At 56.4% G+C, this 57,671-nt stretch carries 42 protein-coding genes, 4 tRNA genes and 2 other RNA genes (2 of these 48 cut by a window edge); 10 read left to right on the top strand and 38 right to left on the bottom strand.

Features of this window, described 5'->3' with window-relative positions; all coding sequences use genetic code 11:
* Positions 1-628, bottom strand: partial view of a class I adenylate cyclase gene (locus V2S86_RS22210; RefSeq protein ID WP_063202470.1) — the 5' portion only. The gene continues 1,925 nt to the left of window position 1, outside the view; 628 of the gene's 2,553 nt are visible here — the first part of the coding sequence; it begins with the start codon at positions 626-628; its stop codon lies off the left edge, out of view.
* 315 nt (positions 629-943) lie between these two features.
* Between V2S86_RS22210 and hemC the strand changes: the two genes are divergently transcribed.
* From hemC to hemY, 4 genes are read left to right on the top strand one after another with little or no spacing between them, the layout of a single operon-like run.
* Positions 944-1,885 (top strand): hydroxymethylbilane synthase, encoded by a 942-nt coding sequence (gene hemC / locus V2S86_RS22205; RefSeq protein WP_330764164.1) that lies wholly within the window; start codon positions 944-946, stop codon positions 1,883-1,885.
* On the top strand, positions 1,882-2,622 hold the full coding sequence (hemD, locus tag V2S86_RS22200) for a uroporphyrinogen-III synthase (protein WP_330764163.1): 741 nt from the start codon (positions 1,882-1,884) through the stop codon (positions 2,620-2,622). Before hemC ends, hemD begins: the two co-directional genes overlap by 4 nt.
* Positions 2,623-2,645: 23 nt before the next feature.
* Positions 2,646-3,770, top strand: a complete 1,125-nt coding sequence (gene hemX, locus V2S86_RS22195) for a uroporphyrinogen-III C-methyltransferase (RefSeq protein WP_330764162.1) — start codon at positions 2,646-2,648, stop codon at positions 3,768-3,770.
* A 3-nt stretch (positions 3,771-3,773) separates the two neighbouring features.
* Complete coding sequence (gene hemY, locus V2S86_RS22190; protein ID WP_330764161.1) at positions 3,774-4,967, top strand: protoheme IX biogenesis protein HemY; 1,194 nt, start codon at positions 3,774-3,776, stop codon at positions 4,965-4,967.
* A gap of 858 nt (positions 4,968-5,825) precedes the next feature.
* Here the strand turns inward: hemY and V2S86_RS22185 are convergent.
* The 20 genes from V2S86_RS22185 to trxA all read right to left on the bottom strand — a co-directional run bounded on the left by V2S86_RS22185 (position 5,826) and on the right by trxA (position 23,673).
* Positions 5,826-5,955, bottom strand: a non-coding RNA gene (locus tag V2S86_RS22185) — RtT sRNA.
* Positions 5,956-5,989: 34 nt separating this feature from the next.
* Positions 5,990-6,066, bottom strand: a tRNA-Pro gene (locus V2S86_RS22180).
* Between the two features lie 74 nt (positions 6,067-6,140).
* Positions 6,141-6,227, bottom strand: a tRNA-Leu gene (locus V2S86_RS22175).
* A 43-nt stretch (positions 6,228-6,270) separates the two neighbouring features.
* Positions 6,271-6,346 (bottom strand) — tRNA-His (locus V2S86_RS22170).
* A gap of 59 nt (positions 6,347-6,405) precedes the next feature.
* Positions 6,406-6,482: transfer RNA gene (locus V2S86_RS22165), tRNA-Arg, on the bottom strand.
* Between the two features lie 135 nt (positions 6,483-6,617).
* Positions 6,618-8,021, bottom strand: coding sequence for a bifunctional threonine/serine APC transporter ThrP (gene thrP, locus V2S86_RS22160; protein ID WP_330764160.1), 1,404 nt, complete (start codon positions 8,019-8,021; stop codon positions 6,618-6,620).
* Between the two features lie 369 nt (positions 8,022-8,390).
* A complete protein-coding gene (wecG, locus tag V2S86_RS22155; protein ID WP_330764159.1) occupies positions 8,391-9,131 on the bottom strand; it encodes a lipopolysaccharide N-acetylmannosaminouronosyltransferase in 741 nt (246 codons plus the stop codon).
* Between the two features lie 14 nt (positions 9,132-9,145).
* On the bottom strand, positions 9,146-10,522 hold the full coding sequence (gene wzyE, locus V2S86_RS22150) for an ECA oligosaccharide polymerase (protein WP_330764158.1): 1,377 nt from the start codon (positions 10,520-10,522) through the stop codon (positions 9,146-9,148).
* Positions 10,519-11,604 carry a TDP-N-acetylfucosamine:lipid II N-acetylfucosaminyltransferase gene (locus tag V2S86_RS22145; RefSeq protein WP_330764157.1) on the bottom strand — a complete coding sequence of 362 codons (1,086 nt, stop codon included), beginning with the start codon at positions 11,602-11,604 and terminating at the stop codon, positions 10,519-10,521. The genes wzyE and V2S86_RS22145 overlap by 4 nt, the downstream gene beginning before the upstream one ends.
* Complete coding sequence (gene wzxE, locus V2S86_RS22140; protein WP_330764156.1) at positions 11,601-12,851, bottom strand: lipid III flippase WzxE; 1,251 nt, start codon at positions 12,849-12,851, stop codon at positions 11,601-11,603. Before wzxE ends, V2S86_RS22145 begins: the two co-directional genes overlap by 4 nt.
* Before the next feature lies 1 nt (position 12,852).
* Positions 12,853-13,983 (bottom strand): dTDP-4-amino-4,6-dideoxygalactose transaminase, encoded by a 1,131-nt coding sequence (rffA, locus tag V2S86_RS22135; RefSeq protein WP_330764155.1) that lies wholly within the window; start codon positions 13,981-13,983, stop codon positions 12,853-12,855.
* Positions 13,970-14,701: a dTDP-4-amino-4,6-dideoxy-D-galactose acyltransferase gene (rffC, locus tag V2S86_RS22130; protein ID WP_330764154.1), complete on the bottom strand. Its 732-nt coding sequence runs from the start codon at positions 14,699-14,701 to the stop codon at positions 13,970-13,972. The genes rffA and rffC overlap by 14 nt, the downstream gene beginning before the upstream one ends.
* The gene (rfbA, locus tag V2S86_RS22125; RefSeq protein WP_330764153.1) at positions 14,679-15,560 is read right to left on the bottom strand and encodes a glucose-1-phosphate thymidylyltransferase RfbA; all 882 of its coding nucleotides are present in this window, start codon (positions 15,558-15,560) and stop codon (positions 14,679-14,681) included. The genes rffC and rfbA overlap by 23 nt, the downstream gene beginning before the upstream one ends.
* Positions 15,561-15,609: 49 nt before the next feature.
* Positions 15,610-16,683, bottom strand: coding sequence for a dTDP-glucose 4,6-dehydratase (rffG, locus tag V2S86_RS22120; RefSeq protein WP_330764152.1), 1,074 nt, complete (start codon positions 16,681-16,683; stop codon positions 15,610-15,612).
* The gene (gene wecC, locus V2S86_RS22115; protein WP_330764151.1) at positions 16,674-17,936 is read right to left on the bottom strand and encodes a UDP-N-acetyl-D-mannosamine dehydrogenase; all 1,263 of its coding nucleotides are present in this window, start codon (positions 17,934-17,936) and stop codon (positions 16,674-16,676) included. The genes rffG and wecC overlap by 10 nt, the downstream gene beginning before the upstream one ends.
* On the bottom strand, positions 17,933-19,063 hold the full coding sequence (gene wecB / locus V2S86_RS22110; RefSeq protein WP_330764150.1) for a non-hydrolyzing UDP-N-acetylglucosamine 2-epimerase: 1,131 nt from the start codon (positions 19,061-19,063) through the stop codon (positions 17,933-17,935). The genes wecC and wecB overlap by 4 nt, the downstream gene beginning before the upstream one ends.
* 84 nt (positions 19,064-19,147) lie before the next feature.
* Positions 19,148-20,200, bottom strand: coding sequence for an ECA polysaccharide chain length modulation protein (wzzE, locus tag V2S86_RS22105; protein ID WP_330764149.1), 1,053 nt, complete (start codon positions 20,198-20,200; stop codon positions 19,148-19,150).
* Positions 20,201-20,220: 20 nt separating this feature from the next.
* Positions 20,221-21,318, bottom strand: coding sequence for a UDP-N-acetylglucosamine--undecaprenyl-phosphate N-acetylglucosaminephosphotransferase (gene wecA / locus V2S86_RS22100; protein WP_119804676.1), 1,098 nt, complete (start codon positions 21,316-21,318; stop codon positions 20,221-20,223).
* A gap of 312 nt (positions 21,319-21,630) precedes the next feature.
* Positions 21,631-22,890 (bottom strand): transcription termination factor Rho, encoded by a 1,260-nt coding sequence (gene rho / locus V2S86_RS22095; protein WP_004950874.1) that lies wholly within the window; start codon positions 22,888-22,890, stop codon positions 21,631-21,633.
* 456 nt (positions 22,891-23,346) lie between these two features.
* A complete protein-coding gene (trxA, locus tag V2S86_RS22090) occupies positions 23,347-23,673 on the bottom strand; it encodes a thioredoxin TrxA (protein ID WP_330764148.1) in 327 nt (108 codons plus the stop codon).
* A gap of 131 nt (positions 23,674-23,804) precedes the next feature.
* Here trxA and rhlB point away from each other — a divergent pair, with 131 nt between their 5' ends.
* Both rhlB and ppx read left to right on the top strand, forming a co-directional pair.
* Positions 23,805-25,094, top strand: coding sequence for an ATP-dependent RNA helicase RhlB (gene rhlB / locus V2S86_RS22085; RefSeq protein ID WP_330764147.1), 1,290 nt, complete (start codon positions 23,805-23,807; stop codon positions 25,092-25,094).
* A 5-nt stretch (positions 25,095-25,099) separates the two neighbouring features.
* Positions 25,100-26,596, top strand: coding sequence for an exopolyphosphatase (gene ppx / locus V2S86_RS22080; protein ID WP_330764146.1), 1,497 nt, complete (start codon positions 25,100-25,102; stop codon positions 26,594-26,596).
* 32 nt (positions 26,597-26,628) lie between these two features.
* Here the strand turns inward: ppx and rep are convergent, their stop codons facing one another.
* A complete protein-coding gene (gene rep, locus V2S86_RS22075; protein WP_330764145.1) occupies positions 26,629-28,653 on the bottom strand; it encodes a DNA helicase Rep in 2,025 nt (674 codons plus the stop codon).
* Between the two features lie 108 nt (positions 28,654-28,761).
* Here rep and ppiC point away from each other — a divergent pair, with 108 nt between their 5' ends.
* Positions 28,762-29,043, top strand: a complete 282-nt coding sequence (ppiC, locus tag V2S86_RS22070; RefSeq protein ID WP_004950862.1) for a peptidylprolyl isomerase PpiC — start codon at positions 28,762-28,764, stop codon at positions 29,041-29,043.
* Between the two features lie 24 nt (positions 29,044-29,067).
* Here ppiC and V2S86_RS22065 read toward each other — a convergent pair whose 3' ends face one another.
* The 9 genes from V2S86_RS22065 to bcsR all read right to left on the bottom strand — a co-directional run bounded on the left by V2S86_RS22065 (position 29,068) and on the right by bcsR (position 45,291).
* The gene (locus V2S86_RS22065; protein ID WP_330764144.1) at positions 29,068-30,561 is read right to left on the bottom strand and encodes a M16 family metallopeptidase; all 1,494 of its coding nucleotides are present in this window, start codon (positions 30,559-30,561) and stop codon (positions 29,068-29,070) included.
* 279 nt (positions 30,562-30,840) lie between these two features.
* On the bottom strand, positions 30,841-32,130 hold the full coding sequence (locus V2S86_RS22060; RefSeq protein ID WP_119804679.1) for a dicarboxylate/amino acid:cation symporter: 1,290 nt from the start codon (positions 32,128-32,130) through the stop codon (positions 30,841-30,843).
* A 424-nt stretch (positions 32,131-32,554) separates the two neighbouring features.
* Positions 32,555-34,561: a biofilm formation regulator HmsP gene (hmsP, locus tag V2S86_RS22055; RefSeq protein WP_330764143.1), complete on the bottom strand. Its 2,007-nt coding sequence runs from the start codon at positions 34,559-34,561 to the stop codon at positions 32,555-32,557.
* Positions 34,562-34,838: 277 nt separating this feature from the next.
* Positions 34,839-38,312 (bottom strand): cellulose synthase complex outer membrane protein BcsC, encoded by a 3,474-nt coding sequence (gene bcsC / locus V2S86_RS22050; protein ID WP_330764142.1) that lies wholly within the window; start codon positions 38,310-38,312, stop codon positions 34,839-34,841.
* Entirely contained in the window at positions 38,294-39,406 is a 1,113-nt protein-coding gene (bcsZ, locus tag V2S86_RS22045; protein WP_330764141.1) for a cellulose synthase complex periplasmic endoglucanase BcsZ, read from the bottom strand. Before bcsZ ends, bcsC begins: the two co-directional genes overlap by 19 nt.
* A gap of 5 nt (positions 39,407-39,411) precedes the next feature.
* Complete coding sequence (gene bcsB, locus V2S86_RS22040) at positions 39,412-41,718, bottom strand: cellulose biosynthesis cyclic di-GMP-binding regulatory protein BcsB (RefSeq protein ID WP_330764140.1); 2,307 nt, start codon at positions 41,716-41,718, stop codon at positions 39,412-39,414.
* Positions 41,719-41,773: 55 nt separating this feature from the next.
* The gene (bcsA, locus tag V2S86_RS22035) at positions 41,774-44,377 is read right to left on the bottom strand and encodes a UDP-forming cellulose synthase catalytic subunit (protein WP_330764139.1); all 2,604 of its coding nucleotides are present in this window, start codon (positions 44,375-44,377) and stop codon (positions 41,774-41,776) included.
* The gene (gene bcsQ, locus V2S86_RS22030) at positions 44,374-45,096 is read right to left on the bottom strand and encodes a cellulose biosynthesis protein BcsQ (protein ID WP_330764138.1); all 723 of its coding nucleotides are present in this window, start codon (positions 45,094-45,096) and stop codon (positions 44,374-44,376) included. The genes bcsA and bcsQ overlap by 4 nt, the downstream gene beginning before the upstream one ends.
* A gap of 3 nt (positions 45,097-45,099) precedes the next feature.
* On the bottom strand, positions 45,100-45,291 hold the full coding sequence (gene bcsR / locus V2S86_RS22025; RefSeq protein WP_330764137.1) for a cellulose biosynthesis protein BcsR: 192 nt from the start codon (positions 45,289-45,291) through the stop codon (positions 45,100-45,102).
* A 217-nt stretch (positions 45,292-45,508) separates the two neighbouring features.
* Between bcsR and bcsE the strand changes: the two genes are divergently transcribed.
* The 3 genes from bcsE to bcsG are packed head-to-tail and all read left to right on the top strand — an operon-like array spanning position 45,509 to position 48,919.
* Complete coding sequence (bcsE, locus tag V2S86_RS22020; RefSeq protein ID WP_330764136.1) at positions 45,509-47,080, top strand: cellulose biosynthesis protein BcsE; 1,572 nt, start codon at positions 45,509-45,511, stop codon at positions 47,078-47,080.
* Positions 47,067-47,270 (top strand): cellulose biosynthesis protein BcsF, encoded by a 204-nt coding sequence (gene bcsF / locus V2S86_RS22015; protein ID WP_065505684.1) that lies wholly within the window; start codon positions 47,067-47,069, stop codon positions 47,268-47,270. The genes bcsE and bcsF overlap by 14 nt, the downstream gene beginning before the upstream one ends.
* A complete protein-coding gene (gene bcsG, locus V2S86_RS22010; protein ID WP_330764135.1) occupies positions 47,267-48,919 on the top strand; it encodes a cellulose biosynthesis protein BcsG in 1,653 nt (550 codons plus the stop codon). Before bcsF ends, bcsG begins: the two co-directional genes overlap by 4 nt.
* 323 nt (positions 48,920-49,242) lie before the next feature.
* On the opposite strand, the gene dppF is transcribed toward bcsG, so the two are convergent.
* From dppF to V2S86_RS21975, 7 genes are all read right to left on the bottom strand, one after another.
* Positions 49,243-50,232: a dipeptide ABC transporter ATP-binding subunit DppF gene (gene dppF, locus V2S86_RS22005; protein WP_330764134.1), complete on the bottom strand. Its 990-nt coding sequence runs from the start codon at positions 50,230-50,232 to the stop codon at positions 49,243-49,245.
* Positions 50,229-51,209, bottom strand: a complete 981-nt coding sequence (gene dppD, locus V2S86_RS22000) for a dipeptide ABC transporter ATP-binding protein (RefSeq protein ID WP_330764133.1) — start codon at positions 51,207-51,209, stop codon at positions 50,229-50,231. Before dppD ends, dppF begins: the two co-directional genes overlap by 4 nt.
* A 15-nt stretch (positions 51,210-51,224) precedes the next feature.
* Complete coding sequence (gene dppC, locus V2S86_RS21995; RefSeq protein ID WP_330764132.1) at positions 51,225-52,127, bottom strand: dipeptide ABC transporter permease DppC; 903 nt, start codon at positions 52,125-52,127, stop codon at positions 51,225-51,227.
* An 11-nt stretch (positions 52,128-52,138) separates the two neighbouring features.
* Positions 52,139-53,158 carry a dipeptide ABC transporter permease DppB gene (gene dppB, locus V2S86_RS21990; RefSeq protein WP_330764131.1) on the bottom strand — a complete coding sequence of 340 codons (1,020 nt, stop codon included), beginning with the start codon at positions 53,156-53,158 and terminating at the stop codon, positions 52,139-52,141.
* A 169-nt stretch (positions 53,159-53,327) separates the two neighbouring features.
* Entirely contained in the window at positions 53,328-54,935 is a 1,608-nt protein-coding gene (gene dppA / locus V2S86_RS21985; protein WP_330764130.1) for a dipeptide ABC transporter periplasmic-binding protein DppA, read from the bottom strand.
* Positions 54,936-55,536: 601 nt separating this feature from the next.
* Complete coding sequence (locus V2S86_RS21980) at positions 55,537-57,228, bottom strand: glycosyl hydrolase family 18 protein (protein ID WP_330764129.1); 1,692 nt, start codon at positions 57,226-57,228, stop codon at positions 55,537-55,539.
* Positions 57,229-57,616: 388 nt separating this feature from the next.
* A non-coding RNA gene (locus V2S86_RS21975) (RtT sRNA) lies at positions 57,617-57,671 on the bottom strand; it runs 174 nt beyond the window's last position.

Raw genomic sequence — 57,671 nt, 5'->3', positions numbered from 1 at the left:
GCGCTTCTTCTTCGCCCGGCACCATGTTCCACAAAATACGTTTGCCGGCCAGGCGCACCGCGGTGCGGTAAAACTCATCCAGCAACAGGATATGTTGGGTGGATCCGCAGTTTTCGCCACCCAGGCTGCCGCTCTCGTTATGGCGGAAGCGGTTTTCATCGATCAGGAAGAAGCTGACTTCTACGCCCATCGACGCCGACCATTTTTCCAGCAGACTGCATTTTTCCTGCAGACGGCTACGCTCTTCGTTATCCAGCCAGGACTGATGGCACACCCAGATGTCGAGATCCGAGCTGCAGCTTTGGCCGATCGACGACGTGCTGCCCATCGAGTAAACGCCGGTAATCGGCAGCTCACCGCTGGCCAGCTTGTCAAACGGGCTGCCCCATTTGTCTTCTAAATCGTTAAGGTAGTCTTGCTGGGTTTCATCCGGCGTGTAGAGGCAAACGCCGTGGGGAACGTTACCGTTCAGATAGCCCGGCATCAGTGGGTGATGGTGGTGCAGTAAGGTAGGCAGCAGACTGTATACCCGTTGAAACGCGGGCTTCATGGCCGCTAGGGCGCGATCGACTCGTAATTGATTGATCGCATCCAGTCTCTGCTTCAGTGTCTCGATGTAGAGGTACAAGACGTCTCGCCTGATTATCCCGGTGTTTAGAAAAAACCCGTATTCCATAAGCGCCGTTTGTATTGGAAGAATATTTGGCAACTTATTGTCGGAAACGTGATCAATTTAACACCTTGCTGATTGACCGTAAAGGAGGTAACGCTCCACTATTATTGTAGCGCTTCTCTAAACGATTTACCCGCAGTGTTAACTGCCCCAAAACACATCACACGTCCCGTTGATTCCGTTGTCCTTTCTCCGCCTGTGGCTTCTTGCACTGACAGTTTTCACTCTCAGTGGTAGGATGGATGGCGAATTATAAAAACGGTAACAAGCATGTTAGACAAAATTATTCGAATTGCCACCCGACAAAGCCCACTCGCTCTCTGGCAAGCACATTATGTGCAACAGCGTCTGATGGCCAGCCACCCCGGCCTGCAGGTTGAACTGGTGCCAATGGTCACAAAGGGCGACATTATTCTGGATACGCCGCTGGCGAAGGTCGGCGGTAAAGGCCTGTTTGTTAAAGAACTTGAGTTGGCGCTGCTGGAAGGCCGCGCCGATATCGCCGTCCATTCGATGAAAGACGTCCCGATAGATTTCCCCGACGGCCTGGGCCTGGTGACCATTTGCGAGCGTGACGATCCGCGCGACGCATTTGTTTCCAATCGTTTCGCCTCGTTCGATCAGTTGCCGCAGGGCAGCGTGGTGGGCACCTCAAGCCTGCGCCGTCAGTGCCAGTTGCGCGAACGCCGGCCGGATTTGATCGTGCGCGATTTGCGCGGCAATGTCGGCACTCGCTTGGCCAAACTGGATAACGGCGATTACGACGCCATTATTCTGGCGGTCGCCGGGTTGAAACGCCTTGGGCTGGAGCAACGTATCCGCAGCCCATTGAGTCCCGAAGAGTGTCTGCCGGCAGTCGGTCAGGGCGCGGTGGGCATCGAATGCCGCCTCGACGATGACGCTACCCGCGCGCTGCTCGCGCCGCTCAATCACACCGCAACCGATATCCGCGTACGCGCTGAACGGGCGATGAATACGCGGCTGGAAGGCGGTTGTCAGGTGCCGATCGGCAGCTATGCCGAACTGGAAGGCGATAGCCTGTGGCTGAGAGCCTTGGTCGGCTCACCGGACGGCAGCCAGATGGTGCGCGGCGAACGTCGCGGCCCGTCGGCCCTAGCCGAGCAAATGGGCGTTGAGCTGGCGGAAGAACTGCTGGCACGAGGCGCACGGGATATTCTGCACGACGTATATCAGGGAAATCCCCCGGCATGACGATTCTGGTAACCCGCCCCTCTCCTTTTGGAGAACAACTGGTGAGCCGCCTGCGCGCACTCGGCCGGGTTGCCTATCATGCCCCGTTGATCGATTTCGCCCCTGGCCGCGATCTGCCCAAACTGCCGCAGGCATTGCAGCAACTTAATGACGGCGATCTGGTGTTTGTCGTGTCGCAGCATTCGGTGAATTACGCCAACTCGGTCATTGGCCGCGCCGGGCTGACATGGCCGGCTCGGTTGTCCTATTATGCTATTGGCCGTGCAACCGGGCTGGCGATGCACCGCATCAGCAGCCTGCCGGTGGAGTACCCGCGCGAACAGGAGATCAGTGAAACGCTGCTGCTGCTGCCGGCATTGCAGAAGCTGGACGGCAAGCAAGCGCTGATACTGCGCGGCAACGGCGGACGCGAGTTGCTTGGCAACCAGTTGAGCGAGCGTGGCGCCAACGTCAGCTATTATGAATGTTATCAACGCAGCCCGGTGCACTATGATGGCAGTGAGCAAAGCGCCCACTGGCAGCGCGCCGGTGTTGATACGCTGGTCGTCACCAGCGGTGAAATGTTACAACAGCTCTATACTTTAGTTCCTGATTACTATCGTTCTTCGTGGCTGTTGCGTTGCCGCCTGATAGTAGTGAGCGAACGTCTGGCTACCCTTGCCCAGGAATTGGGCTGGAGCACGATTCGGGTAGCTGATAAAGCCGATAATGACGCGCTAATCCGCGCGCTACAATAAACCTGACTATGGGATGAGCCACTATGACGGAACAAAATACCCCATCCGCCCCGGTTGAAGAACCAACCCCGGCGGTTGAGATCTCCCAGCAGCCAGATGCTGACCGCCGCAAAGGGAAAAATACCGGTCCGGTACTCGGCGCGATCGCCATCGTGCTGGTTATCGCTCTGGGTGCGGGCGGTTATTACCACACACATCAGCAGGCACAACGGCTTATCGCCGCCAATCAAGCTTTGCAGCAGCAGCTTGACGGGCTGAAACAGAGCCAGCAGCAAGAAAGAAACGCGCTGGAAGGTCTGTTGCAGCAACAGGGCAAATCGCTGGACGCCGCCGACCGCGAGCAAGCCACTCTGGCCCGGCAGCTTAACGAACTGCAGGAAAAGGTCGCGACCATCTCCGGCAGCGATGCCAAAACCTGGCTGCTGGCGCAAGCCGACTTCCTGGTGAAAATGGCCGGGCGCAAGCTGTGGAGCGATCAGGACGTGACCAGTGCGGCGACGCTGTTGAAAAGCGCCGACGCCAGCCTGGCTGACATGAACGACCCGAGCCTGCTCGAGGTACGTCGCGCCATCACCGAAGACATCAGCACCTTGTCCACCCTGACCCAGGTCGATTTCGACGGTATCATTCTCAAAACCAATCAGCTGTCCAACCAGGTCGACAACCTGCGCCTGGCGGATAACGACAGCGATGAAGCGCCAATGGATCAGGACAGCAGCGAGCTTTCCAGTTCGATTGGCGAATGGCGGCAGAACCTGAGCAAAAGCTGGCACAACTTTATGGCCGACTTTATTACCGTTCGCCGCCGCGATGCCAGCGCCGAACCGCTGCTGGCGCCGAATCAGGACATCTACCTGCGCGAAAATATCCGTTCGCGCCTGCTGGTAGCGGCGCAGGCGATCCCACGTCATCAGAATGAGACATACAAACAGTCGCTGGAAACCATCTCCACCTGGGTACGCGCCTACTTCGATACCACCGATCCGGCCACCAAAGCTTTTCTGGAAGAGTTGGATAGCCTGAGCCAGCAGTCGATCTCCATGGACGTGCCGGATCAGCTGAAAAGCCAGCCGTTGCTGGAAAAACTGATGCAGACCCGGGTACGCAATCTGCTGACCCAGTCCCCTGCCGCTCACCAGGAGGGATAAGCCATGTTACGCGTGCTATTTCTGTTCCTGGTACTGATCGCAAGCGTGGTAGTCGGCCCGATGCTGGCCGGCCATCAGGGCTATGTGCTGATCCAGACCGACAACTACAATGTCGAAACCAGCGTCACCGGCCTGGTGATCATGGCTGTCCTGTTCTTTGTCGTGCTGCTGGTGATCGAATGGATCCTGCGCCGCCTCTTCCGCACTGGCGCCCGCACCCGCGGCTGGTTCCTTGGCCGCAAACGCAGCCGGGCACGCAAACAAACCAAAGCCGCGCTGATCAAACTGGCTGAAGGGGATTACAAGCAGGTTGAAAAACTGCTGACGCGCAATGCCGACCACGCCGAACAGCCGGTAGTGAACTATCTGCTGGCTGCCGAAGCCGCACAGCAACGCGGTGATGCTTTCCGCACCAATCAGTATCTGGAGCGCGCAGCCGAGGCCGCCGATACCGATCAGTTGCCGGTGGATATCACGCGCGTGCGCATTCAACTGGCGCAGGGGGAAAACCATGCCGCGCGTCACGGCGTCGATCGTCTGCTGAACCAGGCACCACGCCATCCGGAGGTCTTGCGTCTGGCAGAGCAGGCTTATCTGCGCACCGGTGCTTTTGCCTCGCTGCTGGAAATTCTGCCGTCGATGGGCAAAATCAATTTGCACACCGAAGATGAACTGCAAGCGCTGCAACAACAGGCTTATATCGGCCTGATGAACCAGGCGATGGCAGACGAGGGCAGCGATGGCCTGAAGCGCTGGTGGAAAGATCAGAGCCGTAAAACCCGCCATGAAGTCCCGCTGCAAATTGCGATGATAGAACACCTGATCGAATGCAATGACCACGAAATGGCGCAAGAAATCGTGCTCGACAGCCTGAAGCGTCAGTATGACGAACGTCTGGTGTTGTTGATCCCCCGTCTGAAGTCCGGCAATCCGGAACAGCTGGAAAAAGCGCTGCGTCAGCAGGTCAAACAGCATGGCGCCACGCCGTTGCTGAACAGTACGCTCGGTCAGCTGTTGATGAAACACGGTGAATGGCAGCAGGCCGCCGACGCATTCCGGGAAGCGCTGAAACAGCGTCCGGATGCCTACGACTACGCCTGGTTGGCTGATGTGCTGGATAAGTTGCACCGTTCGGACGAAGCCGCTCAAATGCGGCGTGAAGGGCTGATGCTGACGCTGAAGCATAACGGCGAGTAACGCCGGCAATGTATGGTCCTCAAGGCGCGCCCTCTGGTCGCGCCTTTTTTATGCTCTTTATTCTCTGACCGGGCCAAACAAATGCAGCCAACACAGACACGGCTTCAAGTATGGCAATTATATATACCCAAAATAATTGAAGCTGTATCAAGGCGGCAAGTTTGTAAATCCCCAGAAGCTTACTCAGGTAAGTGACTGGGGTGCACAAACGCAGCCAACACAGATACAACTTCAAGTATGAAGGGGATAGGCAAAAAAAAACACTTGCCGCGGTGGCAAGTGTATAAAAAAGCAATCAGGTCTAGGACAACAGGGGCGGTGCCTCACTCAACGTTATGCCCGGAGTGTGATGTCAGCAGTTGCAAACAACGCTGTCATCGTTCTGGTGGACAATAGGCACCCTAAATCGGCTCTGCATCATTCCCAGGGTTTATGAAGCCTAAGGCGAACATAAGAGGTGGAATGAGCATCTACAGAATAGATATTGCACATGGCGTGCCAATTTTAGGCAGACGCTCGCCAAATTTCACACAAAAATCACTATTCCATTGAATTACAAAACATTTAATTATTTTCATGCCGATAGCGCTGTGCGTTCTCCTGCGCCATTCTCTTGGTCTGCTGCAGCTAACTCTGTCGCCTTAAAACGACGACTTAAGCCAAAGTGATTTTTATCAAATAAAATCATAACGTTATATGTCTCAACCTGACGACAATGCATGATACCCATGTCGCTGAAACCCAACGATGAGCCAAAAACCGCAGACAAGAAGGACAAGGACAAGGCTAAAGAAAATAAAAAGTACGGATTACAGAAAGCGAAAAGCCCGTTCATTGCTGAACGGGCTTTTCTGAAAGTGGTCGGCGAGAGAGGATTACGCGCATCTGCGATGCTTGCCCTGCGGGCCGTTGCCAAAGCAACGTGGTCTCGCTTACGCTCGGCTCAAACCTCCTTCGGAGGTTCTCATCCTCATAAACTACAGACGAAAAAAAACCTGCTTGAAAAGCAGGTTTCTTAAATGTGGTCGGCGAGAGAGGATTCGAACCTCCGACCCACTGGTCCCAAACCAGTTGCGCTACCAAGCTGCGCTACTCGCCGATTTCTTGTTGCAGATACTACTGAATTTTATCGCTTATGTCTATGTAAATATTAAATTTATCAGACATTTTGTGTGGTGCGAAGAGAGGGACTTGAACCCTCACGTCCGTAAGAACACTAACACCTGAAGCTAGCGCGTCTACCAATTCCGCCACCTTCGCACAGTCACAAAACAGCTTACAATTCTTCACTTCTCTTAGGAAGTGGGGTGGCTAATGGGACTCGAACCCACGACAACTGGAATCACAATCCAGGGCTCTACCAACTGAGCTATAGCCACCATTACTTCTTAACTTCACGCGGTAATACTACCACCGCAGCTCTTGCACACAAACTTAATGGTGCGCCCGACAGGATTCGAACCTGAGACCTCTGCCTCCGGAGGGCAGCGCTCTATCCAGCTGAGCTACGGGCGCGTAGCGCCGTTGCGGGAGGGGATACTACGGATTTAACCCAATCCTGTCTAGTGCTTTTTCGAAGAAATGTTGCGTTTGATTACGCTTTGCTCACTCCCACGCCGGAAAGCGCTATCCGTAGCCCCTTTTCACCGGTTATTGCTGCGTTTCTGCCCGTTTTTCAGCCGGATGATGTTTCTTGTGCATGCCGAAAACAAAGTAGCACAGGCTAACACCCGCCAAGAAAATCGCCCCCACCAGCAGAGAAATGCGCGTATCGGGGTTAATTCCCATGCCAATCAGTACGCAGACCAGGAAAGCGATGGTCAGATAGTTCACATACGGGAACATCACCGACTTGAAACTGTGGGTTTTGATCGCTTCTTTATGGGCGCGACGGAAATACAGCTGGCTAATCAACACCACAAACCACGGCACCATACCGGGCAGCACACTGGCGCTGTAGACATAGACAAACACCTGCTGCGGATTCGGAATGAGGTAGTTCAGCCCGGAGCCGATCAGCAGGCAGACGATGGTCACGGCAATGCAGTTCACCGGCACGCCGCTGGCGGACAGCTTGGTCAACCAAACCGGCAGTTGGCGGTTCTTGGCCAGGGCGTACAGCATGCGGCCACCGCTGTACATACCGCTGTTGCAGCCGGAGAGTGCCGCGGTCAGCACCACGAAGTTAATGATACCGGCGGCGGCGACAATACCGATTTTGGCGAAGGTCAGCACGAACGGGCTGCCGCTGGTGCCAATACCGTTCCACGGGAAAATAGTGACGATGACAAAGATGGCGCCGACATAGAAGATCAGAATGCGCCACAGGATATTGTTAATCGCGCGTTTCAGCGTGACCTGCGGGTTCTTGGCCTCACCGGCGGTAATGCCGACCAGTTCAACCCCCTGATAAGACGCCACAACGATACACAGCGCAAACAGGAAGCCCTTCCAACCACCGGCAAAGAAGCCGCCGTGTTGCGTAAGATTGGCGAAACCGATCGGCTCGCCGCCGTTGCCAAAGCCAAAGAAGATCACCCCCAGACCCACCAGAATCATCACGATGATGGTGGTCACCTTAATCATGGCAAACCAGAACTCCAGTTCACCGTAAAGACGCACCGCCGCCATGTTGGCCAAAGCGACCATCGCCACGGCGATCAGTGCCGGCACCCACTGCGGGATTTCCGGGAACCAGAACTGGACATAAACCCCAATGGCGGTGATTTCGGAGATGCCCACGGCAATCCACATAAACCAATAGCCCCAGGCGGTGAGATAGCCAAAATACGGCCCCATGTATTTATGCGCATAAACGGCGAAAGAACCCGCTACCGGCTCGAGGAACAGCATCTCGCCCATCGAACGCATAATAAAGAACACGAACAATCCGGCGATGATATAGGCCAACAATACCGACGGCCCCGCCCATTTCAGCGTGCTGGCCGACCCCATAAACAGGCCGACGCCAATGGTGCCACCCAGAGCAATCAGCTCAATATGCCGGGCCTCGAGCCCCCGGTGCAGTCCTTGCGGTTTTTCTTTGTGTGCCATAGATCCTCAATGATGTTTTTTTGATTGTGTTTGCGTGCCGGCCGCTGCCGGTCGTTATTGTTTTTAATTAAAATAGAGTAAATCATCCCCCGCCGCTTTGGCTGACATCAATGTATGTTCGGGGCGATCTTACGGCGAGAAAAACGTCGTTCAGCGCTGCCGCTCCGGGCGCCAGCGGCTGGGGATAATTTCCGGGCGGTATCGTTTCGCATTTTGCCGCTATAAGCAAACCGCAACTTAAAACTTTATGGAATAAATGAGGAAGGGCTTAGGGGCTGAGGTTATAGAAGTGCTGCCTAATGCGTCATAAAGCCGTTTTTTTGAACCAGTGAATACGCCAGGGCAGCACAATGCACCCCGACGTAGTTATCACATCTTGCCGCGGTAGTAGTAACCCACAAATTTCAGCAGTTTCAGCTGGCGGCCAATCCGGCTGGGTTGGCTGAGCAGCCGGTAAAGCCACTCCAGGCCAAGATTCTGCCACACCTTTGGCGCACGCTTCACGTGACCGGTGAATACGTCGTAGGTCCCGCCTACGCCCATATACAATGCTTGCGGGTGCACCTTGCGGCAGTCGCGCATCAGGATTTCCTGTTTCGGCGATCCCATGGCAACCGTCACTATGGCGGCGCCGCTGGCGCGGATGCGTTCAAACAGCGCATCGCGCTGTTCAGGCTTGAAGTAACCATCCTGACTGCCGACCAGGTTCACATTCCACTGGCTGCGCAACTTCTGCTCGGTTTCCGCCAGTACCGCAGGTTGGCCACCAATCAGGAACACCGGCGTCCCTTCTCGGCCGGCACGCTGCATCAGCGCTTCCCACAGATCGGCTCCCGCCACGCGCGACACGTCAGCGCCCGGATATTTGCGGCGGATTGATCGTACCATGCTGATACCGTCGGCATATTTGTATTCCGCTTCGTCCAGCAGTGCATGCAACGCGGTATCTTCCTCCGCCTTCAGTATCTTTTCTGCGTTCATTGCCACCAGCGTGCCCTGTTTTACCTGACCACCGTCAAACAGAAAATCCATGCATTGCGCCATATCGCGAAATCCCCAAAGGCTGAAACCGCGCAGCTCGTACTTGGGAACCCTAATCGTTGCTTCCATCGTTATTCTTATCCTTACAGAAGACCGTTGACGCGCGGGGAGGATGCCGGTGAAGCCGGCCTGCGTGAACGCAACACCCGTGCTTTAATCAAACCGGCAGTGTCGAACAGCCAGTACAGCAATTTCGCCATCAACAAACAGACGCCAAAAATAAGGCAGAAGAACACCACCCGCGAGACAAACGAATCCACGCCTTCCCTCGCCAAGACGATAATATTGAACACCGCCCCAAAACAGAAACTCTGCAATATGGCTGCCTTATAGCGGTTAGGCTCGCTTTTACCCATTTCGTACAGCCAGTCGAACCATTTGATGATCATGCCAACCAACACGGCGCCAACAGGGATGAACAACGCGCCGCCCATCACCACCAGCGACCCGATCAGCGTCGGTGAGATCGCCAGGCCGGAATGGTTATCCAAGACTTCCCAGGTGAAATAGTTGGCGGTATTCAGCACCGTATCCGGGCGGCCCGGCCATAGCCAAGCCGGAATGAACACATAGAAGTCACGCACTATCGGTGCCAGCCCCTGGAAGTCGATTTTGTCGTAGTTTTGCAGCAACAACGCCAGGTTTTCCCATGGCGAGAAAGTGTCTCGCGTCAGGTAAAGGAAGGTGTAAAACGCTTCAGAACCGCTGACGTCCAGGCTGTAACGCTTTAACGCCAGCCAGAACATGCCGACGATGCCGAACACGCCGGCGGCCACCAACATCCACAGCGAAATCCAGCCGCGCACGATGCCGATAAACAAAAACAGCGAGAAAGCAATGATGATATTGGCGCGGGTACCGCCGACAATCACGTAGGTCAGGATACCGAAGGCCACCGTTGCTGCCAGGAAGAAGAACCAGGCGCGCAGATCCTGTTTCAGGAAATACACCACCAGCATTGCCGGAATAAAGAAATAGAAGAACCGCTTGAGCGCTACGCCGGATACGTCGCTGGAGAAAATCTGGCTATAAGAGTTGAGCTTGAACAACAGAAAACCGTTTTGCATGAAGAAAATGCCAACGGTGCCGATGGCCACCAGCGCCAGCAGTATCCAGGTCAGGTTGGTTTCCACCCGATTCATGGTAAATACCGGTTTACGCGGTCGCTCGCTGGGCTTACGCAGCCGGGTTTTATAACTGACGTAATAAATCGCGTAAAACGCGGTAGCGGAGAGAATGGCGTACAGCAGGAACTCGACCGGCACCACCACAACGTCGAACTGAAACACCAACAGACACGTCAGCGGAAAGCCGAAGAAAAACGTCAGCAAATACAGCAGGGAAAAGAACACATTGAAGTTAAAGCGGATGCGCCGAAACTCCTGATAGGTCAGAGTAAGGATAAACAGCACGCCGACCAGATAGACGGCAAACAATCCGCCAAATTGCGCCAACGTCATGAGCCTTCCCCCGCACCCAGCGCCAATGCCTGTTGCCAGCCATCAATATAGTTTGGATTAAAGAAAGCGATCGCCTGTTTATCTACCGATGCCAGTTGGCGCTGCGCCTCGCGCACCACCGCTTCATCCAGCGAATCACCGTAGAATAACACCGGCAGATGCTGCTCCGCCAAATCCTGCCAGAAAGGGTTCTGCCGGCTGAGCACAAACGGCACACCGAACTGAATCAGCAAACACAGGGTACCGATACCCTGCTGGCGGTTAAAAATAAAGTAGCCGAGATCGCACTCACGTAAAATGTTCAAATAATCGTCGAACGCCACCTGCTGCGTCAGCAACTGCAGGTTCTTGTCGCCGAACAACTGCAGCCCGGCGGTACGCACCTGCTCAATGTAGGCGTCGTTGTTGGTCGGATAACCCATCGGCAGGATCACGCGCACGTCCGCACCGAACTGCTGGTGAATCGCCTTCAGCGCTTCAACGTGGCGGTTGGTACGATCGCCGGAATTCCCGACCAAAATGGTCATTGGCCCGGCCAGGCTTTTCTCTACGCTAATGCCGGTCAGCGCCGGATCCATTCGCGTTGGAAAATACAACAGCGAGGCCGGCACGCGCGCATGGCGCTGCTGGTAATGGATCACGTCGCCGCGGGTAGCAAATACATGCGCCACCCGCCCCTGTGCGATGCGGCGCAGTAAATAGAACAGACGAAATTTCCAATGGGTGGCATCCTCATACAAATCCGCGCCCCAGATATGCCAGCTCACCTGGCGAGCTTTGATTTTACCGCTCAGCAACGCCAGCCACAGTGCGGGATTAAACTGCCCATGCAGGAAGAAACGCTGATTACGATCGGCCTGAGCGCGAGAAATGACCGCCGCCGCCAGGCTTTTCTTATCCGGGAAAGCCTCAATGCTCAGCTCGGGAAAATCGCCCAGCGCCGCTACGTCTCTGGCCGCCACCATAAAATGGCGCGTCTGTTCGGGCGGCAGGCGCTTCGCCAACACGTCGTTGAAGAAACGCAACACCGTCTGATTGTGATGCGGGATATCAGATCCCAATACGTGAATCAGTATGGTCATACTCGTCTACGATAAAGAAGAAATACGCAGCTACAGAGCGCGAAATACACGATGTAGGTTGCCATATAGGCCTGTGCCGCACCCAATGCGCCGTGCAGCGGTATCAGCCAGTGCGAAAACAGCGTCAGCAGCGCAAACTGGCTGACTTCCGTCAGGATGTAAAAGCGCAGCGACGCCTTGGCGATAACCAGGTAGCCAAAGACATAAGCGCCCACCTTAAGTACATCCCCCACCAGTTGCCAGGCGAACAAATCGCGCATGGCGACGAACTTGTCCGTGAACAGCAACCAGATGGCGAAATCGCGCAGCAGCCAAACGGTGAAACTCGCTGCCGCCACGGCGGGCAGCACGAACTTCAGCGAGCGCACAATCTCTTGCGAGATGGCGCTTTTGTCCTTCAGGCGCGACAGCGTCGGCAGCAGATAGACGGTAAACGAAGCGGTGATAAACTGCAGATAAGCGTCGGAAATGCTGCTGACGCCCTGCCAAATCCCCACCTCATCCCAACTGTAATGGCTGGCCAGCAGGTTACGCATCATCACATAGGCCACCGGCAGCGTCACTGAGGTCATCAGCGCCATAAGGGTGAACTTGCCGAGATGACTGGCCAGCGCCTTGTCCCAGGCCAGCGCCAGATAACGCAGCGGCAAGGTCTTGCGCCGCCACAGTATGAAGCCGGCGGGTAATACCACCAATGCCGGCACCAACGCCAACCCCGCAAGCGCGCCTTCATAACCACCCAGCTTAAAGCACAGGTAATACGCCACCACGCCAATCAGGCTGCCGCCAATCACCGCCAACGCGTTGCCCATCGCATCGCGGTAACCTTTCAGCACCGCCATAAACAGGTTGGCGTAGGCAATACCCATCTGAATAAAGGCCACCGCTCGCACCACGTTCACATAGTCGGCGTGGCCGAACAGCGCAATGCTGATGGGCACGGCTGCAAATAAAAACACCAGCGCCAACAGCGTCGAGAAGCCCAGCACGATAGTCGACGCCGTGCCGACCGCCAGCCGCAACCGCTGTGGATCCTGATGATACTCGGCGACGTATTTAGTGATGCCGTTAAAAATACCGGCTCCGGACAGCACGCCCAGCACGGTGATCAGTTGGCGGAAGTTACCCGCCTGCCCAACGCCGCTGGGGCCAAACGCCACCGCCAGCAACTTCACCACCAATAACCCCACGCCAATTTTGATCAGCGTGGAGCCGGCGGTCCAAATCGATGCTTTTGCCAACGACATATCAGGCGAAGAAACTAAGAATGGTATTGATCACCGTACGCTGATTAACCTCAGACATATTGTAGAACAGCGGCAGGCGCACCAGGCGCGCGCTTTCCTGGCTGGTGAAGCGGTCTTCGCCGGCAAAACGGCCGAAACGATCGCCCGCCGGGCAGTCATGCAGCGGAATGTAATGGAACACCGCCATGATTTCGGCTTCTTTCAGATAATCGATAAACGCCGTGCGGTCTTCAATATCGCGCAGTTTGATATAGAACATGTGCGCATTTTGCACGCAGCCCGCCGGAATGGTCGGCAATACGATGCGGCCGGCCTCGGCCAGCGGCAGGAAGCTATCGTAATAGTTCTGCCATAGCGCCAGACGGCGTTGGTTAATGCGATCGGCAGCTTCGAGCTGGCCCCACAGATAAGCGGCCTGCAGATCTGACATCAGATAGCTGGAACCGATATCGCGCCAGGTGTACTTGTCGACCTGACCACGGAAGAACTGGCTGCGGTTGGTGCCTTTCTCGCGAATGACTTCCGCCCGGTCGATCAGCGCCGGATCGTTAATCAGCGTGGCGCCGCCCTCACCGCCTGCGGTGTAGTTTTTGGTTTCGTGGAAGCTGAAACAACCAATATGGCCGATGGTGCCGAGCGCTTGACCTTTATAGGTCGACATCACGCCCTGGGCGGCATCTTCCACCACGTACAAATTGTATTTTTTCGCCAGCGCCATGATGGTGTCCATCTCGCAGGCCACGCCGGCGTAATGAACCGGCACAATGGCGCGGGTCTTATCGGTGATCGCCGCTTCGATTTTGCTCTCATCGATGTTCATGGTGTCCGGGCGCAGGTCGACAAACACCACTTTAGCGCCGCGCAGCACAAAGGCGTTGGCGGTTGAAACGAAGGTGAAGCTCGGCATGATCACTTCATCGCCCGGCTGAATATCCAGCAGGATAGCCGCCATCTCCAGCGAGGCGGTGCAGGACGGCGTCAACAGCACCTTCGGGCAGCCAAAACGCTGTTCCATCCACTGCTGGCAACGGCGGGTAAATCCCCCATCGCCACACAGCTTGCCACTGCCCATCGCAGCCTGCATATACTCAAGTTCGGTGCCAACAACCGGTGGTGCGTTAAATGGGATCATGTTTTCCTCTGTATAACCAATACGAGGTGCTTTCGATAGCGGCACCCTGTCGTTGATAGAGCCGTAACGCGGCGATATTACCGATCTGGGTCGCTACCCGAAGAGACTGCAGTTGCCGTTGCCGGCACTCAGCAATAACAGCCGCCATCAATCGGGAGCCAATCCCTTTACCGGAGGCGCCGGGGAACGCCGCCAAAAGGCCAATGCGCGCCTCCTGACCACCGATATCGCGCAGGCTGACAAACCCTTCAGGCTGCCCGGCTTCATCCAGCGCCAGCAGGCACTGGTGGTCAAATGTCCCCAATACCGCTTTTTCTATCCACATAGCATAGAAGCGGCCGCTGTCATGAACGTCATACCAGGGCGCACGAAAACGGCTGGCAGTGAACACCTTGGCCGCCGCATCACGCAGCGCCGGGATATCGTCCGGCACTGCCGGACGAATGGCCCGAGGCAGCACGCTCGGGGATGATGCACATTCCGTGCCGATATTCAGCACCAGATCGACTTCACCTTCCACCAGTTGGAAACCCAAACTGGCCAATCCATCCGCCCAGGCCGTTTGATTAGCCGGAATTTTTGCCTGCACCAGTTCATAGGCGGCCAAATCGACCTCGGCGAGCGCCGGGGCCGCAGAGGAAAAACTGAGTTTGGCACTGTTAAGCGCAAAAAACTCGGTTTCCCAGGCCAAGGGTTCAATAGTGGCGTGGACGCACATGCAGCAGATCCAGCAAATACTTGCCGTAACCGGTTTTGGACAGCGAGTTGGCGGCACGCTTCAGGCCTTTGTCATCCAGCCAGCCGTTGCGCCAGGCGATCTCTTCCAGACAGGCAATTTTAAAGCCCTGACGTTTTTCCACCGTCTGAACAAAACTGCTGGCTTCCAGCAGGCTGTCGTGAGTGCCGGTATCCAGCCAGGCAAAACCGCGGCCCAGCAGCTCGACGGTCAGTTCACCACGCTCCAGGTACATCTGGTTAATGCTGGTGATTTCCAGTTCGCCGCGCTCGGAAGGCTTCACCTGTTTGGCAAACTCCACCACCTGCTTGTCGTAGAAATACAGGCCGGTTACCGCCCAGTCTGACTTGGGTTTTTTCGGTTTTTCTTCGATCGACAGCGCGCGGAAGTTTTCGTCAAACTCCACCACACCGAAGCGCTCGGGATCCATCACTTGATAGCCGAATACCGTTGCACCTTCGGTGCGCGTCGCCACGGTTTTTAATTTAGGGCTGAAAGACTGACCGAAGAAAATGTTATCGCCCAGCACCAGGCAGCAAGAATCGCCGTTGATGAACTCTTCACCAATCAGGAACGCCTGCGCCAGGCCTTCCGGCTTCGGCTGCGCGGCATAGCTAAGATTCACGCCAAACTGATCGCCGTTCCCCAGCAGTCGCTGGAATGAAGGCAAATCCTCCGGGGTGGAAATGATCAAAATGTCGCGTATCCCCGCCAGCATCAGCACTGACATCGGGTAGTAAATCATCGGCTTGTCGTAAATGGGCAACAGCTGTTTGGATACGCCGCGGGTAATAGGATGCAAACGGGTACCGGAACCGCCGGCCAAAATAATGCCTTTCATACTGACTCCAAAATCTACAGGCTGCCTCTCGGGCAGTACTGCAATAAATTTAGTCGGATAAACCTAAACGCTCACCCGCATAGGAACCATCCTGAACACGACGCCACCAGGTTTCGTTGTTCAGATACCAGGAAACCGTTTTGCGGATACCGCTTTCAAAGGTCTCCTGTGGCCGCCAGCCCAGTTCCCGGTCAATTTTCCCGGCATCGATCGCATAACGCATATCATGGCCCGGACGATCCTTGACGTAAGTAATCAGGTCGCGGTATTTCTCCACGCCCAACGGCTTAGCCGGAGCCAGTTCTTCCAACAGATCGCAGATAGTGTGTACCACCTCAATATTCTTGCGCTCGTTGTGGCCGCCGATATTGTAGGTTTCACCGATCACACCTTCGGTGACGACCTGATACAGCGCACGAGCGTGGTCTTCAACATACAGCCAGTCACGCACCTGCGCACCGTCGCCGTACACCGGCAGTGGCTTGCCGGCAACGGCATTGAGGATCACCAGCGGGATCAGCTTCTCCGGGAAGTGATACGGACCGTAGTTATTGGAACAGTTGGTGACGATGGTCGGCAGACCGTAGGTACGCAACCAGGCACGCACCAGATGATCGCTGGAAGCCTTGGAAGCCGAATACGGGCTGCTTGGCGAGTAAGGCGTGGTTTCAGTGAACAGATCGTCAGTGCCGTGCAGATCGCCATACACTTCATCGGTGGAAATGTGGTGAAAGCGGAAATTCTGCTTTCTTTCCGCGTCCAGCGGCTGCCAATAATGGCGGGCAGCTTCCAGCATGGTGTAGGTCCCCACCACGTTGGTTTCAATAAATGCCGCCGGGCCGTCGATAGAACGATCGACATGGCTTTCCGCCGCCAGGTGCATGATCACATCCGGCTGATACTGGGCAAACACCCGATCCAACGCCGCACGATCGCAAATATCCACCTGTTCAAACGAATAGCGTTCGTTATCGGCAATCACCGAGAGCGACTCCAGATTGCCCGCATAGGTAAGCTTATCGACCACCATGACGCTGTCCTGCGTAGCTTCAATGATATGTCTCACAACCGCGGAGCCAATAAAACCAGCGCCTCCAGTGACTAAAATACGCTTCAACGCCATACTCCTCTTGTATCAACAACCCACGTTTGTTTTATTTCTTCCGGCTTGATCGCTTTGAATTGCTTATGGTCGACCAGCATTACGATCACATCCGCCTGCTGCAAGGCATCGGCCAACGCTTTCAGCGTCACGTGACCGGCCAGAGATTTCGGCAACTGTTCAACATTGGGTTCTACCACCAACGTTTCGCCGACGTGCCAATCAGCAATCAGATGCGCCACTTCCACCGCCGGACTTTCGCGCAAATCGTCGATATTCGGCTTGAAAGCCAGACCGAAACAGGCAATTTTCACTTCTGAAGCGCGCTTGTCGGTGGCTGCCAGACAGTCGGCAACGGCGGCTTTCACACGGTCAACCACCCACAGCGGTTTTCCGTCATTCACCAGACGCGCGGTATGGATCAGGCGCGCCTGCTGCGGATTTTGCGACACGATAAACCACGGATCGACCGCGATGCAGTGGCCGCCGACGCCTGGACCTGGCTGCAGGATATTCACCCGCGGATGGCGATTCGCCAGACGGATAAGTTCCCAGACGTTGATGCCCTGCTCGGCGCAAATCAGCGACAACTCATTCGCAAAGGCGATATTCACGTCGCGGAAACTGTTTTCGGTCAGTTTGCACATCTCGGCGGTGCGTGAATTGGTCACCACACATTCGCCTTCAAGGAAAATCTTGTACAACTCGCTGGCGCGATCCGAGCATTTTGGCGTCATGCCACCGATAACGCGATCGTTCTGAATCAGCTCAACCATCACCTGCCCCGGCAGCACACGCTCCGGACAGTAAGCGATATTCACATCGGCGGCTTCTCCCGCTTGCTGCGGGAAGCTGAGATCGCTGCGCGCCTCGGCCAGCCACTGCGCCATCTGTTCGGTAGCCCCCACCGGAGAGGTGGACTCCAGGATAACCAGGTCACCCTTTTTCAGCACCGGCGCCAGTGATTTGGCGGCAGCCTCGACATAAGCCAGATCGGGTTCATGATCGCCTTTAAACGGCGTCGGTACCGCGATCAAAAAAGCATCTGCGGCCAAGGGTTTGGTCACCGCCTGCAGATAACCGCCGTCGACGGCCTCTTTAACCACTTTATCCAGATCGGGTTCAACGATATGAATCGCGCCGCGGTTAATGGTATCTACCGCATGCTGGTTAACATCTACGCCGACCACTTTTTTCTTGCGAGAGGCAAACGCCGCCGCCGTTGGCAGACCGATATACCCCAGGCCGATAACCGAAATAGTGTTAAAACTCATAGTGTCACCTGATGATTCTTCAAAGCTGCGAGAATACGCTGGCAGGCATGCCCGTCACCGTAAGGGTTATGCGCCCGGCTCATGGCGTGATATTCCTTTTCATCCGTCAACAGCCGGGTCACCGCATCAACAATTTTAGCCACGTCAGTGCCGACCAGGCGGACCGTACCCGCATCCACCGCTTCCGGCCGTTCGGTAGTGTCACGCATGACCAGCACTGGTTTACCCAACGACGGCGCTTCTTCCTGGATACCACCGGAGTCGGTCAGGATCATATAAGCGTTAGCCATCAGATACACAAAGGGCAAGTAATCCTGCGGATCGATCAGGATAATGTTATCAATCCCTTTCAGAATGCGGTTGACCGGCTCGCTGACGTTCGGGTTGAGATGCACCGGGTACACTACCTGTACGTCAGGATGAGTACGGGCGATTTCTGCCAGCGCGCTGCAAATCCGCTCAAACCCGCCGCCGAAGCTTTCACGACGGTGGCCCGTCACCAGGATCAATTTCTTGCTGGCATCCAGGAACGGGTAGCGCTGCGCCAGGCTGTCATGCACGGCGGCATCACCCATTACCCGGTCGCGCACCCAGAACAACGCATCAATAACCGTGTTGCCGGTAACGAAAATATGATCGTCCGGCAACAGCTCGCGCAACAGGTTCTGGCGTGAATTTTCCGTCGGTGCAAAATGATACATCGCCAGATGACCGGTCAGCTTGCGGTTGGCCTCTTCCGGCCACGGCGAGTACAGATCGCCGGTGCGCAAGCCCGCCTCCACGTGTCCAACCGGGATGCGCTGATAAAAAGCCGCCAGGCTGGTCGCCAATGTGGTGGTTGTGTCACCGTGGACCAACACCACATCCGGCTTGAATTCTTCCAACACGCCTTTCAAGCCTTCCAAAATGCGGCAGGTAATCTCACTCAGTCCCTGGCCAGGCTTCATGATGTTCAGATCGTAATCAGGTACGATTTCAAATAACCGCAACACTTGATCCAACATCTCACGATGCTGTGCCGTTACGCAGACTCTTGATTCAAAGGCTTCATCCTGAGCCAGGGCATGTACCAGCGGTGCCATCTTGATGGCTTCAGGTCTGGTGCCGAAAACAGTCAACACTTTCACAGCGAATCTCTTTTGGTCGGTTAATCGCAGGCATACCTGCGAATTGGGCGCTCACGCGCCCATAAGCGAATTATTATATTATTTTTAATTACGCGGGCGACGCACCAGGGCAATACCTGCGCCAACCAAGGCGCCCATCGCGCCCCACATGATCAACCAGAATACCCGCCGCGGGCTGTCACGTTTTACCGGTTCTTCCGGGGTCCGCAAATAGCGGTAAGTCTGAAATTTCTCGTCCAGAGTCGGACCAACATTCAAAGTCGACAGCATCGCACGATTTTGATCGTAATCCAGATCGTAAGTTGGCCCTGAAGCCTGCAACCCTTCCAGACGTGCCTGCAACATAGGTTTCCCCAGCAGGAACAGATCGGAATCCGGCAATTGTTCGGCCGGCGTGTCGGTTTGAGTCCGGCTGATGCCCTGCGTATCGGCAATTTTCAGCGCCTGCTCAATAGTGTTCAGCTCGCGCTTGTAAACCGCGTCGGCCACCGCCTCCTGACGCTTCACCTGCGCTTTCATCGAGGTAGTGCGGGCAGCCCATGCGCCCTGGATTTCTTCATTCAGGTGCTGAGCTGCGCGATGGCTGGCAAATGCCACGTACTGACGCAGCAGGTGATTGGCGTCCGCCGCAGTTTCCGCCGTCAGCTTCACGCCGTCGTTCGGCACTTTTTTGTCATCGCGCGGCGTAAACTGAACGTTGTTAATCAGTTCATCAAGCAATGCCGCATCAGCACGTGCATCCCCTTCCTGACGCTGTTTGTAATAATCGCTCTGCAGCCAGAAATCGCGACGCGTATCGTATGCCGCCAACTGCATAATGAATTCATTATAGGCTTCGTCAGCAATGCCCGGCTGCTCAGCCGAGACCGCCGGCAGCGTACGCACATCCAGATTTCGCAGGAACTGTTGCTGAGAGTAATAGCCCCCCAGTGCATTCACGGTTGGCCGATCGGTAATCGCTGTCGCACTCCATTCCTGTTTCACCAGGTAGGATACGACCAGCGCAACCACCGCGAACAATGCCGCCATGCCGATAATCCATTGCTTGCCGCGCCACAGGGTACGGCACAGGCCGCGGATATCGAGTTCGTTATCCACTGCCGGGATATTCTTGTCAGACGTTGTTTCTGGATTCATCACTGCCCAAAAGCCTCTGGTTAAGATACTTGCTTATTGTCGGTCGAACGCCGTAAGCGGCGCTTGATACGCTTAATGTAACGTGCAACGCGCCAGGCGCGTTTGATGCAATAACCGTACAAGAAGAAAGCAAGCAAGAATAATGCCAACATCACCCATTCAGGAACAAAAGTAAGGCGCTCACCGAGCACGCCAATCGCCGCCAGCAGCGCTGCCGCCAGGGTAATCAGCACGAAAGCCTGCCGCGGCGTAAAGCCTGCGCGCATAATCAGATGGTGAATGTGTTGACGATCGGGGGAGAAGGGGCTCATCCCCTTGCGTAAGCGACGGTACATAATCGCAATCATGTCCATCAGCGGAATAGCGATAATCCACAGGGCGGTAACGGGATTGATGGAGTGAACTTTGCCTTGCGAGCTTTGCAGCAACAACCAGATGGCGGTGAAGCCGATCAACGTACTGCCCGCATCCCCCATAAAGACTTTATACCGGCGGCCAAGAATGCCGAGGTTGAGCAGGATATAGGGAACGATGGTGGCGATCATCGCGAAGCACCAGAAAGCCAAATCAGAATGGCCGCTCAGATACAGCAGAACACCCAGCGCACCGAAAGAAACGCATGAAAGCCCGCCCAGCAGACCGTCAATGCCGTCCACCATGTTAAAGGCGTTGATGGCGGCCCAAACGGCAAACAGCGTGACCAGATAACCGAAAGGCCCCAACTGCATTTCCCAGTCGCCCAGCACGTGGCCGAAACTGCGCAGATAGAGACCGGCGAAAACCATCATCGCGATGCCAACCAACGCCTGAACCAGAGCACGAATTTTCACGCTGATATCGAAACGATCGTCGAGAGCACCAACGAACACCAATATACCCGCACAGGTCAGGTAAAGTTTGCCATGCGCAATCGTTTGGTCAGAGATAAGAAAGGCAAAGCACAGCCCGGCATAAACGGAAATACCGCCGACAAGAGGAATTAACCCCTGATGACGCTTACGGTAATTAGGTTTATCAACCAGACCAATACGTTTTGCTGCTTTACGGGCAACAAAGAGAAACGCCAAAGAAAACAGGAAAACAAATAGAATTTCAGTACTCATAGTGAGTAAGTTCACAGTTAACAGATCTCTGTAGAAGATAAGGCAGCTTAACACGGGCGACAGGTTGCGCCATTGGATCCCGCTACCTTTCAGTCATTTCCTATGACAACAGCCATTCATTCTTACGCCAATGTGTGTGCCCGCCATTTAGACAGCAACAAAGCGCGAGCGGCAAAGCGCCGACCGCAAATAAGATGAATTCTCAGTAAGTCACAAAAAAACTTACATTTCCATTTCTGTTACTTATCGTATCCGCCAAATGCAAAAAACGCCACGACTAGGCGTGGCGTTCTCTGAATTTTTTACTCAATTATGAGCGCGTCGTCATTATGAGCGCTTCATCATATCGAAGAATTCATCGTTGGTCTTGGTCATGGCCAACTTGTTAATGAGGAACTCCATCGCATCGATCTCGCCCATTGGGTGAATGATTTTACGCAGGATCCACATTTTTTGCAGTTCTTCGGACGTGGTGAGCAGCTCTTCTTTACGGGTACCGGAGCGATTGTAGTCGATCGCAGGGAATACGCGCTTCTCGGCGATTTTACGCGCCAGATGCAATTCCATGTTGCCGGTACCTTTAAACTCTTCGTAGATAACCTCGTCCATTTTGGAACCGGTATCTACCAGCGCAGTAGCGATGATGGTCAGGCTACCGCCCTCCTCAACGTTACGTGCCGCACCGAAGAAACGCTTGGGACGATGCAGGGCATTGGCGTCCACACCACCGGTCAGCACTTTACCGGAAGCAGGCACAACGGTGTTGTAGGCACGTGCCAAACGGGTGATGGAGTCAAGAAGGATGATAACGTCTTTCTTGTGCTCAACCAGGCGCTTGGCCTTCTCGATCACCATTTCCGCAACCTGAACGTGACGAGAAGCCGGCTCGTCAAAGGTAGAGGCGATGACTTCACCCTTCACCAGACGCTGCATCTCGGTCACTTCTTCCGGACGCTCGTCGATCAGCAGCACCATCAGCACGCAGTCTGGATGGTTGTAGGCGATGCTCTGCGCAATGTTCTGCAGCAGCATGGTTTTACCGGCTTTCGGTGGAGCAACAATCAGGCCACGCTGACCACGGCCAATCGGAGAAGCCAGGTCCAGCACGCGTGCCGTCAGGTCTTCAGTTGAACCGTTGCCACGTTCCATCCGCAGACGGGAGTTGGCATGCAGCGGGGTTAAGTTCTCGAACAGGATCTTGCTGCGGGCGTTTTCCGGTTTGTCGTAGTTGACTTCATTAACTTTCAACAGGGCAAAATAGCGCTCGCCTTCTTTTGGCGGACGAATCTTACCGGAAACGGAGTCACCTGTACGGAGGTTGAAACGGCGGATTTGGCTGGGGGATACGTAGATGTCGTCGGGGCCTGCAAGGTAGGAACTGTCTCCAGAGCGGAGGAAACCAAATCCATCCTGCAATATCTCCAACACGCCATCGCCGAAGATATCTTCTCCACTTTTCGCATGCTGCTTAAGGATGGAGAAGATAATGTCCTGCTTGCGCATACGGGCAAGGTTTTCCAGCCCCATATTTTCGCCGAGAGTAATCAGCTCAGAAACCGGCGTATTCTTTAATTCGGTAAGATTCATAGTGGTGGGTTCTTAAACTCGGGGTGTGTCTCGAACTGCTATCGTGAATGGTATGGCAGCGTGATACGTGCCTGTTTACTGGACGTTCGACCACCGGGCGCTGAGCTGTCACGGTAAGAAATGGCTTACAAGAGACGCGCGCATTGACGGCTTAAGATCGAAGGTACCTTAAAATTGATTTTGCAAAACCGTTTGACTGCTAAAACACGGGTTGAGTTCATTTTACTGTCAACACCAGCGGTTCAGCACAGAGTATAGCTTTAGATTCAAACTCTTTAGATTTAAAACTTCGGGCAAGTTCTATATGCAGTGTGGCTAAACTTAACACGCTTATTGGCAGGCGTCTAGCGGTGAATTTAAATCCCCGCCAGACGCCTGAATATCCCCCTAGCCTCTGAAGCTGCAGCCTTATTGGCTACGGCTTTGATCCCACAGGATATAGGGCGTTACGCCCGATTACAGATTCGCGTTAAGGAAGTCTTTGAGCTGGCCTTTGGACAGCGCACCCACCTTGGTCGCAGCCACTTCACCGTTTTTGAACAGCAACAGCGTCGGGATACCGCGGATACCGTACTTAGGTGCGGTTGCCGGGTTTTGGTCGATATTCAACTTGGTGATGGTCAACTTGTCTTCGAACTCAACGGCAATTTCATCCAGGATCGGAGCAATCATCTTGCACGGCCCACACCATTCAGCCCAGAAATCGACCAGGATTGGCCCTTCAGCTTTTAGCACGTCGCTTTCGAAGCTGCTGTCAGTCAGGTGAATAATTTTATCGCTCATGTTCTACTCCACAGGATTATGTCTACCTTGTTGGTGTAGCATTAACCAACCTAAGGTGATTTTATTTCACCGCGTTTATTTCAACGGATGTGCTTTCGTAAAGCAATAGTTAGCTGATATTCTACCACACTATGAGCAAAACACACTTGACCGAACAGAAGTTTTCCGACTTCGCCCTGCACCCGTTAGTCCTTGAAGCCCTTGAAAAAAAAGGGTTTCACCATTGCACGCCTATCCAGGCGTTAGCATTGCCGCTCACGCTCTCCGGGCGTGACGTTGCAGGTCAGGCGCAAACCGGTACCGGAAAGACGCTGGCATTTTTAGCGTCTACTTTTCACTATTTGCTTTCTAACCCGGCGAAACAGGGTCGCCAGACCAACCAGCCGCGCGCCTTGATCATGGCGCCAACGCGTGAACTGGCGGTGCAGATCCACTCCGATGCGGAAGCCCTTTCCCAAACCACCGGCCTGAAACTGGGTCTGGCGTACGGCGGCGACGGCTACGACAAACAGCTGAAAGTGCTGGAAAGCGGCGTGGATATCCTGGTGGGCACCACCGGTCGTTTGATCGATTACGCCAAACAGAACTACATCGATCTGGGCGCGATCCAGGTTGTAGTGCTGGATGAAGCCGATCGCATGTACGACCTGGGCTTTATCAAAGACATTCGCTGGCTGTTCCGCCGCATGCCTGCGGTCGATCAACGCCTGAACATGCTGTTCTCCGCCACCCTGTCCTATCGCGTACGCGAACTGGCTTTCGAACAGATGAACAACGCTGAATATGTTGAAGTGGAACCGGAACAGAAAACCGGCCATCGCATTCAGGAAGAATTGTTCTACCCGTCCAACGAAGAAAAAATGCGCCTGCTGCAGACGCTGATCGAAGAAGAGTGGCCGGATCGCTGCATCATCTTCGCCAACACCAAACACCGCTGTGAAGACGTCTGGGGCCATTTGGCGGCCGACGGTCACCGCGTAGGCCTGCTGACCGGCGATGTGGCGCAGAAAAAACGCCTGCGTATTCTGGAAGACTTCACCAAAGGCAACCTCGATATTCTGGTCGCCACCGACGTCGCCGCCCGCGGCCTGCACATCCCGTTGGTCACGCATGTGTTCAACTACGATCTGCCTGACGATTGCGAAGACTATGTTCACCGTATCGGTCGTACCGGCCGTGCCGGCGAAAGCGGCCATTCCATCAGCCTGGCCTGCGAAGAGTACGCGCTCAACCTGCCGGCGATCGAAACCTATACCGGCCACAGCATTCCGGTGAGCAAGTACAACAGCGACGCGTTGCTGACTGACCTGCCGGCGCCGAAACGCCTTGCGCGTCCACGCGGTGGCAACGGCCCACGCCGTAATTCCGCGCCGCGTCGCGGCGGCGGTGCACCACGCAATAACCGTAAACGTCCAGGCTGATAACCATGCTCAGTTCCAGCACGCTCTATGCCGCTATCGACCTCGGCTCCAACAGCTTCCACATGCTGGTGGTGCGAGAAGTGGCCGGCAGCATTCAGACCCTGGCGCGCATCAAGCGTAAAGTGCGTCTGGCGGCCGGGCTGGATCAGAACAATCACCTGTCGCATGACGCCATGCAGCGCGGTTGGCAATGCCTGAAGCTGTTCTCCGAACGCTTGCAGGACATCCCCCGCGCCCAGATCCGTGTGGTCGCTACGGCCACGCTGCGCCTGGCGTCAAACGCCGATGAATTCCTGCAGACCGCCGAGCAAATTCTCGGGTGTCCGATCCAGGTGATCAGCGGCGAGGAAGAAGCGCGTCTGATTTATCATGGCGTTGCCCATACCACTGGCGGGCCGGACCAGCGTTTGGTGGTCGATATCGGCGGTGGCAGCACCGAGTTGGTCGCCGGTACCGGCGCTCAGGCCGCCCAGCTATATAGCCTGTCTATGGGCTGTGTCACCTGGTTGGAGCGTTTCTTTAGCGATCGTAACCTTGGGCAGGATAATTTCGAACGCGCCGAACAGGCCGCGCGCGAAATGGTGCGCCCTATAGCGCCGCATCTGCGTCAGCACGGCTGGCAAATCTGCGTCGGCGCTTCAGGCACCGTACAGGCACTGCAGGAAATCATGGTGGCGCAAGGCATGGATGAGCGCATCACTCTGTCCAAGCTGCGTCAGTTGAAACAGCGCGCCATTCAATGCGGCAAGCTGGAAGAGTTGGAAATCGAAGGCTTGACGCTGGAACGCGCACTGGTGTTTCCAAGCGGGCTGTCGATCCTGCTGGCGATTTTCCAGGAACTGGGCATTGAAAGCATGATGCTGGCCGGCGGCGCGCTTCGCGAAGGACTGGTCTACGGCATGCTGCACCTGCCGGTTGAACAAGATATCCGCAGCCGCACCATTCGCAATCTGCAACGGCGCTACCTGTTGGATACCGAACAGGCCGAGCGCGTCAGCCAACTGGCAGCCAACTTCTCGCAGCAGGTGAGCAACGAGTGGCAACTGGACGCACGATGTCGCGAGTTATTGCACAGTGCCTGCCTGATCCACGAAATCGGCCTCAGCGTTGATTTCAAGCAGGCGCCACAACACGCCGCCTACCTGATCCGCCATCTGGATTTACCCGGTTTCACACCGGCGCAAAAAAAGCTGTTGGCTACGCTGTTACAAAACCAGAGCAATACTATCGATCTGCCGCTGCTGAGCCAGCAAAACGCCCTGCCGCCGCGCATGGCGCAACGTCTATGCCGCATTTTGCGCCTGGCTATCATTTTTGCCAGCCGGCGCCGCGACGACACGCTGCCTGCGGTACGCCTTCGCGCCAATAACGATGACGAGCTGACGGTGATCCTGCCGTCGGGCTGGCTGGAACAGCACCCGCTACGTGCAGAGGCGCTGGATCAGGAAAGCCACTGGCAAAGCTATGTGCACTGGCCGCTGATGCTGGAAGAACAACGTTGATATGACAAGGGCGCACATTGCGCCCTTTCTTTTTAGCCTTCGCCTTTGGCCTTGGCCAGCTGCGCGCGAATATTGGCCAAATGGCTCTGCCCTTTTTGCATCCGCTCCTGCGGGCTGACCACCTTACGTTCGCTTTCCCATGCCAGATCATCCTGTGGCAACTCCAGCAAGAAACGGCTCGGTTCCGGCCGCACCAGCTCGCCATATTGGCGGCGCTCGCGGCACAGAGTGAAAATCAGCTCTTTTTGGGCGCGGGTGATCCCCACATAGGCCAAACGCCGCTCTTCATCGACGTTATCCTCGTCGATGCTGCTCTGATGCGGCAATAATCCTTCCTCCATCCCCACCAGGAACACATAAGGAAACTCCAGCCCTTTGGAGGCGTGCAGCGTCATCAATTGAACCTGATCCAGTTCCTCATCGCTTTCGCCGCGCTCCATCATGTCCCGCAGGGTAAAGCGCGTCACCACCTGGGTCAGCGTCATCGGTTCATCCAACTCGCTGCCTTCGAGCATTTCCGTCATCCAGCCAAACAGCGTATTGACGTTTTTCATGCGCATTTCGGCGGCTTTCGGGCTGGGTGACGTTTCAAACAGCCAGCTTTCATAGTCCACGCCGTGGATGAGGTCGCGCACCGCGGCCACCGGTTCACGCTCCGCCAGTTGGGCGATACCGTCCAGCCAGTGGGTGAAACGCTGCAACGATTCCAGCCCGCGGCCGGTCAGATGCTGGCTCAGACCCAGATCGAAACTGGCGCGGAACAGGCTTTTGTTACGCTGATTGGCCCACTCACCCAACTTTTGCAGCGTCGCCGGGCCAATCTCACGCTTTGGCGTATTGACGATACGCAGGAAAGCGCTGTCGTCATCCTGGTTGGTCAGTACACGCAGATAGGCCAGCAAATCCTTGATTTCCGGCCGCGAGAAAAACGAGGTACCGCCGGAAATTTTGTAAGGAATGCGGTTCTGCATCAGCATTTTTTCGAACAACCGCGACTGGTGGTTACCGCGATAGAGAATCGCATAATCGCCGTAATTGGTTTTCTTCACAAAGTGGTGGGCAATCAGTTCCCCTACCACCCGCTCGGCCTCGTGATCCTCGTTATTCGCAGTCACCACTTTCAGCTCTTCACCGTAGCCCAACTCGGAAAACAGCCGTTTTTCAAACACGTGCGGATTATTGGCGATCAGGATATTCGCCGCTTTCAGAATGCGTTCGCTGGAGCGGTAGTTCTGTTCCAGCTTGATCACCTGCAGCGCCGGGAAATCCTCCTTCAGCAACACCAAGTTTTGCGGCCGCGCGCCGCGCCAGGAGTAGATCGACTGGTCATCATCCCCTACCACGGTAAAGCGCGCGCGACTACCCACCAGCAGTTTTACCAGTTCATACTGGCTGGTATTGGTGTCTTGATACTCATCCACCAACAGATAACGAATACGATTCTGCCAACGCTCGCGCACTTCTTCATTACGCTGCAGCAGCAAGGTCGGCAACAGGATCAAATCGTCGAAATCCAGCACGTTACACGCCCTCATATGGGCGTGATACAGGCCGTAGCAATGCGCGAACAGCTTGTCGCGCTCGGAACGCGCCAGCTCCATCGCCTTTTTGGGGTCGACCAGGTCATTTTTCCAGTTGGAAATCGTGGAAATCAGCTGCGCCACCAGCGTTTTGTCATTCTCCAGCCATTTTTCAGTCAGCTCTTTCAACAACGCCAGCTGATCCTGATCGTCAAACAGCGAGAAGTTGGACTTCATCTCCAGCGCGGCGTATTCGCGCTTGATGATTTCCAGGCCCAGCGTGTGGAAAGTGGAAATCATCAGCCCGCGCGCTTCTTTGCGCCCCATGGTTTGCGCCACACGCTCTTTCATCTCGCGCGCAGCCTTATTGGTAAAGGTCACGGCGGCGATATGTCGCGCCTGATAACCACAGTTGTGGATCAGGTGAGCGATTTTATTGGTGATGACGCGCGTCTTGCCGGAACCTGCACCGGCCAGCACCAGGCAAGGCCCGGTAACGAATTCGACGGCTTGTTGTTGGCTGGGATTTAATCGCATGGCGCTTTATTGCTCGGCTTTATCACGTGGAAGAGGATTGTAGCAGAAAGCGTCGATGAGATTTAACGGGTATACTCGGCGCAATTTCTGTATCGATAAGGCAATATCATGGCAAAGACGGCGTGCGCCTTGCACATTTTGGTAGATAACGAAAAACTGGCCAACGATCTGCTGGCCAAGCTGAAGCGCGGCGTCAGCTTCGACACGCTGGCGCGCAAATATTCCAGTTGCCCGTCAAAGCGCAACGGCGGCGCTTTGGGCGAATTCAACAAGGGCACCATGGTGGCGGCCTTTGATAAAGCGGTGTTCAGCATCCCGCTGCTGAAGCCTTATGGCCCGGTGAAAACCCAGTTCGGCTACCACATCATCAAGGTACTGTACCGCAACTAAGGGGGCAAGCCGCCCCCTTCGCTTTTACTGTGCGCTGGTTTCCGGAGCCGGAGCGGTGTCGGTCGGTTTGACCTCTTCCGTCACCACGGCCGGCGCCGGCGCCATAATGCCGTTGTAGGTTTCCTGCAACTGCTTCATGCTCATTTCCGGCTCGCCCTTCGGCTGCATCAATACCAGCGTCGCATCCTGCGAGAGCTGAAGCTTCAGCTCCTGGTTCAGCGCTTCCAGCGTTAATCCGGACAGGAACTCCTGACGCAGTTTTTGATATTGCTCCGGTGCGATGTCCACAACACCGCTTTGTTGCGAGCGCAGACGCTGGCTCATCAGCACGTCGGTGTCGGTGCGAGCATAGGTGGCAAACAGCTTGCTCAGTTGATCGTTCTTCTGCGCCAACAGGCCGTTAAACTCCTCCTGCGACAGCCCATTGTTCCGCACGTTGACCAATTCGCGGGCGATAAAACCCAGGCTGTTGTTCAGATTGTTGTTCGGCGTATCAAGGTGAATCGCGCACTGGGCACGCTGGTACTGCACGCGGCAATCAAAGCCCAAATGCAGGTTTTTCTGATCGCTCTTTTCCAACACCTGCTGAAGGTGCCAGAACAGCGCCTCGCGGGCGATATCGCTGCGCCAGTAACGGCTAAGGTTCTGCGAATCGCGGATCGGGTGCCACGGCGCGTCCCACATGATCGACAACGTATCCTGCTTCACCTGATCGCTGATCAGGCTGACCGGCTGCTGCGGCAACGGCGTCAGCGTCGGCATGGTGGCCGGCGTTTCACGTTTCCCTTTCAGCGGCGAAAAGGCTTTGTTGATCTGCTCGCCCAGGCTGCGGCTGTCCACTTTACCCACCACGTACAGGGTCATCGCGTCCGGTGTGTACCATTGCTGGTAGAACTTCTTCAGTTGATCGACGTTCACCGGCCGTTTCACCGGCTGGGCCGGATCGTGCGCCAGCAACGTCGAGCCTTTCAGGCGATAGCGCCACCAGGCCTCTTTGGGGTTTGGCGGGAAAGTGCCGACCGGATCGACGCTGGAGTTCACCACCGCATGTACGGTATGTTCGTCGATCGCCAGCTTGCCCGTAGTATCGGAAAGCCACGCCAGCGCTTCTTTCAGCAAATCTGGGCGGTTATTCGGCAGGCTGAGATTATAAAGAGTGAAATCATAAGAGCTGATTGCCGGCGGCAAAGGCCGCTCGCTGTCCACGCTCTGCTGCCACAGCGAACGCAACTGCGGTGGCGTAAAGCTTTCACTGCGTGCCAGCGACAGGCGCGGCAACAGGTGGGCAAAACCGATCTGCTGGGAAGACTCCACCAGCGAGCCGGTATTGACCATCAACCGCAGTTCGACGCGATCGCTCGGTCGCTGCGGCGTATCGAGTATCTGCCATGAAAACCCGTTATCGAGCTTACCCTGCTGCCAGGCAGGATCGGGTTGTAGTGCTTCAGCCTGCACGCTGCCGTTGGCTACAGCCAACAACAGCCCACCCACTATGAGATGAATTCTGGTGCCCTGCATGTGAACCCCTACTTAATTACTATCCAATTTCTGTATACAAATGCGGATATTCCATTCACCGGAATATTAGGCTGTGTCGTACAGCCTACAAATACGCCCTGAGTTTCACAGTGGGGCGGAAAGCAGAAAGTGTACCACTCTGTTAGACCGCATGCCTTTGCGGATGTCACTCAATGAAGTGAAAAATAATGGATAGTCGGGTTTTTAATGCAAGAATTCTTTACGCGGGGGAATAAAGCATCACCGGCCACGGCCGCAGCCGGTGATTTGAAGCTAAAATCAGGCAGAAGGCAGTGTTTTATCGGCACCGTTACCGTGCTTGTTGGACAAGGTGTCTTTCAGCTGTTTTTCATCCAGCTGTTTACACCATTTCGCCACCACCACGGTTGCCACGCCGTTACCGACCAAGTTGGTCAGCGCGCGCGCTTCGGACATAAAGCGGTCAATGCCCAGAATCAGCGCCAGGCCGGCCAGTGGCAGGTGTCCCACGGCGGAAATGGTGGCAGCCAGTACGATAAAGCCGCTACCGGTCACCCCTGCAGCCCCTTTCGATGACAGTAACAGCACCACCAGCAGGGTCACCTGATGCATGATATCCATATGGGTATTGGTCGCCTGAGCGATAAATACCGCGGCCATGGTCAGGTAGATCGAGGTGCCGTCCAGGTTAAAGGAATAACCGGTCGGGATAACCAGCCCCACCACCGATTTTTTACAGCCCAGCTTCTCCATTTTGTCGAGCATGCGCGGCAGCACCGACTCGGAAGAAGAAGTCCCGAGCACAATCAGCAACTCTTCTTTGATATAGCGAACAAATTTGAAAATGCTGAAACCATTGGCGCGGGCAATGGTGCCAAGCACCACCACCACAAACAGCACGCAGGTAATATAGAAGCAGGCAATCAACTGGCCGAGTTGCAGCAGCGTACCCACGCCATACTTACCGATGGTGAACGCCATCGCCCCGAAGGCACCCAGCGGCGCCAGGCGCATGATCATATTGATGATGCCGAAAATAACGCGTGAGAAACTGTCGATCACGTTGAAGATCAATTGGCCTTTGTCGCCCAGACGATGCAGGGCGAAACCGAACAACACGGCAAACAGCAAGACCTGCAGAATGTTGCCGCTGGCGAAAGCGCCAATGACGCTGCCGGGAATGATGTCCAGAAGGAATGGAATGATACCCTGCTGCTGAGCTTGTTCGGCGTATACCGCCACCGCTTTGGCATCGAGCGTGCCCGGATCGATGTTCATCCCTGCGCCCGGCTTCACCACGTTGACGATCAGCAGGCCAATCAGCAGCGCCAGAGTACTGACAATTTCAAAATAGAGCAGCGCGATCGCACCGGTGCGGCCTACGGCCTTCATGCTCTCCATACCCGCAATGCCGGTCACCACGGTACAGAAAATCACCGGCGCGATGATCATTTTAATCAGCTTAACGAATCCATCGCCCAGAGGTTTCATCTGTGCGCCGATATCAGGATAAAAATGGCCAAGCAGGACGCCCAGCGTAATCGCCGTCAGCACCTGAAAATAGAGGCTCTTAAAGATAGTGATTTTCATATGAACATCCTTTGGGGGGAAAGACACGCACCAGGCGATAGTCTATACCCGTCATACTTGAAGCTGCCTCTGTGTTGGCTTCGCTCACTTACCCGAATCACTTACTACAGTAAGCTCATCGGGATGCGTTCTCTTGCCGCCTTGATGCAACTCCAATTATTTTGAGTCTAGTTATCTCGCCTGTTCATCGCTTGCGCGGAAAATAACACCCACATAACAACATGGAAATAATTTGTTGCAGCCACAGACACATGTTGATACGAATTTAAGAGCTGAAACGCGTCAGCTCGAATGTAAAGCGGCGAATTGCGTAACTATTTCTTTGCACTAATGCAAAAGGGGTAGCTGATAATCAACGTTTTTGGGCAGGATATTCAACGGGCGACGTACAGGTCGCCCGAAGCGAAAGACACAAGTGTTGGGCTTAAGCCGAGGGTTGGCAGAACTGCGCTTCAAACTCCGCGCGCGGCAGCGGGCGGGCAAACAGGAACCCCTGACCGCTGTGAATGCCGTGCTGCAACAGCCAGTCGCGCTGCCCGGCGTTTTCGACCCCTTCAGCCATTACCGGCAGATGCAGTACCTCAGAAATGGAACTGACGATACGCACCATCGCGTCATCCGCCGGTAACCCCTGAATAAAGCTCTTGTCGATTTTAATCAAATCGATCGGCAGACATTTCAGCCGGTTAAGGTAATTAAGGCTGGAATATCCCATGCCAAAATCGTCCAGCGCAATCGACAGCCCCAGATCGTGCAATTCCCGCAACAGCGCCAACGCACGATCGAGATCGTCAATGCGCACCGTTTCGGTAATTTCCAGCAGCAGCTTGCGCGGGTCGATATGATGCTGTGCCAATATGCTCTTGAGGTGCGGAATAAAGCCTTCATGCTGCATCTGGATGGCGGAAATGTTGACCGCCAGCGGCAGCGTAATGCCTCTGGTTTGCCAATCCGCCAGAATACGGCAGGACTCTTCCAGCACCCAGTTGCCGAGCGGCACAATCACGCCAAGCTCCTCGGCCAACGGAATGACGTCTGCCGGCAGAGTAAAGCTGCCGTCGTACTGCTGCCAACGCAGCAGCGCTTCGGCGCCGATCACCGCATTGGACTGCATATCCATCTGCGGCTGTAAAAACAGGGTGAAACGGCGTTGATCAATGGCGTGCAGAATTTCACTTTCCTGCGTCAGCCGCTTTTGGGTGCGCTCCGTCAGGCTCGGCTCAAAGAACAGGATCTGATTTTTGCCTTCACGATGCGCCGACATCATGGCTGAAGTGGCGCTGCGCAGCAGCTGCTCCGCGCTCTCTCCCACGTTGAGATAGTGAGCGATACCGATGCTGGCGCTTGGCCGCAACGGCATTTCCTGCAGGCTCAGCGGCGCATTGATTTGCGCCATGATACGGCGCGCCAACTGCATGGCGTGGAACGGCCGCTCAACGCCTTTGGCCAAAATAGCGAACTCGGTGTTGCTCAGTTGCGCCAGCACGCCGTTTTCATCAATACACTCACGCAGCTTCTTCGCCAACGTCAGCAACAGCGCTTCGCGCATCGCCGGATTGAGCACGCCGGATGCCTCATGCAGCGTCTCAATGCCAATGACCAGCAGGTTAAAGCGATCGGGGCGCAGGCTGGAGGCGATATGCTGTTCCAGCAAAGCGGTAAACAACGCCTGGTTAGGCAGCTCGGTTACCGGATGTCGCGTGCTCAGACGGCTCATCTCGGCATAGGCCTTAGCCAGTTGCTGCTGATTGCGGTTGTAGTTGCGTACCAGCAACCCCAGCTCATCGTCCTGGTGCAGGGCCGGCAACATCAGTTGGTGATAAGGCGCTTCGTCTTGCGAAATATTTTCCAGTTCTTTCGCCATTGCGCGCAGCGGATGCACCATCAACCGGTTCATACACCAGCTGATAGCGACCGACAGAATCAACGCCAGCAGCAAATAGGTCGACAGCATGGTCGACAACATGCTGAGAATGAATTGGTACATGCGGAACGAATCGGCCTGCAGCACCAGATAAGCCAGAGGCTGCGGGTTGGCCGGTACGCGCTCCAGCGAATAGAGCGGAACGGAAATTTGGATCGGCAACTCGAAGAGGCGGGCGATCAACGTAGGCACCGGGCGTTCCGGCGGGAAGTTGGCGTGCAGTGCCTGAAATTCATTCGGCAGCACGATATCCGCACGGGTCAGTATGCCCACCGGCAACAGGGTATTCAGCACCCGTTTGGTTTCCGGCACATCCATGCGCAGCACGGCCTCCGCCAGCGGTTGCCGTACGGAATGAGCAATGTTTTCCAGTTGCTGGGCATAGTCATCCCTGCGCTGCTGCACAAAATGGAATAACTGGATCACGATAAATATGCAGATCGTCACCAGCGCCACACCGGACACCGTTGCCATCTGTTTAATCGTTAATGAACGCCTGACCCGCAAACCTGCTCTCCGCTAATTCGGGCTGAAATAAAAAAGAGGTTAAGAAGTATCCTACCCCCCTTCGGACCGGTCCGAGTATACTCGATTGTCTGCTGTTTTTATCTTGCCATACTCATGGCAGAACCAAGAAAACTGCGGGTTTCAGTCTTTTCTTAAACGAAAGACCCTGTCTCACCCTGGTACCTGAGCGCCGGTGGCGGAAAATGGCAGGGCGCAGCCTTAACACAGGGTAGCAAAACTACCCTGTGTCCGACACTCCGAATCTGACTGAGCCAGGTTATTTGAAGTCTGCGTAAGGCGTGAGCGGTTGCGGCGGTAAATCGAGATCGCCCTGCCAGCCCGCCAACGAATAGCGTAGATAAATCAATGCGTGGCTCGGCGTATAATCCTTCGCCTGCTGAATATCGATACCGGCGCCCAGTGTCCAGTGCGAGCTGAGACGGCGCTCAACGATCGCCCGCAAAGTATAACCGACCCCGGAAGAGGAACTGCCGTCTTCCACCGCGAACTTGTCCGGCAACGAATCCGGTATCAGCCCCTGCAGCGGATAACGCCGCTGGCTGTTGGTTTTCGAATGGGACAGTGACACCGAACCACCCAGTTCCCAGGACCAGTTTTCGGTGCGTTGGCGATAATTTACCGGCAGCGCCAGCGACATATATTGCTGCGGGCTGTAATAGCCGCCCTGGCCGAGCGAGTAGCCGCTCAAATCCTTTTGATAGTGCCACAGCATGGTATTCAGCCCGACGGTGACACGGCGGTTATCTTCATTAATCAGCTTGTAGTAATAACCGGCCATAAAGCGTTCGCGCTGGTTATCCTCGACGTTTTTGCCGGTCAACTGGTGCGCGCTGAGGTCAGCCCAGACGCCGTGCGCTTCACCGCGATCGTAGCTGGCGCCAAGGCTTACCCCGGTGGCGCGCACGCCCCCCCAGGTAGTACCGGTATTCGGATCCTTGGTCCCGCCAAACGCCAGCAGCGAACTGGAGATCGGCCGCCGCGAGGCCGCCAGCGTCCAGCCAATGTGGTTCCAGTCATTGCTGTAGGCCAGCCCCCCCACCCAATCGACCACCTCAAAGCCCATCGGCGTGGTGCCGATGTCCCCCGCCCAGCGATCGTTTTTCCAACCGGCCGCCACGCTGGTGCCGGTGGTTTTCTGATGTTCATCGCCGCTGCAGCCCTGGGTATTGCAGGTACCGAAGGTTTCGTAATACTTGCCGCTGCTGTCGGGGGAGAAACTGCCGGCATCCAGTTGCACGGTATCGGTCCGCAAGAAGGCCCGCCCATCGTACAGCGGCATGTCCACCTGCAACATGGTGTCGTGCGCTTTGTAGTCGGAAATGCCGCCGGTGCCGCTGGAACGCCAGTAATCGTGATCGAGCGTAACATTGACATCTTGCTGGCGGTACAGATCCGCCGCGTCCGAGCGAATACCGCGCTTGAGCCAGTCGTCACCCGGGTTATTGCGCGTCAGATAGGTATAACTGTCGTTATCCTGCGGCACGCTTGGCGTAATACCACTGGCGACCATCGCTTGTTTATAGTCCTGCTGTGCCAATTCCGGCTGCCCCTGTTCCCGCTCAATCCGGGCCGCATCGCGGTAAATCAAGGCTTTCGCCTGCCCCGCCGGCTCCTGTTGCGCCGCCGTTTTCAGCCGGGTAAAGATATCGCTCGCTTTCTGCGGCTCCCCAACGGCATACCAGGCATTGGCCACCCGCCGCTCGCTGCTGCTGGAAGGTTGCGGCTCCTGCGGTGCGGTTTGCAGGCGCTGGCGCGCCTCGCTGAGTTTGCCCTGCGCCACATAGGCCTCAATCTCCCCCAACCGCGCATCCGGGTTGTTCGGCTCACGGGCTCGCACCCGCTGATAATCGGCCAGCGCGGCGTCATATTCACCGCGGGCCAGCGCCCAATCGGCCAACTGAAGATCGATACGGGTATCCGCCGGCTGCCGGCGTAAATAGGCCACCGCGCCAGGTTCGTCGCCTGCGGCGCGCAGCCGTTCGGCCTGTTCCAGCGTCGCCTGCATTTTCAGCCGCTGCGCCAGCTCGCGCATGTTGTCGTTCCACTGCGCGGCGGGCAAGGTATTCAGCTGCGCCAGCGCCTGCCGGTCGCGATCGCTGCCGGAGAGGTATAACGCATAAGCGTAGGCCTGCTGCGGATTGTCACGCTGCTTCTGCGCCAACCGGCTGAACAAGGCGTCCGCCTGCTGCGGTTGCCCGGCCTGACGTAGCGTCTGCGCATAGCGATAGGTCAACCAAACGTCATCGGGGTCCATCGATTGGGCACGGCGGTATTTTTCCGCCGCCTGATGCCATTGCTGCTGCCCGGCCAAATCGTCAGCCTGCTGTTTCAGCATGTCGAGCTGCAGGCCGTCGAGCGTACTGCGCAGCTTGTTTTGCTGGCTGCGCGGCAGGCTATTGAGATAGGCCAGCGCCTTTTCCGGCGACTGACGCTGATAGATATTCACCAGGCCACGCACCGCACTGCCGTTACCCGGCTCCAGCCTCAGCGCCTGCTGATAATAACGTTCAGCGGCAACGTCATCTTTACGCGCTGCCGCAACATCGCCCAGGCCGAGTACCGCGCTGCTGTCGCGGCCGTCAATCTGGCTCGCCTGCTGGTATTTCTGCTGTGCCAACGCCAGATTGCCGGCTTTCAACGCCTTGTCGCCTTCGTCAATTGCCAGCCAGTAAGCATTGCTCTTAATCAGGCTCTGCCATTTACTGCTGTTGTTGCCACCCTTATCGGCCTGCAACGCCTGACGAAACAGGCTCAACGCCTGTGGGCGATTACCGGCGCGTGAATAGGCCTGGCCCAGCGCCCCCAGCACGTCGGCATCATTGGGCGAGGCCGCCAGCGCTTTTCTTAATTCAGGGATCGCCGCACGGCTGCCGCCCTTGTCCACCTGCGCCAGCCCGCGCGCACGCGCCAGATAGGTGGGATCCGACAACAGCGCCTGCTGCCGGGCCAGTTCCTGCCGGGCGCTCACCGCCTGATCGCCGGTTTCAAATACGCCGAGGAATCGGTTGAGGGCCGCCACGCTTTGCGGGCCGACCGGCATGGCTTTGACCTTTTCCAGCCACAGATCGGCAGCCTCGCCGCGTCCGGCAGGATCGGCGGCCACTTTTTGCAGTAAATCATAGGCCTGCGCGTCGCGATCCTGGCTGAACAGCATCCGCACCAGCGACATGCGCAACTGCACGTTACCGGAATAGTGTTTATCCAACGACTGCAGCTGTTTCAACGCAGCGGCTTGCTGACCCGGCAGACGGGCAACCAGACGCCAGTATTCCACCGCCAGTTCCAGCGTCGGCGGATCGCCATGGAACAGGTCGTCATATTGCGCTTTCGCCTCCGGCAAACGGCCGGCGGTCGCCATCAACCGCGCCTGTTGCAGTTTCTGACGGGTTTCCGGCTGGGTCAGCAGCATGTTCATTTGCGCCTGACGATAAGCGCTGGACTGCGGCGCGACCTGCTTAAGCTTATCCAGTTGCTGCTGTGCCAACGCCTGATTGCCCTGCCGCAACGCCAGGCGCATGCGCGCCGAAATCACGTCCGGGTTATTCGGATCCATCAGTTCAAGCCGATAAAGCGACTGGCGCACCAGTTCATCCTTGTTACTGGCCTCCCCGACTCGCACCTGCTCCAACAGCCACTGCTCCGGCGAGACGGCTTCGGCCGCCTGCGCCTGCGGCAGCATCGCCAGGCTTAAAGGCACCAGGCCCAACCAGTTTATTCTGAAGTTACGCATTGGCCGCCCCAGGCGGGCTGAAGTTCACCCTGCCGATTAAAACGATAACGTTGTTGATCCCATCCCTGGCCGAACAGTGTCAGCGAGGCGCTGAAATAGGCATCGTCGCCCGGCGGGTGTTGATTGATGCGTTGGCGCTGGATGTCCAGCGCAGCCGTTTGGTTGGCCAACATCGGCAGCATGGCGGCGGAGAAACCCACCGGGCCATCACCGCGGGTTTTACCGCTGGCGGTGTCGGTTTTTTCCGGCGGAACGCCCTGCTGAGCGGTCGATTGCGCCATCGGCAGCAGCTGTTTGACCAATGCGGCTTTATGCTCGTCATCGTCCGCCAGCATACCGATCCACAAATAAACCCGGATGGCGTCGTAACTGCCGATATCCGGTTTCACGGTGTCCGGCTGCCAGCCTTTGCCGGCCTGCCACACCGCCCAATCCGGCGAGAAGCCATGCGGTGCGGTTTCCAGCAACAGCCGTTGATTGGTTTGCTGCATCGCTCGCCACGGGCCATTCAGGGCGGCGAAACGCGCCAGCAGCTGCGGCGGCAGGTAGCTTGGATTGAGCCGCCAGCGATCTTCTGCCACGAACCCGACCTTGCCCGGCAGCAACATCAGCCCCAGCCCGGGGATATCAGCCACTTCTTCGCGGCCGATACGCTGCAACAGCAGCGTCCCCAGAGTTTGATAACGCCGGCTTTTCCACAAACGGCCGGCTTCCAGCAGATTGTAGGCAATCCACAGGTCGGCATCGGACGCCGTATTCGTGTCCAGCACCGTCCAGCGTTTTTTATCGTCCTCGCCCCACAGCCAAGCGGGCAAATGGGCGCTGAGATCGCCCGCCGCCAGGTTGTTTTCCGTCCACTCCAGCAACTTGTCGAACGCCGGCCGATCGTTCGCCACCAGGGCGAAGAACAGGCCGTAGCTCTGTCCTTCCGAAGTGGTGATGCGGTTCGGGCTGCTCGGGTCGATCACCCGCCCTTCGTCGCTGATGTAAAACTGTTTGTACTGTTGCCAGGCCGGCCATTCGCAGGCCGCCGACGCGCTGAATGCGCACAACAGCAGCATGCCGAACGTCAGGCGTTTCAACGTTACGGACATGGTGATTAATCCCGATCTTCAGGCGACAGGCGGCGGCGGCTGAAAGCCTTCAGGCCACGCCACAACATCAGCGCCAGAATCACCACCACAATCACCGCAATCGCCGCCAGCAACACCGGATGGGTCGACAACGCGTGCCAGATGCGTTCCCACCACGGCAGGTGGCCGACGTAGTAAACGTCGCCCACGCGCAGGCTGTTCACCCCCGATTCGCGGATCACCGCCACCGAGCCGAACACTGCCGCACGCTTGCCGCTGTCCAGCAGCGCCGTGTTCAACAAATCATAGCCGCGCGGGCTGTCGGCCAGCAGCGCCACAATGCTGCGCTGATCGTTAAACGGCGACTGCACGCCGATAATCGCCGACATTGCACCTTCGGAACTGATGGTGGTCTGGCTGTCCGGTTTGGTGTCCTCCGGCAATACGTCCATTGTCGGCAGCGGCAACTGACGCGTTGGCTGCTTCACCCAGCTCTGGGTGGCATCCACCAGCAGACTGATTTTTTTGTCGTCCCGCAGTTCCGGCGGAATAGTGCCGATCATCAAAATATCGGCATCGCGATCTTTGGCCTGCGACCAGTCGTCGCTCAAGGTCATCGCCAGCGCCGGGTAACCGGTTTGGGCACCGATGATCCCCAGTGCGTTCAGCATGGCGCTAACCTGCGCCGGCTGCGGCTGTTTGTTGACCAGCACCAGCGTTTGCGACAGATCGGCCATACGGCTGAACGGGAAACCGGCATTGGCGAAAGCGCGCAGGTCCGGCATCGCCATAAAGTGACGGTACCCAGAGAAATCAATGGTCGATGACCCGTCGATGATTGCGTGGTTTTGGGTGAAGGAATACGTCTCGCAACGCCCTTCCGCCCCACTGGCCAGCAGCGTGGTGTAATCAAAGTCGAAACGCATCTGGTTGCTGGCACCCAGCCGCAGCGCCGGAATATTGACGCTCTTGTCGGAATCGATCAGCCCCTGGGTCAGCGGCAGACGCAGCAATTGAGTACCCTGCTCGTGTTCAGGCACCAGCGAATAGGCCTGCACGAACTGGTTGTTCAGGCTAACGCTCAGGCGCGAACCGTCCTGAATGCGCGGCGCGGTGTAACGATATTTCAGGTGCATATCTATGCCGGTGCTGCGGATCAGGAACAGATCCGGCGGCAGGTTCATGGTCAGCGAGATCGGGCCTGGTTCGATGCCACTGGTTTGCAGCTGTTCGGCATATTGCTGCAACTCGGCAAAGGTCATCGGCCGATCGGTACGCACCCAATTAGGCGCATCGTACGGCTTGCGCGGCACCAGTTGTTCAACCTTGTCCACCGTGACGTTCTGGCCACGGAACAGAATGTTGCCCTGCGCAATGCCTTTTACCGCGGTGATCAAATCGTTGTCATCGCGCCCCTGCACCAGCAGCAGTTTGACGTACGGATTATCCGGATGGCTGATCATTTCCACCGTTGGCCCATTGACCGCCGGGTAATCGCGCAGGAAATCCGGGCGCTGCTTATTGGTGGCGAAGACGATGGCGTGCCGGTCCGGCAGTTTGTTATACAGCGTCGGGAACGACTGGCCGCGCCACTGCGCCTTGCTGCCGAACCACGAGGCCAGCATGCCCGCCGCGCGCTGCTGAACGAGATCCGGCGAGCCGGCGAATACCATCGGCAAGGTCAGCGGCCGATTGTCGCGGCTGTCCAGGAAGGGTTCCGGGAAATGCGACAGTTCGTTTTTCAACGGCAGCGTCTGGAAACGCAAATTCAGCGAGCTGGACTTGCTGACGTCGAGCCATAGCGTACTGTTGGCCGGATTTTCGCAGATGTTCTGGTAATGGCCGACGAACACCAGCCGCACGCGGTTAAAATCGGTGATGTAGCGCGGGTCGATCGCCATCTGGATGCGGTTCGGCTTGCCGAGCTGTTCTTTGGTGAGGGTGGTCACGCCCATCAGTTCGTCATTGAGGTACACCTTGACGTGCGATTCCACCGGGATCAGCGACGGCGACGGGGTGAACTCCAGATCGAGCGTCGCCTGCGACACCACTTCGTCACTGCGTACGCCGAACTCAACCTGGCCATCCGGTCGGGTGCCGCGCAGGGTAAAGGTTCCCGGCGGCGGCGCTATCTGGGCAAACTGCAATTGCACGTCACGGACCGGCGCATTCGCATCCTGAGGTGCAGCCGCTCCCATAGGTGCAGTGACCGGTGCATCGGCCGGTACGCTCACCGGTGGCGCGACGACGGTCGGCGCGGTGGCGGTTTCAGCCTGAGACAGGGTGCTGATGCCTAAGGCCAGGGCGGTAAACCAGGTTATTTTTCTCGTCATCGTATCATCATCAATGTTAGCGCCTGGGAGCCAGGCAAGTGAGCGGCCGGTTTGCCTATACCACTGTCTCTTTTTGGCTGAAAGCCGGGTTCCTGCCTACGCCGCGCGGGATGAACGACGCTATCCAGGCAATCAGCGTCGTGGATCCGACCAGCAGGCTTCGCACCATCGGCGGCGCATAGTCCGCCATGCGCAGATATCCCCGAAAGCCCAACGCCAGAACGTCGCGCAGGCTTTCGATCGGTTTATCTTCAGGGAACCCGTCCTGCCACAGCGCCCAGGTATCGGCGCGGGCAAAGGTGCACTGAATGAAATCAATATGTTCACGGGTGCTGAGATCGACCATGCGGATCCCCACCTTGCTGCCGAAGGCGCGCGTGACCATGCACGGGAAGCTGTATTCTTGCTGGCCGCGTTTTAACAGCAGCGACACTTTGTCCCCCTCTTTCAGCGCATCGGATACGCGCATTTCAATCCCTACCCCGCCGTCGGAATAGTCGCGCAGCGTGCAAGGGAACAGGTGACCATCGGCACGGGCTATCGCGGCCGGCATGGCAATCTCCACGCGGTGCGCCTGGCGCACCTGCTTGGCTTCCACCGCCACCGCCACCGCGCCGCCGAGAATGGTCATGTTGTACAGCACCCACACCAGGCTGATGATCACCGTCATGATCTCGTCCGTTGGGCCGTAACCCAACCGCCAGATGCCGAAGATCAATCCCGCCAGATTGAGCACCACCAGGAACATGTAAGGCCGGGTAATCACCCAATCGACATGCTCCTCTTCCACCAGCCCGCCTTTGGCGGTCACGTTGAATTTGCCTTTGTGCGGATTGAACAGCGCCACCGTGGTAGGCCGGGCGATATACCAGGCCAGTACCGTTTCATAGATCTCGCTCCAGAAGGAGTGACGGTATTTACCCTGGATACGCGAGTTGGTCAGGCTGGCGTGGATCATATGCGGCAACACATAGAGCGCGATCGCCAGCGCCGGCGCAAAGATGATATAGGCGTGCATCAGCAGGAACGCCAAAGGCGCGGTGAGGAAAATCAGCCGCGGAATACCGGACAAAAAGTGCAACATGGCGTTGGCGTAGCATAGCCGCTGCGCCAGTTTCAGCCCCTTGCCGAACAGCGGATTATCCAGCCGGAAAATCTGTACCATGCCGCGCGCCCAGCGAATGCGCTGGCCAATATGCGCCGACAGGCTTTCGGTCGCCAACCCGGCAGCCTGTGGAATACGGATATAGGCCGACGTGTGCCCGCGACGATGCAAACGCAACGAGGTGTGGGCATCTTCGGTGACGGTTTCCACCGCGATGCCGCCGATCTCATCCAGCGCACTGCGGCGCAGGATGGCGCAAGAGCCGCAGAAAAAGGCCGCGTCCCACATATCGTTGCCGTCCTGCACCAGGCCGTAGAACAGCGTGCCTTCGTTCGGGGTCTGGCGGAAGCGCCCGAGGTTGCGCTCAAACGGGTCCGGCGAGAAGAAGTGATGCGGGGTCTGCAACATCGCCAGCTTCTTGTCTTTGAAGAACCAACCCATGGTCAATTGCAGGAAGGAGCGCGTCGGTACGTGGTCGCAGTCGAAAATCGCCACAAACTCGCCGGTGGCCTGCTTCAACGCATTGTTGATGTTGCCGGCCTTGGCGTGCTCATGGGTCGGCCGGGCGATATACTTCACCCCTACCTCTGCGGCGAAGGCTTTGAATTCGGGACGATTGCCGTCATCGAGGATGTAGATATTGACCTTTTCTTTCGGCCAGTCGATGCCCAGCGCGGCGTAAATGGTCGGCTTCACCACCCCAAGATCTTCGTTGTAGGTCGGTACCAGCAGATCTAGGGTCGGCCAGGTGGTGCTGTCGGCAGGCAGCGGCACCGGCTGGCGGTTAAGCGGCCAGACGGTCTGGAAATACCCCAGCACCAGCACCACCCAGGCGTAAGTTTCCGCCGCCAGCAGCAGCAGGCCGCAGGTCAGGCTGAGCGGATCGTCCCAGTTCAGCGTGGCGGTATAGCGCCACCAAAGGTAGCGGCAGGAAACGGTCAGCGACAACACAATCAGCATCAGCCCCGGCAGGCGGCCCGGTACCCGGCGCACCACCATCGCAATGCACCACAGCAGCACCACAAACACGAACTGCGCCGGCAAATCGAAGGGCTGCGAAATGCACAGCATGGCGAGGATCGCCGCCAGCACGCCGACAATAATAAACAGCACGCGGCGCATGCGTCGGCTCATCTGGCTCAGGCGCTCCACCGAACGCTGCTCTACCCCGGCGCTTTGCAACCGGTGCGGGAGCCTTTGCAACCAGTTGGCATAGCGCAATTGCAGGCGATGCCAACCGGCGAAATAATGACGGCCCATAGGGGCGCGACCGGTGCGAAACAGCAGCAGCCACAGCCCCTGCAACAGATAACGCAACCCATCTGCCGGGCGCGGGCGGATGAAGGACAGATGTGGGAACCAATAGGCACGGCCGGCACGCACCCGCTGCCAGCCCGGGGATTCAAAACGCAGGAAAACCCAGCCCAACGCCACCAGCAACGTGGCGAAGAAAGCGCTAAAGGCCGAGGATCCGTTACGGCGGTAGGTTCGATAGCGCGTCTGCACCGCCTGATAGACCGGCGGCACCAGCAGTAGGCTTATCATCCGGCTCATGGCGCCGCATCCTTGAGATTGATCAGGCACCAGTTGGCCAGCGTCAGCACCTCATCGGCAGCCAGGCTCTCGGGGCGGTACTCACCCAGCGGCTGTTTTGCCGCCAGCGCCTCGGCCATCGCCTCATCGCGGTGAATAACCACCGGCAACAGGCCACCCAGCGTTTGCAGCCACAGCTGATGCAGATCCTGCTGCAACTGACTGGCGGCAAAATAATGGTTAATCAGGAAGCGGCAACCTTCCGGCAGCGCCTGTTGATGCAGGCGGATCTGGCAGTTGGCGTCCGGGGCGATCAGCATGAAAACGCTGTCTGCCAGCGCCAACGCCTGCCGTGCCAGCACGCCATCATCCGCCGGCACATCCAGCAGGATCCAGTGGTATTGACCGCCGGCGGCCAACTGCGCCAGATTATCTTGCCAGCGAGCCGGGGATTGCAGATTCAGTCGTTCCGTGGCCGTTAGCCGGCCAAAAGGAAGAAAATCGAGTTTTTCGCAGTAGCGCATGGCACCTTGCTGCCAGCCGCCGCCGTCCTGCTCTGCGCGGGCCCAGCCGCGAGCCAGCTCAAACGGCGTATTGAAATGCAGGCGTAACAGGTTATCCGGCGCGAAATCAATCGCCAGCACCGACTCGCCCAACTGTTGTAATGCCCAGGCGAGCGCCGCCGTGACTGACGTCGCCCCCATCCCGCCTCGCAGCCCTTGCAGCGCAATTACCGGCATAAACTAACGGCTCCCTGTTGTTTGCGCCAATTCGGCCAGCAATGGCCAGCGCGTCATCATCTGCGTTAATCGTTCCTGACGCGAAATATCGACATAACTTAATGTTGGCAGAGCAAATGCCTCGCTAAGGGCCAGCAGATCGTCCTGAGTTTCCGGCGATACCACCGCGTGAAAGCGCGTTAATTGATTATTCATTCTGCCGCCTTTTAAAAATAGGCTAATGTTAATTAACTATAGCAATGTAAAAAAAAGAGCAACTTAAAAAAAAACACATAACCAATAAGATGATTCTTAACAGATATTATTACACAGATTGTCAGATTTGTTATTATTGATCCCAATGATACGATGACTGACTAGCAATACTCAGTTGCCCGCGACGACACTTTCAACGAAAGTAGAAAAATATCCTATGGCGCAATCTTTCTCATTAGGTATTCGGCAGATTTGGGAAGAACTGTCAGTGATGCAATCCCCTGGGCTTTATTGGGTGAATGTCGACCGCCAAACTGATGCCACTCTGCTCTGCCAACAAACTCTGGCTGCCCAGGCCGCAACCAGCCAGGTCGCGTTGATATGCAGCGGAGAAAAACCCGACAAACTGCTGGCTGAGCTGGCTTCCCCCGCGCTGAAAAAAATTCCGCTGTACCAGTTGCCGGAGAAAAAAGCGGCGCTGACGCATTTCTGCGATGATCTGATGCGCGCCTTAAAACCGCAAAACCGCTTATTACTCCTGCTGGCCCACGCCAGCCTGTGGCAAACCTTCACGACCGAAGAGTTGCGCGATTGGGCCCGTACCACCGGCCATTGGCTGCATCGCCAAGGGTGCACCCTGTTGATCCTCAGCCATGGCAGTGGCGTGAACAAACTCAAAGGGCAGCTCAGCACCCAGCACCGCATTCTTAACGGCCTGTCCAGTCTGCAGTGGCAGCAAGACAGCGCACAGTATCTGGTGAATTGGTGGTGTACGAAAAACGGCATCAACGCCAACCAGATGCTGACGCTGTTCGCCGGCGAAAACGGCTGGCAGGGGGACGACGACGGTAATCAACCCTCGCCAACGGCCATACGCAGCGACGAAGGCCTCTATCTGGCGCAGCAAAGCATTCTTGAAGGCGCGCCGCCGCTGTCGGCCAACTGGCAACTGCTGGAAAGCAATGCGCAACTTGCTCAACACGGCATGTTGACGCTCTCGGCAACGCTGATATTTGCGCTCTATCAGAGCGATGAAATCGACGCACTGGCACATCAAATTCACAGCCTGCGCCGCCAACGCGGTAACGGACTGAAAATTGTGGTGCGAGAGATGAGCGCCAGCCTGCGCTACAGCGATGAACGCCTGCTGCTGGCCTGCGGTGCCAACCTGATTGTGCCGCACGTTGCGCCGCTGTCACGCTTTCTGACCATGCTGGAGGGCATCCAGGGGCAACGCTTCTCGCGCCATGTTCCGGCGGATATCGACGCTCTGCTGCACGGCTTGCGGCCGCTGCAATTGAAAGGCTATATGCGTCCGGACGACTTCAGCCAGGCCGTCATTTCGCTGATGAACAACACGCTGCTGCCGGAAGACGGCAAAGGCGTGATGGTCGCGCTGCGCCCTGTGCCGGGGCTGCGCGCCGAACAGGCGATGACCCTGTGTCATCTGCGCCGCTTCGGCGACGTAATGACCGTGGTGCAAGGACGGCTGGTGCTGTTCCTCTCCACTTGCCGGATTAACGATCTGGACACCGCGTTGAAATTCATCTTCCGCCTGCCGGTAAACGAGGCGTTCAGCAACCGGGTGGTATGGCACCAGGACGTGGATATTACTTCAGAAATCAAACGGCTGGCGCAAAACGCCAATATTCCGTTAGCGCCGCAGGCCACCACGCCGTCCGCGCCGCGCCAGAGCGCCGCCGTGGCTGACAGCCCGCAGGAACGCCGTCAACCGGTAGCCTTCACGCTGGCCACCGGCGCACAGGAGAACAAGCATGCTGAACCTTAACGATATCGTGCAGCTGATCCTGCTGTGCGCGATCATTTTTATTCCGCTGGGCTATTTCTTTCACCGCCGTTTCCCGCGCTGGCGTCAATATTGGCAAAACCTGTTTTTATCACCGCGTTATTTAAAATCCTCTGGGTTATGGGTGCGCGAAGGTTCTTCATCTCAGATTAAGCATAAGAAACAGCCATGAAGCCAAAAAACAACACCCAACCCGATAACTCTCTGTGGCGCTACTGGCGCGGGCTCGGCGGCTGGAACTACTACTTCCTGGCCAAATTCGCCCTGCTGTGGTTCGGCTACCTGAATTTCCACCCGCTGCCGAACCTGGTGTTCATGGCATTCCTGTTGATGCCGATACCGGCGCTGCGTCTGCACCGCTGGCGGCACTATGTCGCCATTCCTGTCGGTATCGCCCTGTTCTATTACGATACCTGGTTGCCGGGCATTAACAGCATTCTCAGCCAGGGCTCGCAGTTAACCGGCTTCAGCGCCCAATACCTGCTGGAACTGGTGAACCGCTTTATCAACTGGCAGATGATCGGCGCCGCCTTCGTACTGCTGATTGCCTATCTGTTCCTGGCCCAGTGGGTGCGCGTCACGGTCTTCACCGTGGGGGCGCTGGTGTGGCTGAACGTCCTGACCATCGCCGGCCCGGCCGCGTCGCTGCTGCCCGCCAACACCACCGCAGCCACCACCACGCCGGCTGCGACGGCCCCGGCCGCAGCCGGCGGTGACAACGCCCCGACCGACAGCGCGCCGCCGACCAGCGCCAATCTGACGGCCTACCTGAATCAGTTTTACGATCGGGAAAAATCCCGCGCCACCGCCTTCCCGGCCACCCTGCCGGCCGACGCCCAGCCCTTTGATCTGCTGGTGATCAATATCTGTTCGCTGGCCTGGGCCGATATGGAGTCGATCAACCTGCAGAACCATCCGCTGTGGTCGAAAATGGACATCATGTTCGACAGCTTCAACTCGGCGACCGCCTACAGCGGCCCGGCCGCTATCCGTCTGCTGCGCGCCAGTTGCGGCCAACCTTCGCATCACGATTTGTATCAACCGGTGAATCAGCAGTGCTATCTATTTGATAATCTTGCTAAACTTGGCTTTAAAGAACAGCTGATGCTGGACCACTCGGGCGTGTTCGGCAATTTCCTCAAAGAGTTGCGCGAGCAGGGCGATCTGCAGGCGCCGCTGATGTCGCAAGCCGGTATCGGCAATGAACTGGCCTCTTTCGACGGCGAGCCGATTTACAACGATCTGGAGCTGCTCACCCGCTGGCTGGATCAACAACAAAAAGCCGGGGATACCCGCAGCGCCACCTTCTTCAACATCATTCCGCTGCATGACGGCAACCGCTTCGTCGGCTCGAACAAGAGCGCGGATTATCAGCCGCGGGCGCAAAAGCTGTTTGACCAGTTGAATACCTTCCTGGAACAGCTGGAGAAGTCCGGGCGTAAAGTGATGGTGGTGATTGTGCCGGAACACGGCGCGGCGCTGGTGGGCGACAAAATGCAGATGTCCGGCCTGCGTGATATCCCAAGCCCGAACATTACCCATACGCCGGTCGGCATCAAACTGGTGGGCATGACAGCGCCGCATCAGGGCAGCCCGTTGCAGATTAAAACGCCCAGCAGCTATCTGGCGCTCTCTGAACTGGTGTCTCGCCTGGTAGACGGCAAAGCCTTCACCGCGCCAAGCGTAGACTGGCAGGCGCTGACGCAGAATCTGCCGCAAACGCCGGCTATCTCGGAGAACGATAACGCCATTGTGATGCAATACCAGGGTAAGTCGTACATTCGCCTTAACGGCGGCGATTGGGTGCCTTATCCGCAGTAAACGCTACGGCCAATCCTGCAGTTAATTCTCAGGCACGCCTTCGGGCGTGCTTTTTTTATGGCTTGTAGAATAAAGGGGAGTTACAGCGCTGAATCGCCAGCCATTAAATATCAGGCTAATTAATAGAGAGAGGGCTATCATCATTTCACTAAGTAAATTCCGAATATAAATAATATTTTTTCAAAATGACGCTAATAAAATAATTTTTTATGAATATACCCAGAATAATTATTCATTAAATAAAATTAATCACTCCGGGCATTAGCCAAAAAAAACGCCGGCGCAAATGCCGGCGTTAACATTAATGATCAGCAATAACAGACTTATACGCCGGGATTTTCATCCTGATCGACCGCAAAGCAGGCCACCATCTGTTCGCCGTATTGCTTAAGCTGCGGTTGCAGTTGGGTGCATGGCCCGAAGGCGCGACGGCAGCGGGCGTTGAATGCACAGCCCGGCGGCGGGTTCATCGGGCTGGGCAACTCACCGGTCAGCTTGATGCGCTCGCGGCGCATATCCGGATTCAGACGCGGCGTGGCAGACAGCAGCGCCTGGGTATACGGATGGCGTGGGTTATTGAAAATGGCGTCTTTGCTGCCCTTTTCTACACAACGGCCGAGATACATCACCATCACCTCGTCGGCAATGTGCTCCACCACCGACAAATCATGTGAAATGAACACATAGGACAGCCCCAAATCCTGCTGCAGGTCCATCATCAGGTTCAGCACCTGCGCACGCACCGACACATCGAGTGCAGACACGGGCTCATCGGCAATCACCACGTCCGGGTTCAGCATCAGCCCACGCGCGATGGCGATACGCTGGCGCTGGCCGCCGGAAAACATGTGTGGATAGCGATCGTAATGTTCGGTTTTCAGCCCGACCTTCGCCATCATCGCCAGCGCCTTTTCACGGCGCTCCGCGCTGTTCAGCGATGTGTTGATCTGCAACGGTTCCTCGAGGATCTGCCCAACCTTTTTGCGTGGGTTGAGCGATCCGTATGGATTCTGGAACACAATCTGGATCTTCTGGCGCCGCAGCTTCTCGGCGGTGACGTCCGGCTTCAGCAGATCCTGCCCCTGATAGTACAGTTCGCCGGCCGTCGGCACTTCGATCATCGTCAGCAGGCGGCCCAGGGTTGATTTGCCACAACCTGATTCGCCCACCACCGCCAGCGTTTTGCCGCGCTCGAGGGTGAAGGAAACGCCATCCAGCGCTTTGACCAGCCGTTCCGGGGCAAATATCCCCTTCTTGACCGCATAGTGTTTCTTCAGGTCAATCGCCTGCAATAAGGGTTGATTCTGGCTCATACGGTCGGCCTCCCCGCATCATCCAGCGGTGTGTGACATTTAACCTGACGGCCGGGAATGCTGCGCAGTTCCGGCTCCTCTTTGCTGCAACGCTCATTGGCGTACGGGCAACGCGGGTTGAGCAAACACCCGCTCGGGCGGTCATATTTGCCCGGTACCACGCCCGGCAACGAAGCCAGGCGCGCCTTGTCGGCAGCGAATTCCGGCAGCGCACGCAGCAGCGCCTGAGTGTAGGGATGGCGCGGCGCGCGGAAGATCTCTGCGGCCTTGCCGGACTCCACCACCTGGCCGGCGTACATCACGATGATATGGTGCGCCGCTTCGGCTACCAGCGCCAGATCGTGGGTGATCAACAATAGCGCCATATTCTCGCGCTGCTGCAACTCCAGCAGCAGTTCGATAATTTGCGCCTGGATGGTCACGTCGAGCGCCGTAGTCGGTTCATCGGCAATCAGCAACTTCGGCCGACAGGCGATTGCCATGGCGATCATCACGCGCTGGCTCATCCCGCCGGAAAGCTGATGCGGGTACACGTCCAGCCGCGAGGCCGGATCGGGGATACCTACCTGGGTCAGCAGATCGATAGCCCGCTGGCGGCGGGTACTGCGATTGCCGCCCTGATGCACCTTCAACGCTTCCATGATCTGGAAACCGACGGTGTAGCAGGGGTTCAGGCTGGTCATCGGGTCCTGGAAGATCATCGCCACTTCCGAGCCCACCAGTTGGCGACGCTCTTTTTCGGAAATCTTGCGCAGATCCTGGCCGTTAAACTCCAGTTTTTCGGCCATCACCTTACCGGGGAAATCGATCAAGCCCATGATCGCCAGCGAACTGACGGACTTCCCGGAGCCGGATTCGCCGACGATACCGACCACCTGGCCCTGCTCAACGCTGTAACTGATACGGTCTACCGCACGGAAGGGGGTGCCTTCGTCACCGAAGTGCACCGAAAGCTTGTCTACATTTAATAACGCCATCTCTCTCGTCCTCTGTTACTGCTTGAGTTTGGGGTCGAGAGCATCACGCAAGCCGTCCCCCATCAGGTTGAATGCAAGCACCGTCAGCAGAATCGCCACGCCGGGGAAGGTCACGACCCACCAGGCGCTTTGGGCGAACTGCAGCACGTCGGAGAGCATGGTGCCCCACTCCGGCGTTGGCGGTTGCGCACCCATGCCCAGAAAGCCGAGAGCGGCCATATCCAGAATGGCGTTCGAGAAGCCAAGAGAAGCCTGGACGATCAAGGGTGCCAGGCAGTTTGGCAGGATGTTGATAAACATTTGACGCATCGCGCCGGCGCCCGCCACGCGTGAGGCCGTGACGTAGTCGCGGTTCACTTCCACCAGCACCGCCGCGCGGGTCAGACGCACATAGTGCGGCAGGGCGACGAAGGTCAGCGCCAGCGAGGCGTTAACGATGGAGGGGCCGAAGATCGCCACCAGCACCAGCGCCAGCAGCAGGCTTGGCAACGCCAACATGATGTCGACGATGCGCATGATGATCGCATCCACCACGCCGCCGAAGTAACCGGCCAACAGGCCCAGCACCACGCCCATGATCAGCGACAGCACCACCACCAGACAACCGACCAGCAGCGACAACCGCGCGCCGTACATCAGGCGCGACAGCACATCGCGACCCACATCGTCGGTACCGAGGAAATATTGCCAGCTGCCCCCTTCCTGCCAGGCCGGTGGCCTGAGCAGCGCGTCGCGGAACTGATCCGCCGGGGCATGCGGCGCCAGTACGCCGGCACCAATGGCAATCACAAACATCAAAACGATATAAACCAGGCCGACGACGGCCCCTTTGTTGCGCTTGAAATAGTGCCAGAACTCCTGGAACGGGCTCATGGGCTTCGGCGCACCTTTAACTACAGGCTCAGTGACTTGAGACATTAGAGCGCCCCTTATTTCTTGTGGCGAATACGCGGGTTGACCACGCCGTAGAGCACGTCTACCAGCAGGTTAACCAGAATGATCATACAGGCGACCAGCAACACGCCGCCCTGGACGACCGGGTAGTCGCGACGTTGCAGCGCGTCCATCAGCCAACGCCCCAAGCCCGGCCAGGAGAAGATGGTTTCGGTCAGAATGGCGCCGGCCAGCATGGTGCCGACCTGCAGGCCGATGACCGTCACCACCGGCAACAGGGCATTGCGCAACGCATGCACCACGATCACCCGCATACGGCTCACGCCCTTGGCGCGTGCGGTGCGAATGTAATCTTCGCCAAGCACTTCCAGCATCGAGGAGCGCGTCATGCGCACGATAACCGCCAGCGGGATGGTGCCAAGCACGATGGCCGGCAGGATCATGTGCATTACCGCATCGTTGAAGTCGCCCGGTTCGCCCCAGATCAGGGTGTCGATCAGCATAAAGCCGGTCAGCGGCAGGCTATCGTCGAGGAATACCGTATCGCTGACCCGCCCCGATACCGGCGTCAGGTTGAGCTGCACCGATACCAGCATGATCAGCATCATGCCCCACCAGAAAATCGGCATCGAATAGCCGGTCAACGAAATGCCCACGGCGGTGTGATCGAATATCGACCCCCGCCGGACCGCCGCCAGCACGCCAACCGGAATGCCCACCAGCACGGCGAAGATCATCGCGCAGAAACCGAGCTCCAGCGTGGCTTTAAAGCGTGGAACAAACTCTTCCCACACCGAGATGCGGCTCTTAAGGGAGGTACCCAAATCGCCATGCAGCACGTTGGATACGTAAGTGAAGTATTGTTGATAGAGCGGCTTATCCAGCCCCATTTCCGCCATCAACTGCGCATGGCGTTCTGCGGAGATCCCGCGTTCCCCGGCCATGATGGTCACCGGGTCACCCGGGATCATATGGACGAATGCAAAAGTCAGCAACGTTATGCCGATAAACGTTGGGATAACTAACCCCAAACGTCGGAGTATGAACTGCAACATATCCCGAACTCTCTGTATAAAATGCCCGGCAGCTCATCGTCCGCCAGGCTTATTAAAGCTCACACACTTTGAACAACCCTGATGCCATACGCCGGGGACGGCTCAGCAGAAGCGCAACCTGTTGCGCCCCTGCCAAGTCCTTTTGTGCACCCCGGCCGAAGGGCCAGAATCAATCTAGAGAGACGTTCTCAAAGTGATGCTTACCAAGCGGATCCACGACGTAACCCTTCACTTCTTTACGCACGGGCTCGTACACGGTGGAGTGGGCGATAATCAGCGCCGGAGCCTGATCGTGCATCACCACCTGAGCCTGTTTGTACAGTTCTACGCGTTTGTCGTGGTTCGATTCGGCGCGCGCCGGTTGAATCAGATCTTCAAACGGCTTGTAGCACCAGCGGGAGTAGTTGGAGCCATCTTTCGCTGCGGCGCAGCTGTACAGCGTGGCGAAGAAGTTATCCGGATCCCCGTTGTCGCCGGTCCAGCCCATCATCACCGTCTGATGTTCGCCCGCCTTGGCGCGCTTGAGGTATTCACCCCACTCATAGGTCACGATTTTGGCTTTCACGCCGATTTTCGCCCAGTCGCTCTGGATCATTTCCGCCATGCGACGCGCATTCGGGTTGTACGGACGCTGTACCGGCATCGCCCACAGATCGATGGCAAAACCGTCTGCCATGCCGGCTTCTTTCAGCAGTTCTTTGGCCTTGGCCGGATCGTAAGTGTAATCCGTCACCGCGTCGTTATAGCCCCACATGGTCGGCGGGATCAGGTTCTTGGCCGCTTGGCCGGCGCCCTGATACACCGCGTCGATGATCGCCTGCTTGTTGACCGCCAGGGTCAACGCCTGACGCACTTTCAGGTTATCCAGCGGTTTTTTCTCGACGTTGAACGCCAGATAACCGACGTTCAGCCCCGGTTTTTCCATCAGGTTGATGGTTTTGTCCTGCTTCATGCGAGCGATGTCGGCCGGGTTCGGGAACGGCATCACCTGGCACTCGTTTTTCTGCAGCTTGGCGTAACGCACGGAGGCGTCAGGCGTAATGGAGAAGACCAAACGATCGATCTTCGGCTTGGTGCCCCAGTAGCCTTCGAACGCCTTGTACAGGATTTTGGAGTCTTTCTGGTATTGCAGCAGTTGGAACGGGCCGGTACCGACCGGGTTCAGGTCCACTTTTTCCGGCGTACCGGCTTTCATCATGTTATCGGCGTATTCGGCTGACAGGATGGACGCGAAGTCCATGCCCAGATCGGCCAGGAACGGCGCTTCCGGACGGTTCAACACGAAGCGCACGGTGTTATCGTCCACTTTCTCGATTTTGGCGATCAGCTTCGGCATGTCCATGCCTTCAAAGTACTCATAGCTGCCGCCGGAGACTTTGTGATAGGCATTGTTCGCATCCAACTGGCGTTCGAACGAGAACACCACGTCGTCGGCGTTGAAATCGCGGGTCGGTTTGAAGTCTTTGCTGCTCTGCCACTTCACGCCTTTACGCAGGTGGAAAGTGTAGGTTTTGCCGTCTTCGCTGACGTCCCATTTTTCGGCCAGACCCGGCTCCAGCTCGGTGGTGCCGATTTTGAATTCGACCAAACGGTTATAGATGGGCACCGAGCTGGCGTCATAAGTGGTACCCGAGGTGAACAGCTGCGGGTTGAACCCTTCCGGGGACCCTTCAGAACAGTAAACCAACGTTTTTGCCTGCACGCTGGCCGCGACGGTCAACGCAATCAGCCCAATCCCGAATTTCAGAATCCCTGTTTTTCCCAAGGAACTTGTCATCGCTGTGCTCCGTTATGTGATGTGATGTGTGTATTACTGCCAGACCCTATATTTTTTTTTGCGCGGCCTGTGCAGTCGGTGCCCGAAGGCAGAAGGGATAAACGCGCGCGAGAGCCGGGGAGAACGCATCCCGACGGGGCGTCTGAGCGCGTGGAATTCACTCAAACAACTCTCGAACTTACCCCTGAGGCTACCAAATTGCCAACTGTTTGGGGTGTCGTCAATATAACCAGTAGGGATTTACACAGACTGTGAGAAACAGCAAACAAACATAAAAAAAACCTTTTTTTAACAGTTGCAGCATTAAAAATTATGCTATGCGGGCATTTTTAGCTCGATAGGCTGCTCTTATGAAAGTTATTGGTATTTAACTCCGAGAAAAAACTAAAAAAGTTTGTTGTTGAATGATGAATATCTGAACGGTTATTTGCGTTATCTAGGTTAAAAACAGGATGAAATGCTGATTCATTACTCGAAAGGGTGAGGCGGAGTTGTCTTTTTTGCGCCCTATGACGTCACAATCTGTGCGACGTGAAAAAACTTTCGTCTGTCAAAAAGCCGGGGGCGAAAGGATATCCCCCGGCAACGTGCTACAACCGAATTATTGCGCGCCGGCGCTATTGCCCAGGCTGGTATTCATATTGTTCAGAATATCCCCGTTGTCGGCGTCAATTTCCCAGGAGAACAACCCCCCCAACTGCTTATCCAGCACATACTTGCCTTTCGCCTGCACCGAGCGCGGATCGTCAAAGGTGATCAGGTCGCCGGTAGACGGCTTGAACACATAAGGCGCTTCTGCGGTGGCGTCATAGCTGTACTGCCATTCGCCGCTCATAAACTCGTTGGCGATTTGGCGGTAATCCACGATGCCATTTTCCCAGGTGCCTTTCACCGGCCCGGTGGCGGTGCCGGTAAACGGATTGTTGTTCTGGTAACCGCTCACGCCGGTCCAGCCACGGCCGTACTTGGCCGCACCCACCACAATTTTGCCCGGCTTCACGCCCTGCGCCAGCAACGCATTGACGCCGTTAACCGTGGTATAAGCCGTGTCCGGTTTCCAGGCCGGCGCTTTCAGCGCGGTCTGATGGCCGAGATTTTTCAGATCGAACGCGCCGTAGAAGTCATAGCTCATCAGGAAGATGTGGTCCATCGAGTTCTGCGCGGTGTTGTAATCCACTTTGTCGATCTTGTCCTTGCCGGCGCTGATGGCGGAGGTCAGCTCATACTTGCGGCCGGTTTCCGCCGAAAGCTGATCCAGCATGGCGCGCAAATCTTTCATCAACTGCACGTAGGTTGCCCCGTCCTGCGCGCTACCCAGTTTCGGGTTAGCGCCCTCTCCACCCGGGAATTCCCAGTCGATATCCACACCGTCAAAGAACTTCCAGGTCTGCAGGAACTCTTTCACCGAACCGACGAAGCGATCGCGCTTCACCTTATCGCCCATAAAGAAGAACGGGTCGGAAAGCGTCCAGCCGCCAATAGACGGCAGGATTTTCAGATCGGGACGTGCCTGTTTGAGCGCCATCAGCTGGCCGAAGTTACCTTTGTAGGGGTCATCCCAGGCGGTGACGCCCTTCTGCCCTTTCTGCAGCGCGGCGAACGGATCGTGGATCGACACCTTGAAGTCTTCGCGGCCCTGACAGGAACGTTGCAGCGCCTGGAAACTGCCTTCGATCTCTTTCAGGCTGTCGTTAATGCCGTCACCGCCGCAGATCGGGATAAAGCCGTACAGCAAATGCGTCAGGTTCTGCGCCGGGATTTTGTCGACGGTGAAATTACGGTTATAAACGCCCCATTCAACGAAATAGGAACCGACGACTTTGCCGGAATCTTGTTTATAAGGTTTATTTTTTTCCAGCAGCGGTTCTTTTAACGGCGCCAAATGGCTGCCATCGGTATCCGCCACCACAATTTCAGTCGCGTCGCTGGCGGTGCAACCTTCCGCATTGCATAATGCCACCTGCATTTGATAACGGCCGCCTTTATTAACCTTGAAGTTTGCCGTGCCCGAAGCACCGGTTGACGCACCGCTCCAGACCTCTTTGCCGTTTAATAGCACTTTGGCCGTGGTACCGGTATCGCCATTCCATAAATTCCATGAAACGGAAACATCCGCGGCAGTTTTTACTTTCACCAGATTATTATAAGCCGTCGCCGCCTGATCAACCTCGACAATGGCGAACTTGGTATTACCCCAGGCCAGCGTTGGCTTGCCCGGTGTAGCGGCCTGCGCCGCAGAACACAGCGTGCTGCCGATCAGCAACGCCAACAGCGGTTTATTAAATTTGCGCATAACTGATTCCTTTATTCCAAGAGGATAAACGTAAAAGAATTAATGATGGCCGCCTATTGCCGAAAAAAATGCCGCAATAATGTTGGCCGATTAAAATAAAAAATATTAACTATCTTGCCACACAGCGGGAATTAATTAATTCCGCTGTATGTAATCAGACTATAGATAAAACCACCGACAAAACAATAGCGCTATCAACCGGGTTTTATTGGGTAACGATGAATTTATTTAAAAATGGATAAAGGAAACAGCCAGAAATAAGGAGAGTGAATTAATTAGTGAGAAAGGGTAAATGTTTTTCATGGGGAAAAGTGAGTTCTGGACGCTGAGTGCAAAACACAAACTCCAGGCGAAAAAAAACCTGCTTAAAAAGCAGGTTTCTTAAATGTGGTTGGCGAGAGAGGATTACGCGCATCTTTGATGCTTGCCCTGCGGGCCGTTGC

The organism is Serratia sp. C2(1), from assembly GCF_036352655.1.
GTDB classification, from domain to species: domain Bacteria; phylum Pseudomonadota; class Gammaproteobacteria; order Enterobacterales; family Enterobacteriaceae; genus Serratia; species Serratia inhibens.
This window is presented reverse-complemented; position numbering and strand designations above follow the sequence as displayed.

Excerpts from the sequence above, each read along its gene's own strand:
- bcsG (WP_330764135.1), top strand. The coding sequence starts at position 47,267 with ATGAAGCCAAAAAACAACACCCAACCCGATAACTCTCTGTGGCGCTAC.
- hemY (WP_330764161.1), top strand. The coding sequence starts at position 3,774 with ATGTTACGCGTGCTATTTCTGTTCCTGGTACTGATCGCAAGCGTGGTA.
- V2S86_RS21980 (WP_330764129.1), bottom strand. The coding sequence starts at position 57,228 with ATGCGCAAATTTAATAAACCGCTGTTGGCGTTGCTGATCGGCAGCACG.
- bcsF (WP_065505684.1), top strand. The coding sequence starts at position 47,067 with ATGCTGAACCTTAACGATATCGTGCAGCTGATCCTGCTGTGCGCGATC.
- wecC (WP_330764151.1), bottom strand. The coding sequence starts at position 17,936 with ATGAGTTTTAACACTATTTCGGTTATCGGCCTGGGGTATATCGGTCTG.
- ppx (WP_330764146.1), top strand. The coding sequence starts at position 25,100 with ATGCTCAGTTCCAGCACGCTCTATGCCGCTATCGACCTCGGCTCCAAC.
- bcsB (WP_330764140.1), bottom strand. The coding sequence starts at position 41,718 with ATGACGAGAAAAATAACCTGGTTTACCGCCCTGGCCTTAGGCATCAGC.
- trxA (WP_330764148.1), bottom strand. The coding sequence starts at position 23,673 with ATGAGCGATAAAATTATTCACCTGACTGACAGCAGCTTCGAAAGCGAC.
- rffC (WP_330764154.1), bottom strand. The coding sequence starts at position 14,701 with ATGTGCGTCCACGCCACTATTGAACCCTTGGCCTGGGAAACCGAGTTT.
- bcsC (WP_330764142.1), bottom strand. The coding sequence starts at position 38,312 with ATGCGTAACTTCAGAATAAACTGGTTGGGCCTGGTGCCTTTAAGCCTG.
- V2S86_RS22145 (WP_330764157.1), bottom strand. The coding sequence starts at position 11,604 with ATGACCATACTGATTCACGTATTGGGATCTGATATCCCGCATCACAAT.
- V2S86_RS22060 (WP_119804679.1), bottom strand. The coding sequence starts at position 32,130 with ATGAAAATCACTATCTTTAAGAGCCTCTATTTTCAGGTGCTGACGGCG.
- wzxE (WP_330764156.1), bottom strand. The coding sequence starts at position 12,851 with ATGTCGTTGGCAAAAGCATCGATTTGGACCGCCGGCTCCACGCTGATC.
- rhlB (WP_330764147.1), top strand. The coding sequence starts at position 23,805 with ATGAGCAAAACACACTTGACCGAACAGAAGTTTTCCGACTTCGCCCTG.
- hemC (WP_330764164.1), top strand. The coding sequence starts at position 944 with ATGTTAGACAAAATTATTCGAATTGCCACCCGACAAAGCCCACTCGCT.
- rffA (WP_330764155.1), bottom strand. The coding sequence starts at position 13,983 with ATGATCCCATTTAACGCACCACCGGTTGTTGGCACCGAACTTGAGTAT.
- hemX (WP_330764162.1), top strand. The coding sequence starts at position 2,646 with ATGACGGAACAAAATACCCCATCCGCCCCGGTTGAAGAACCAACCCCG.
- rho (WP_004950874.1), bottom strand. The coding sequence starts at position 22,890 with ATGAATCTTACCGAATTAAAGAATACGCCGGTTTCTGAGCTGATTACT.
- rffG (WP_330764152.1), bottom strand. The coding sequence starts at position 16,683 with ATGGCGTTGAAGCGTATTTTAGTCACTGGAGGCGCTGGTTTTATTGGC.
- hemD (WP_330764163.1), top strand. The coding sequence starts at position 1,882 with ATGACGATTCTGGTAACCCGCCCCTCTCCTTTTGGAGAACAACTGGTG.
- bcsA (WP_330764139.1), bottom strand. The coding sequence starts at position 44,377 with ATGAGCCGGATGATAAGCCTACTGCTGGTGCCGCCGGTCTATCAGGCG.
- bcsE (WP_330764136.1), top strand. The coding sequence starts at position 45,509 with ATGGCGCAATCTTTCTCATTAGGTATTCGGCAGATTTGGGAAGAACTG.
- dppA (WP_330764130.1), bottom strand. The coding sequence starts at position 54,935 with ATGACAAGTTCCTTGGGAAAAACAGGGATTCTGAAATTCGGGATTGGG.
- bcsQ (WP_330764138.1), bottom strand. The coding sequence starts at position 45,096 with ATGCCGGTAATTGCGCTGCAAGGGCTGCGAGGCGGGATGGGGGCGACG.
- dppD (WP_330764133.1), bottom strand. The coding sequence starts at position 51,209 with ATGGCGTTATTAAATGTAGACAAGCTTTCGGTGCACTTCGGTGACGAA.
- dppC (WP_330764132.1), bottom strand. The coding sequence starts at position 52,127 with ATGTCTCAAGTCACTGAGCCTGTAGTTAAAGGTGCGCCGAAGCCCATG.
- bcsZ (WP_330764141.1), bottom strand. The coding sequence starts at position 39,406 with ATGTCCGTAACGTTGAAACGCCTGACGTTCGGCATGCTGCTGTTGTGC.
- wecG (WP_330764159.1), bottom strand. The coding sequence starts at position 9,131 with ATGGAAGCAACGATTAGGGTTCCCAAGTACGAGCTGCGCGGTTTCAGC.
- thrP (WP_330764160.1), bottom strand. The coding sequence starts at position 8,021 with ATGGCACACAAAGAAAAACCGCAAGGACTGCACCGGGGGCTCGAGGCC.
- rfbA (WP_330764153.1), bottom strand. The coding sequence starts at position 15,560 with ATGAAAGGCATTATTTTGGCCGGCGGTTCCGGTACCCGTTTGCATCCT.
- bcsR (WP_330764137.1), bottom strand. The coding sequence starts at position 45,291 with ATGAATAATCAATTAACGCGCTTTCACGCGGTGGTATCGCCGGAAACT.
- ppiC (WP_004950862.1), top strand. The coding sequence starts at position 28,762 with ATGGCAAAGACGGCGTGCGCCTTGCACATTTTGGTAGATAACGAAAAA.
- wzzE (WP_330764149.1), bottom strand. The coding sequence starts at position 20,200 with ATGAATCCAGAAACAACGTCTGACAAGAATATCCCGGCAGTGGATAAC.
- V2S86_RS22065 (WP_330764144.1), bottom strand. The coding sequence starts at position 30,561 with ATGCAGGGCACCAGAATTCATCTCATAGTGGGTGGGCTGTTGTTGGCT.
- dppF (WP_330764134.1), bottom strand. The coding sequence starts at position 50,232 with ATGAGCCAGAATCAACCCTTATTGCAGGCGATTGACCTGAAGAAACAC.
- dppB (WP_330764131.1), bottom strand. The coding sequence starts at position 53,158 with ATGTTGCAGTTCATACTCCGACGTTTGGGGTTAGTTATCCCAACGTTT.
- rep (WP_330764145.1), bottom strand. The coding sequence starts at position 28,653 with ATGCGATTAAATCCCAGCCAACAACAAGCCGTCGAATTCGTTACCGGG.
- wzyE (WP_330764158.1), bottom strand. The coding sequence starts at position 10,522 with ATGACGTTGGCGCAATTTGGCGGATTGTTTGCCGTCTATCTGGTCGGC.